At 64.0% G+C, this 57,671-nt stretch carries 47 protein-coding genes, 2 pseudogenes and 1 riboswitch (1 of these 50 running past the window's edge); of the genes and pseudogenes, 24 read left to right on the top strand and 25 right to left on the bottom strand.

Annotated elements, in window-relative coordinates; all coding sequences use genetic code 11:
• The 9 genes from CA951_RS38040 to CA951_RS38000 all read right to left on the bottom strand — a co-directional run.
• Positions 1-722, bottom strand: the 5' portion of a protein-coding gene (locus tag CA951_RS38040) for an acyl-CoA dehydrogenase family protein (protein ID WP_087561781.1). The gene continues 379 nt to the left of window position 1, outside the view; 722 of the gene's 1,101 nt are visible here — the first part of the coding sequence; its start codon is at positions 720-722; the stop codon falls past the left edge of the window.
• Between the two features lie 12 nt (positions 723-734).
• A complete protein-coding gene (locus CA951_RS38035; protein ID WP_087561780.1) occupies positions 735-1,910 on the bottom strand; it encodes an acyl-CoA dehydrogenase family protein in 1,176 nt (391 codons plus the stop codon).
• Between the two features lie 69 nt (positions 1,911-1,979).
• The gene (locus CA951_RS38030; protein WP_087561779.1) at positions 1,980-3,611 is read right to left on the bottom strand and encodes a long-chain-fatty-acid--CoA ligase; all 1,632 of its coding nucleotides are present in this window, start codon (positions 3,609-3,611) and stop codon (positions 1,980-1,982) included.
• Positions 3,608-4,534 (bottom strand): alpha/beta hydrolase, encoded by a 927-nt coding sequence (locus CA951_RS38025; RefSeq protein WP_087561778.1) that lies wholly within the window; start codon positions 4,532-4,534, stop codon positions 3,608-3,610. The genes CA951_RS38030 and CA951_RS38025 overlap by 4 nt, the downstream gene beginning before the upstream one ends.
• 117 nt (positions 4,535-4,651) lie before the next feature.
• Complete coding sequence (locus tag CA951_RS38020) at positions 4,652-6,295, bottom strand: NAD(P)/FAD-dependent oxidoreductase (protein ID WP_087561777.1); 1,644 nt, start codon at positions 6,293-6,295, stop codon at positions 4,652-4,654.
• A gap of 134 nt (positions 6,296-6,429) precedes the next feature.
• A complete protein-coding gene (locus tag CA951_RS38015) occupies positions 6,430-7,551 on the bottom strand; it encodes a CdaR family transcriptional regulator (RefSeq protein ID WP_179220466.1) in 1,122 nt (373 codons plus the stop codon).
• 209 nt (positions 7,552-7,760) lie between these two features.
• Positions 7,761-9,050, bottom strand: a complete 1,290-nt coding sequence (locus CA951_RS38010) for an acyl-CoA dehydrogenase family protein (protein ID WP_087561775.1) — start codon at positions 9,048-9,050, stop codon at positions 7,761-7,763.
• A 29-nt stretch (positions 9,051-9,079) separates the two neighbouring features.
• Positions 9,080-10,138, bottom strand: a complete 1,059-nt coding sequence (locus tag CA951_RS38005) for a phosphotransferase family protein (protein WP_087561774.1) — start codon at positions 10,136-10,138, stop codon at positions 9,080-9,082.
• Entirely contained in the window at positions 10,135-10,878 is a 744-nt protein-coding gene (locus CA951_RS38000) for an SDR family NAD(P)-dependent oxidoreductase (RefSeq protein WP_087561773.1), read from the bottom strand. The genes CA951_RS38005 and CA951_RS38000 overlap by 4 nt, the downstream gene beginning before the upstream one ends.
• 155 nt (positions 10,879-11,033) lie before the next feature.
• Here CA951_RS38000 and CA951_RS37995 point away from each other — a divergent pair, with 155 nt between their 5' ends.
• Together CA951_RS37995 and CA951_RS37990 are read left to right on the top strand one after the other, a co-directional pair.
• Positions 11,034-11,672 carry a TetR/AcrR family transcriptional regulator gene (locus CA951_RS37995; RefSeq protein ID WP_179220465.1) on the top strand — a complete coding sequence of 213 codons (639 nt, stop codon included), beginning with the start codon at positions 11,034-11,036 and terminating at the stop codon, positions 11,670-11,672.
• A gap of 246 nt (positions 11,673-11,918) precedes the next feature.
• Positions 11,919-12,593 (top strand): annotated as a pseudogene (locus CA951_RS37990) (transposase); the annotation flags it as partial.
• Positions 12,594-12,891: 298 nt separating this feature from the next.
• On the opposite strand, the gene tal reads toward CA951_RS37990, so the two are convergent.
• Both tal and tkt read right to left on the bottom strand, forming a co-directional pair.
• Positions 12,892-14,016: a transaldolase gene (gene tal, locus CA951_RS37980; protein ID WP_087561806.1), complete on the bottom strand. Its 1,125-nt coding sequence runs from the start codon at positions 14,014-14,016 to the stop codon at positions 12,892-12,894.
• An 8-nt stretch (positions 14,017-14,024) separates the two neighbouring features.
• Positions 14,025-16,127, bottom strand: a complete 2,103-nt coding sequence (tkt, locus tag CA951_RS37975) for a transketolase (RefSeq protein ID WP_087561770.1) — start codon at positions 16,125-16,127, stop codon at positions 14,025-14,027.
• A gap of 379 nt (positions 16,128-16,506) precedes the next feature.
• On the opposite strand from tkt, the gene CA951_RS37970 reads away from it, so the two are divergent.
• Together CA951_RS37970 and ribB (CA951_RS37965) are read left to right on the top strand one after the other, a co-directional pair.
• Positions 16,507-16,965, top strand: a complete 459-nt coding sequence (locus CA951_RS37970) for a 6,7-dimethyl-8-ribityllumazine synthase (RefSeq protein ID WP_087561769.1) — start codon at positions 16,507-16,509, stop codon at positions 16,963-16,965.
• Between the two features lie 229 nt (positions 16,966-17,194).
• Positions 17,195-17,339: riboswitch (FMN riboswitch) on the top strand.
• Between the two features lie 75 nt (positions 17,340-17,414).
• A pseudogene (ribB, locus tag CA951_RS37965) lies at positions 17,415-18,038 on the top strand (3,4-dihydroxy-2-butanone-4-phosphate synthase); the annotation flags it as partial.
• A gap of 165 nt (positions 18,039-18,203) precedes the next feature.
• Here ribB (CA951_RS37965) and CA951_RS37960 read toward each other — a convergent pair.
• From CA951_RS37960 to CA951_RS37920, 9 genes are all read right to left on the bottom strand, one after another.
• Positions 18,204-18,995, bottom strand: coding sequence for an SDR family oxidoreductase (locus CA951_RS37960; RefSeq protein WP_087561767.1), 792 nt, complete (start codon positions 18,993-18,995; stop codon positions 18,204-18,206).
• On the bottom strand, positions 18,992-20,482 hold the full coding sequence (locus tag CA951_RS37955) for a sugar ABC transporter ATP-binding protein (RefSeq protein ID WP_087561766.1): 1,491 nt from the start codon (positions 20,480-20,482) through the stop codon (positions 18,992-18,994). The genes CA951_RS37960 and CA951_RS37955 overlap by 4 nt, the downstream gene beginning before the upstream one ends.
• A gap of 26 nt (positions 20,483-20,508) precedes the next feature.
• Positions 20,509-21,462 (bottom strand): substrate-binding domain-containing protein, encoded by a 954-nt coding sequence (locus tag CA951_RS37950; RefSeq protein ID WP_087561765.1) that lies wholly within the window; start codon positions 21,460-21,462, stop codon positions 20,509-20,511.
• The gene (locus tag CA951_RS37945; protein ID WP_087561764.1) at positions 21,459-22,457 is read right to left on the bottom strand and encodes an ABC transporter permease; all 999 of its coding nucleotides are present in this window, start codon (positions 22,455-22,457) and stop codon (positions 21,459-21,461) included. Before CA951_RS37945 ends, CA951_RS37950 begins: the two co-directional genes overlap by 4 nt.
• 39 nt (positions 22,458-22,496) lie before the next feature.
• A complete protein-coding gene (locus CA951_RS37940) occupies positions 22,497-23,309 on the bottom strand; it encodes an SDR family NAD(P)-dependent oxidoreductase (RefSeq protein ID WP_087561763.1) in 813 nt (270 codons plus the stop codon).
• A gap of 33 nt (positions 23,310-23,342) precedes the next feature.
• A complete protein-coding gene (locus tag CA951_RS37935; RefSeq protein ID WP_087561762.1) occupies positions 23,343-24,845 on the bottom strand; it encodes an FGGY family carbohydrate kinase in 1,503 nt (500 codons plus the stop codon).
• Positions 24,842-25,816 carry a transketolase family protein gene (locus tag CA951_RS37930; protein ID WP_087561761.1) on the bottom strand — a complete coding sequence of 325 codons (975 nt, stop codon included), beginning with the start codon at positions 25,814-25,816 and terminating at the stop codon, positions 24,842-24,844. Before CA951_RS37930 ends, CA951_RS37935 begins: the two co-directional genes overlap by 4 nt.
• Positions 25,813-26,700, bottom strand: coding sequence for a transketolase (locus CA951_RS37925; RefSeq protein WP_218780560.1), 888 nt, complete (start codon positions 26,698-26,700; stop codon positions 25,813-25,815). The genes CA951_RS37930 and CA951_RS37925 overlap by 4 nt, the downstream gene beginning before the upstream one ends.
• A 764-nt stretch (positions 26,701-27,464) precedes the next feature.
• Positions 27,465-28,451, bottom strand: coding sequence for a sugar-binding transcriptional regulator (locus CA951_RS37920; RefSeq protein ID WP_087561760.1), 987 nt, complete (start codon positions 28,449-28,451; stop codon positions 27,465-27,467).
• A 157-nt stretch (positions 28,452-28,608) separates the two neighbouring features.
• Between CA951_RS37920 and CA951_RS43685 the strand changes: the two genes are divergently transcribed.
• Complete coding sequence (locus tag CA951_RS43685; RefSeq protein WP_179220464.1) at positions 28,609-28,983, top strand: ABC transporter permease; 375 nt, start codon at positions 28,609-28,611, stop codon at positions 28,981-28,983.
• Positions 28,984-29,067: 84 nt separating this feature from the next.
• Positions 29,068-29,214: a hypothetical protein gene (locus CA951_RS43680; protein ID WP_179220463.1), complete on the top strand. Its 147-nt coding sequence runs from the start codon at positions 29,068-29,070 to the stop codon at positions 29,212-29,214.
• 494 nt (positions 29,215-29,708) lie between these two features.
• Here the strand turns inward: CA951_RS43680 and CA951_RS37910 are convergent, their stop codons facing one another.
• Together CA951_RS37910 and CA951_RS37905 are read right to left on the bottom strand one after the other, a co-directional pair.
• On the bottom strand, positions 29,709-31,010 hold the full coding sequence (locus tag CA951_RS37910; protein WP_087561759.1) for an amidohydrolase family protein: 1,302 nt from the start codon (positions 31,008-31,010) through the stop codon (positions 29,709-29,711).
• Positions 31,011-31,037: 27 nt separating this feature from the next.
• Entirely contained in the window at positions 31,038-32,699 is a 1,662-nt protein-coding gene (locus CA951_RS37905; protein ID WP_087561758.1) for an alpha/beta fold hydrolase, read from the bottom strand.
• A gap of 169 nt (positions 32,700-32,868) precedes the next feature.
• On the opposite strand from CA951_RS37905, the gene CA951_RS37900 reads away from it, so the two are divergent.
• Positions 32,869-33,540, top strand: a complete 672-nt coding sequence (locus tag CA951_RS37900; protein ID WP_087561757.1) for a FadR/GntR family transcriptional regulator — start codon at positions 32,869-32,871, stop codon at positions 33,538-33,540.
• Between the two features lie 213 nt (positions 33,541-33,753).
• The gene (locus tag CA951_RS37895; protein ID WP_087561756.1) at positions 33,754-37,029 is read left to right on the top strand and encodes a protein kinase; all 3,276 of its coding nucleotides are present in this window, start codon (positions 33,754-33,756) and stop codon (positions 37,027-37,029) included.
• A gap of 249 nt (positions 37,030-37,278) precedes the next feature.
• Here CA951_RS37895 and CA951_RS37890 read toward each other — a convergent pair whose 3' ends face one another.
• Complete coding sequence (locus CA951_RS37890; RefSeq protein ID WP_179220462.1) at positions 37,279-38,160, bottom strand: LysR family transcriptional regulator; 882 nt, start codon at positions 38,158-38,160, stop codon at positions 37,279-37,281.
• 72 nt (positions 38,161-38,232) lie between these two features.
• Between CA951_RS37890 and CA951_RS37885 the strand changes: the two genes are divergently transcribed.
• The 16 genes from CA951_RS37885 to CA951_RS37810 all read left to right on the top strand — a co-directional run bounded on the left by CA951_RS37885 (position 38,233) and on the right by CA951_RS37810 (position 55,398).
• A complete protein-coding gene (locus CA951_RS37885) occupies positions 38,233-38,565 on the top strand; it encodes a UxaA family hydrolase (protein WP_087561754.1) in 333 nt (110 codons plus the stop codon).
• Positions 38,562-39,482, top strand: a complete 921-nt coding sequence (locus CA951_RS37880) for a UxaA family hydrolase (RefSeq protein WP_087561753.1) — start codon at positions 38,562-38,564, stop codon at positions 39,480-39,482. The genes CA951_RS37885 and CA951_RS37880 overlap by 4 nt, the downstream gene beginning before the upstream one ends.
• Positions 39,479-40,636 (top strand): UxaA family hydrolase, encoded by a 1,158-nt coding sequence (locus CA951_RS37875; protein ID WP_179220461.1) that lies wholly within the window; start codon positions 39,479-39,481, stop codon positions 40,634-40,636. The genes CA951_RS37880 and CA951_RS37875 overlap by 4 nt, the downstream gene beginning before the upstream one ends.
• A 93-nt stretch (positions 40,637-40,729) precedes the next feature.
• Entirely contained in the window at positions 40,730-42,580 is a 1,851-nt protein-coding gene (locus CA951_RS37870) for a sigma-54-dependent Fis family transcriptional regulator (RefSeq protein WP_087561751.1), read from the top strand.
• A gap of 441 nt (positions 42,581-43,021) precedes the next feature.
• Complete coding sequence (locus CA951_RS37865; protein ID WP_256974246.1) at positions 43,022-44,383, top strand: APC family permease; 1,362 nt, start codon at positions 43,022-43,024, stop codon at positions 44,381-44,383.
• Between the two features lie 165 nt (positions 44,384-44,548).
• A complete protein-coding gene (locus tag CA951_RS37860) occupies positions 44,549-45,379 on the top strand; it encodes a mycofactocin-coupled SDR family oxidoreductase (protein WP_087561749.1) in 831 nt (276 codons plus the stop codon).
• A 27-nt stretch (positions 45,380-45,406) separates the two neighbouring features.
• Positions 45,407-46,756, top strand: coding sequence for an MmgE/PrpD family protein (locus tag CA951_RS37855; RefSeq protein ID WP_087561748.1), 1,350 nt, complete (start codon positions 45,407-45,409; stop codon positions 46,754-46,756).
• Between the two features lie 100 nt (positions 46,757-46,856).
• On the top strand, positions 46,857-47,978 hold the full coding sequence (locus CA951_RS37850; protein ID WP_179220460.1) for an LLM class flavin-dependent oxidoreductase: 1,122 nt from the start codon (positions 46,857-46,859) through the stop codon (positions 47,976-47,978).
• Positions 47,979-48,065: 87 nt separating this feature from the next.
• The gene (locus CA951_RS37845) at positions 48,066-48,437 is read left to right on the top strand and encodes a nuclear transport factor 2 family protein (protein WP_087561746.1); all 372 of its coding nucleotides are present in this window, start codon (positions 48,066-48,068) and stop codon (positions 48,435-48,437) included.
• A 51-nt stretch (positions 48,438-48,488) separates the two neighbouring features.
• A complete protein-coding gene (locus CA951_RS37840; protein ID WP_087561745.1) occupies positions 48,489-49,943 on the top strand; it encodes an aldehyde dehydrogenase family protein in 1,455 nt (484 codons plus the stop codon).
• Between the two features lie 57 nt (positions 49,944-50,000).
• Complete coding sequence (locus CA951_RS37835) at positions 50,001-50,921, top strand: fumarylacetoacetate hydrolase family protein (protein WP_087561744.1); 921 nt, start codon at positions 50,001-50,003, stop codon at positions 50,919-50,921.
• A gap of 51 nt (positions 50,922-50,972) precedes the next feature.
• Positions 50,973-51,479 carry a flavin reductase family protein gene (locus CA951_RS37830; protein ID WP_087561743.1) on the top strand — a complete coding sequence of 169 codons (507 nt, stop codon included), beginning with the start codon at positions 50,973-50,975 and terminating at the stop codon, positions 51,477-51,479.
• Entirely contained in the window at positions 51,476-52,525 is a 1,050-nt protein-coding gene (gene ribB / locus CA951_RS37825) for a 3,4-dihydroxy-2-butanone-4-phosphate synthase (RefSeq protein ID WP_087561742.1), read from the top strand. Before CA951_RS37830 ends, ribB (CA951_RS37825) begins: the two co-directional genes overlap by 4 nt.
• 29 nt (positions 52,526-52,554) lie before the next feature.
• A complete protein-coding gene (locus CA951_RS37820; RefSeq protein WP_143543163.1) occupies positions 52,555-53,619 on the top strand; it encodes an Ldh family oxidoreductase in 1,065 nt (354 codons plus the stop codon).
• 53 nt (positions 53,620-53,672) lie between these two features.
• Positions 53,673-54,548 (top strand): mycofactocin-coupled SDR family oxidoreductase, encoded by an 876-nt coding sequence (locus tag CA951_RS37815; RefSeq protein WP_087561740.1) that lies wholly within the window; start codon positions 53,673-53,675, stop codon positions 54,546-54,548.
• A 496-nt stretch (positions 54,549-55,044) separates the two neighbouring features.
• A complete protein-coding gene (locus tag CA951_RS37810) occupies positions 55,045-55,398 on the top strand; it encodes a nuclear transport factor 2 family protein (protein ID WP_087561739.1) in 354 nt (117 codons plus the stop codon).
• Positions 55,399-56,628: 1,230 nt separating this feature from the next.
• Here the strand turns inward: CA951_RS37810 and CA951_RS37795 are convergent.
• Together CA951_RS37795 and CA951_RS37790 are read right to left on the bottom strand one after the other, a co-directional pair.
• Positions 56,629-56,979, bottom strand: a complete 351-nt coding sequence (locus CA951_RS37795; protein ID WP_087561803.1) for a WhiB family transcriptional regulator — start codon at positions 56,977-56,979, stop codon at positions 56,629-56,631.
• Positions 56,979-57,671: NAD(P)(+) transhydrogenase (Re/Si-specific) subunit beta (locus CA951_RS37790; RefSeq protein WP_143543162.1), on the bottom strand; the 693-nt coding region annotated here is incomplete at its 5' end. The genes CA951_RS37795 and CA951_RS37790, both read right to left, overlap by 1 nt.

Genomic DNA, 57,671 nt, shown 5'->3' with positions numbered 1-57,671 from the left:
GCCTCGGCGCAGAGCGCGGTCTGTGCCTTCACCTCGGCTGCCACGATCGCTGCCCGCACGTCGGAGGCGTCACCACCCAGCGGTTCGGCTGCGACGTCGGTGAACGAGATCTGTGCTGCCCGCTGACCGTCGTGGGTCCGGTACGGCTTCCGTATCAGCCCCGCCGCGTCACCGTCGACCAGGAACAGTCGGACGTCACCACCGGGCAATGTCGCGCTCACGACGAGAAGATCAGCGCTACCGCCATGCGGCACGGGGTTCTTGGTCCCGCTCAACGACCACATCTCCCCGTCCACGCTCGCAGTCGTGTTCACTGCAATGTGTGGCCAGCGACTTCCGGGCTCATTGTGGGCGAACGCAAGCAACGTACTACCCTCGGCAACGCCGGGCAGTATTCGCTTCCGTTGATCGACCGAGCCAACGTCGGAGATCAATCCGCCCGGTACCAGCACGGCGTCGAGAACCGGCTCCGGTGCCAGGCGGCGACCGACCTCGGCCATCACGGCCATGATCTCCACGGGACCTGCCTCGGTTCCTCCGTCTTCCTCCGAGAAACCAAGGCCGAGAACGCCGACCTCGGCCAGTTGCTTCCAGACAACTGAAGACCAGCCGAGCTGACCGCCGACGACATCGTTGCGCTTCTCGGTGTCATAGGCGCGCGTGAGCACTTCGCGAGTGGTGTCGCGAAGAAGTTTCTGCTCTTCGTCGAGTTCGAAATTCATGTACTCGCCCTCTCACAATCCAAGAATCGTCGACGCGATGATCTGACGCTGCACTTCGTTGGAACCGCCATAGATCGAAGCGGCTCTGGTCTTCAGGTATGTCGGCACGGAACGCTGGGCCCATCCGGGACTCGCAATTTCCTCACCGGCCTCGTACGGCAGCGAATCCGGGCCGGCGATGTCCATGAGGATCTCGGTGGCCGCTTGCTGGAGCTCCGAGCCGCGAAGTTTGAGGATCGACGATGCCGGATTCGGCTTGCCGTCGGCGGAGCTGGACACCAAGCGCAGCTGGGTCAGATCGAGCGCGAGCACTTCGTTCTCGAGTTCGGCGAAGCGCGCCGCGAACAATGGGTCCTCGAGTAACGTGCCGTCACCAGTCGGGGTGGCTGCGGCGTGCTTCTTTGCCTCTTCGAGCCGCAGCTTGGTATGGCCGACCCTGGCCACACTGGTGCGTTCATTGCCGAGAAGGAACTTCGCGTAGCTCCAACCCTGGTTCTCCTCGCCGACGAGATTCTCCGCCGGCACGCGCACGTTCTCGAAGAATACTTCGTTGACCTCGACGCTGCCGTCGATCAACTTGATCGGACGCACCGTGATACCTGGGGTTGTGAGGTCTATCAAAAGGAACGAGATACCCGCCTGCTTCTTCGGCGCAGCCGGGTTGGTGCGCACGAGTGCGAAGATCCAGTCCGCGTATTGGCCGAAGGTCGTCCACATCTTTTGTCCGTTGACGATGTAGTCGTCACCGTCACGCACAGCTGTGGTCCGCAGCGACGCCAGGTCCGAACCTGCCTCCGGCTCGGAGAAACCCTGACACCACCAGATGTCCAGGTTCGCGGTCTTAGGCAGAAATTTCTCCTTCTGTTCCGGGGAACCGAACGACGCGATGACCGGTCCGACCATGAAAGCGTTGAAGTTGAGCGGTTCGGGAACAGACGCGAGTTGCATCTCGTCGAGCCAGATGTGTTGCTGTATCGGTGTCCAGTTCCGGCCGCCGAACTCCTGGGGCCAGTGTGGAACAGCGAGTCCGTTCGCGTTGAGAATTCGCATCGTCGTCACCATGTCGTCACGGCTCAGGTCGATACCCATCCTGTTCTTCTCGCGGATCTCCGCGGGTATCTCCGTGTTGAAGAAAGCCCGTATTTCATGACGAAATGCAGCTTCCTCCTCTGTCAACGCAAGATTCATTCTTTTCCTCTCTGATCAATGGCAGACCGCCGAACTTGTGAGCTCGACTCGCGAGCTACGGGACGTGGGTTACAGGAGCGAACCGGTGGTCACACGGGGGTGCGGTTCAGGTCGGAATCCCGTTCTGCCGTAGCTCTCGCGTAAGACGTTCTTGCGGATCTTGTTGCTCGCGTTTCGGGGCATCTGATCGACCACGACCAAATCCTTGGGGTGCTTGTACCGTGCGAGGCGTGGCCGAAGGAAGTTCACGAGATCGTCGATCCCGAGCTGCATCCCGTCTTCGAGCACGGCCACAGCTACCGCGACCTCTCCCCAACGCTCATCGGATCGTCCGATGACCGCGATTTCTGCCACGGCTGGATGATCCATGATCGCGTTCTCGACCTCGGCGCAGTACACGTTCTCCCCGCCGGAGATGATCATGTCCTTCTTGCGGTCGACGATGTAGACGAATCCATCCTCGTCTTGTCGGCCGAGATCGCCGGAGTGGAGCCAACCTCCGGCGAACACTTCCTCGGAGGCGTTGGACCGTTGCCAGTAGCCGGCCATCACGGTCGGGCCTCTGAAGACGATCTCGCCGACCTCGCCGGTGGCGACCTCGTTCATCTGGTCGTCGACAATCTTCACCTCGACCGATGAGGTTGGGATACCTACTGATCCGAGCTTGCTCAGACTGTGTTCACCGTCGAGATAGCAGGCGAAACCTGTGCTTTCCGTCTGCCCGAAAACCGCCACTGTCTCTGCGTCGGGAAATGCCGTCATCATCGACCGCAACAACGCGTCCGAGGCCGGGGCTGCTCCCCAGCACAGGATGCGCAGAGCCAGTTCACGTGGTCTTTCCAGCTGGGCCTCGGTCAGCGTCTGCCACTGCGCCGGGACAAGGAAGACCCAAGTCGTTCGTTCGTTCTGGAACGTCTCGAGCGTGCGATCGGCATCGAACTCACCGAGAGGGTGAATCACCGATGTACCACCGAAGTACAGTTGCGGGAGCACAGAGGCGATACCGCCGATGTGGAAGAGCGGCACTGCGACCGAGACGACGTCACCGCGCCGGTACGAGAGCGAATCCATGAAGGCCATGGAAATGGCGTTCAGATTCGCGTGCGTGATCATCGCGCCTTTCGGCCTTCCGGTGGTGCCCGATGTGTACAGAATCATGGCCACCGACTCATCGGGCACGTCGATCTCCGGCAGATCGCCGACGGCGTCACCGATCACACGCTCGTAGTCGATCTGCCCCTGCCTGGCCCCACCGGTGCCGATGACGAACTCGATGCCCGAAGTTTCAGTTGCCACGGTGGCTGCGAGTTCGCTCATGAGCTGATCGGTGATGACGGCCTTCGCGCCGACATCTGTGGCGATGAACACTGCCTCGGCCGGACTCATCCTGATGTTGACCGGTACGGCGATGGCTCCGGTCGCGGTGATCGCGAGTAGCGCCTCGAGGTACTCGGGCCGGTTGAGCATGGTGATGAGAACGCGGTCACCGTGCCGAACGCCGCGTAGGTACAGGGTCTGCGCCAAAGCAGACGCCCGCTGGTGCAGCTCCTTCCAGGTGACGGTTCTTCCGAGGTATCGCAGCGCCGGGCGGTCCGGCGTCATGGATGCGTGGCGACGGACTTGGTTGTTCCAGTGGCGTCGGCGAGAGAGGGGCTGTTCGGCGGCGGCCACGTGTACTGGCTGGACGGGCGATGTGCTCATGACGTCTCCACAGAGTCGACGGTCGTCTGCGTGAGGTGTTTGCGCAGGAAAGCCACCTGATCATTGATGTTGTGCGTCCGCCAGGGCTCGACATAGACATCGAAATGGCCGACGGGGTACCGGCGAATCTCCGCGCCGCCGATCCGTCGGGCAAGGCGTTCGATGGTCGCTGGTGGTGCCACGGAGTCCTTTTCGCCGATCTGCAGCAGAACAGGGCAATGCAGCCGGCGGGCTGTCGCGATCGGCCGATTGAAGGCGATTGCGAGTAGTTCCCGTGCGGCGAACTCGTTTCGCCACGTCGCACCCGCGAACGCCCGCATCCCCGAGACGGCGTCGGCAGAGTTCATGGCCGCGAGGCTGCCCGGCGGCCCCACGATGGGCACCAGCAGCGGCGGGCGCCGTGTGAGAGCTCGCGTGAGATCACGGAGCCCTGCGATATTCGCCCGCAACATGAAGCCGAGACCGTTGGCGTGAATGGCGCTGCGCAGGGTCGCCGCACCGTCGACCGCGGCCACCTGCGCAACAACGGCTGCGATCCGCTTGTCGCTCGCGGCGACAGAGAGTGCGTGACCGCCTCCGTAGGATGTTCCCCAGATCACTATCCGCTCTGGGTCGACACCGTCGAGAGTACGCGCGAACGCGATGGCCGCGGCGAAGTCCTGGCGGTGACGGCGGAAGGACACCAATTGTCTTGGGGTCCCGGCGGAGTCTCCGAAACCCCGGTAGTCGAAGACCAGCACATCGATTCCTGCACCTGCGAACGCCTCGGCGAAAGGCAGCAACCCGCTGTCACGAGTACCTCCGAGTCCATGGGCCATCACCACACACGGCCGCCGTTTATCGACGTCGTGGGCGGATTCGGCTCCGGATAGGTGCCAGGCAGCGCAACGCTGCCCTTGACTGGTGAATTCGACGTTTCTCATCGGACTATCTCTTTCGTGGACGGGGCGCGTGGCACCTCGGGTGAAGTGCGTAACCCAGGGTGGACGTCATGCAGACCGCCCACCCCGGGTGACGTGGTTCTCGCTGGGTGTTCGGTGTCAGCTGTGTGCCGCGAGTGTCTCGGAGGCAGCCTCGGCCGGGGAGCTGAAAGTGAATCCGGGGAAACCCGAGGTCGTCTCTTCGTGGATCCGATCGAAGTAATTCCCCGCACCACCGAAGTAGGCCAGGATCCCCCGCGGCTTACCGGGGATGTTCGCGCCGAGGAACCATGAGTTCGCCACCGCGGCATTCGCCAGAACTGTACCTTCGAGTACTTCCTCGTTGTGCCGAACCCACGCATCGACGGCATCGGTATTCGGATCGATGGCTTCGTAGCCGTTCTGCTGCATGAAGGAAATGGTTGCGGTCACGAACTCGGCCTGCTGCTCGACCATGGTCGGACCGTTGGCGAAGGGCCCCAACGGTCCTGCCACGGTGAAGAAGTTCGGGAACCCATGCACCGCCAGTCCGAGGTAGGTCCGAGGCACGGTCTTCCACGTCTCGCTCAGTGATCGATTATCTCGGCCTCGGATGTCGACGCCTTCCGCTGGGCCGGTGATGGCATCGAATCCGGTGGCGAAGATGATCACATCGAATTCGTATTCGTCTGTGGCGGTGCGCAATCCACCAGGAAGGATCTCGGTGATCGGATTCTCGCTCACATCGACCAGGGACACGTTCGCACGGTTGAACGCTTCGTAATAGCTGTGCCCGCAGGGCGGACGCTTGGCGGCCAGCGGGTACCTCGGGCAAAGGAGTTCGGCCGTCTCCGGGTCTTTGACGATCGCTCTGATCTTGGAGCGGACGAATTCGGAGGCGATCTCGTTGGCGGGGCCATCGAGCCACACATCGTTGAAAGTGTCGAACAGGAAGCGGAAGCCTCCAATCTCCCACGCCCGTTCGAGTACACGCTGCTGATTGGCAGCGCTGTAGTCTGCGGCCCCATTTTCGCAAATGGGCAGGTCCATGGCATAGAAGTGCTGGCGTGCCCGCGTCCAGATGTTGTCATAGTCCGCCTTGATGGCGTCGCGCTCTGCTTCATCGATCGGCCGGTTACGCGCTGGCAAAACGTAATTCGAAGTCCGCTGGAACACGGTGACCTGGGCTGCGGAGTGCGCTACGACCGGTACGATCTGCACGCCGGAAGCCCCCGTACCGATCACGGCGACCCGCTTGCCGCTGAGATCGACCTCGTCGGTCGGCCAGAATCCGCTCTGATACCAGTCACCGGTAAAGGAGTCGAGGCCGGGGAAGTCCGGCAGATACGGCTTCGAGAGCGGACCGGCTGCCGACACCAGGTATCGACACGAGAACTCGTTTCCGTTGTCGGTCCGGACTGTCCAGACGTTCTCCACATCATCCCAGGTGGCGCCGGTCACCCTCGTCCGGAACCGAATATCTTTCCGAAGATCGAGATGATCAGTGACGAATTCGAAGTACCGTGCCATCTCGGCCTGTGTGGGGTAACGCTGGGACCAATTCCATTTGTCGAGGATTTCCTTGGAAAAGGAATAGCAGTAGTACCACGCCTCACTGTCGGTACGCGCCCCCGGATATCGATTCCAGAACCACACGCCGCCGACATCTTCGCCGGCGTCGACAAGAACCGTGGACATTCCCATCTTTCGTAGATCGTGCAGGGCTCGCAGCCCACCAAAACCCGCACCGATTACCACGGCATCAAACTCAATCGAATCGCTCATCACATCTCCTTTCAAGATGTGATGACGCTATCGTGATATGGATCACGTCAGAAGGGGCAGCTGCCCACGATTTGCGCCATCTAATGTGATCCTGCACAACGCGCTTCACGTTCGCGCGCAACGGTGCTCGTAGTTCATACGGACCAATGTGCCATTTCGAGCGCTAGTCCCACCCGCAGATGCCAACCAGACGACGATCGGGGGAGTAGGCGCTCAGCACGTTCTATTCGATTCAAAATGGTATTTCTATGAGTAAACAGGCGTGCGGCCGTGCGTGCAGTATTGGCGTCTTCCTGCAAGTAGATGCGCAGGGTTTCTTTCAGGGTCGAATCCGCATTCGCCAGCTGTCCCAGGGCGTCGGCGATGAATTCGTGAGCGGCTTCTTTGTCCTGGGAGGCCAACACGGCGATTACCACGTCGTCGTAAGCGGTAAAGGGCCCCATTTCGACGTATCGCTCCGTCACGCGCCGTGCGGCGACGGCTTCACGGTGGGTGCGCCGGAATCCGGACATGTGCGCTCTACTGGATCCGGCGGCAGCCATCAGGCCAGGAGAGGCCTGGGAGATCATTTCGGCCAACTGGCGTGAATCGAGTGGCTGATCGCTGCTCAGCCATACCCACGCGGTCGTGGTGCTGGCGGAGAGAGTGAGAGGGGGAGGTAGTTCGGACCTGAGGGCCAGGAGACGAGCCGTCTGTTCGAAGACTCCCTGTTCGTGGTCGCCGGTTGGCGACCACAGCACCAATCCGGTATGCCATGTGGAGAGGTCGTAGCCGAGTCGTTCGCGGGCGATGTCCTCTTTGATGGGAGCGCCTTCGAGGATCAGCGTCACGGTTTCCATCCTGCGAGACAGCACTCCGCCGAGCAGTTCGTCACGCTCCTGCTCGATCCGCTCGGTGATGGACGCAAGTGCCGCGCCGACCCACTCGTTGATCGATCCGAGTCCGTAGTCGGCGATAAGCGCGACTTCCTCGGGCGGCGCGGCCGCTGCAGCGGCCAGTAACCAATGCCGGCACCCGACGTTCTCGGCGTAGCGGTAGCCGGTCTGGAGGTGCTGGAAGTCGACGCCGTGCCGTATCAGGTCTCGGGCGATGTCGAGTGCTTCCGGGGGAACATCGACCGGGACCCGATGACCTGGTCGTCGGCGCTGAGCCTCCGACCATCGAGACGTCATGGCTCGCACGCTGGCTCGGACGCTCTCCTCGAGAGCTGGGTCGCTCGCGAGTGCGGGCGCGGCGGTGACCGCGGCGGTGACCATGTCCTCGAGAAGTCGGTCCGCATTTGCGACGAACTGCTCGACTGTCGCCAAGACCAGTCGGGCCTGATGCTCCGAAAATGGTTCCCAGCTGCGTGCCAACTTCGACATGACTGACTCTATCGTGCTCGATGGTCTCTCGAGAGGTCTTCCCTACCTGGCCGAAGACCGCGGGGCACCGGTCACCGATACCCCGCCGTCTTCAGCCGACGTCAGGCAAGGGTGGCGTCGAGGAGGTGTGCAAACTGGCGCTGGGCAATGCTTCTGCGGGAGGGCACGTGCTCGCTGGGCAGCCCTGTGTCGGTGGGCGTGTAGTCGCGAAGGATCAGCTTGGCGACGGTGTCCCGGTGTACCTCGTCGGGCCCGTCGTAAAAGCGTGCGGCGCGGGCAGCCCGGTACATTGCCTCGAGCGGCATGTCGGCGGAGTAGCCGAGAGAACCGTGCGTCTGGATGGCCCGGTCGATGACGTCGTGCAGGACTTTCGCGCCGAAGTACTTGATGTATGCGATCTCTTTGCGGGCGGCCGCGGTTCCCCGCTGATCGATGGTCCATGCTGCGTTCAAGGTCATGAGTCGAGCGGCCTGGATCTCGGCAGAAGAATCGGCGATCCAGTTGCGGATCGTCTGCTTGTCGGCGAGTACGCCGCCGTGCAGCTGACGGGATACCGCCCGTTCGCACATCATGTCCAGTGCGCGCTTTGCCTGGCCGACCCAGCGCATGCAGTGGTGGATGCGACCCGGTCCCAATCGCTTCTGGGCAACCCGGAAGCCGTCTCCGACGCCTCCGAGTAGTGCGGTTTCCGGCACTCTGACGTCGTGGAACCGTACCTCTGCGTGTGACGGATATTGGTTCGGGCGGATGGTCGGGTGTTCCATCGTCTCGAGGTCGCGAACGATCTGCACCCCGGGTGTGGTGACCGGGACGATGAACTGGGATGCCCGGTTATGGGCATCGGCGGTTCGATCGGTGACCGCGACGACGATGATGAAATCGGCGGTCGAGGCGTTGGACACGAACCACTTGGTTCCGTTGATGACCCAGTCGTCTCCGACGCGGTCGGCGGTTGTCGACAATTGTGTGGGGTCGGACCCGGCGTGGTCGGGTTCGGTCAGGGCGAAGGCGGAGTACGCCTCGCCCGCCAGCAGGGGTTCGAGCCATCGCTTCTTCTGTTCGGGAGTGCCCGCGGCGGCGAGGATTTCGCTGTTTCCCGAATCGGGCGCCTGGTTGCCGAAGACGAGCGGAGCCACCCAGCTCGAGCCGACGATCTCGTGCATCAGGCCGAGCTTGACCTGTCCGTATCCCTGACCTCCGAGTTCCGGGTCCAGGTGCGCCGCCCAGAGGTGCTGATCTTTCACCTGCTGTTGCAGGGGGCCGATTGCCTGACGTAGCTGTGACCAGTCCAGATTCAACGTCTCCAGTGGTAGCACGTCGTTCTTGACGAACTGTCGGATCCACTCCAACTTCGATTCGAATTCCGGTTCGGTGCTGAAATCCCAGGCCATGATGTCTCCTATTACTGTGTGATCGAAGTTCAGTTGGTCAGCGTGAGCGCGCGGGTGAACAGCGCCGTCGCCGTGTGGTGCAGACGGTGGCCCACGTCCGCGGGCGCGAGACCTGCGCACGAGCGGGCGTACGTCCCTTCCAGGAGAATGCCGAGCTTGAAGCACGCCAGCACGGCGTACCAATCTGCGGCGGAGACGTCGTAGCCGGTGCGCTCGCCGTAGATCCGGACGAGCTCGTGCGCGGGGGGAAGTGAGCCCGCGCGCGCCAGTTCGGAGCCGATGACATCGCTCGCTTCGTCGGGTTCGGGCCACGTCGCCAGCAGCCAGCCGAGGTCCAGCAGCGGATCCCCGATGGTGGCCATTTCCCAGTCGACGATCGCCGCGACGTATGGACCGCCGTACCCGAACATGACGTTGGCGAGGTGATAGTCACCGTGCATGATGCCGACCGGGCCGCTCGCGGGTTGGTTGCGGTTCAACCACGCGGCAACCTTCTCGACCGGCAAGCTGTGGCCCGGATAGCCGTCCGAAGAGGCGTACGAGTCGAGTTCACGTAGCCAGCGCGGAACCTGCCGGTCGAGAAAACCCTCGGGTCGCCCGAAATCGCCCAGGTGGGCCGCCTTGTAGTCGACCATGCTCAGTTCCGCGAGCGCCTCGACCAGAGATAGTCCCATCTGATACCGGATGCTTGGCGATGATGCGTGTGGCTCCGGCAGTTCCACGGCTGCGTTGAAACCGTCGATCGGTTCCATGAGGTAGAACACCGACCCGCCCAGAATCGTCTCGTCGAGACAGGCGTGGATCAGTTTCGCGTGCGGCACGGGGGTATCGGCCAGCGCGGTGAGGAGACGAATTTCCCTGCGGAGGTTGTCATTGGTGGTCGATCGCAGATGCGCGGGTCCGCGGCGCAAGACGAATTCACGACTGTCGCAGCTGAAGCGAAGCATGATGTTCTGGGTGCCGCCGCCGATAGTGCGCGCATCGGTCAACGGTCCGGATCCGAGATTCGCGTCGTGGACACAACTCCGCAAGGCTACGAGGTCGACGCCGAGGTCGCCGACATGATCGGCTGCAGCACTTTTCGTCATCGGACTCCGCCGTCGAGCCGCAGTGTGGCGCCGGTGCAGAACGCTGCCGACTCCCCGGTGAGATACAATGCTGCACCGACTATCTCGTCAGGATTACCACACCGCCGTAGTGCTGCTTGCGCGTCGAACTGGACGCGCATCTCCTCGGTCCAGGCGGCGGATATGTCCGTCAGGAACGGGCCGCACTGGATGGCGTTGACGCGGACTCCGGACGGCCCGAAGGTGTGAGCGAGCCCCTCCGTGAGGTTGTTGAGTGCGGCCTTGGCCGCCGCGTAGGGGACGGCGCTGGGGTCCGGTCGTATTGCTTCGATCGACGAGATGTTGAGGATCGATCCGCTTCCTGCTGCCGCCATCCGTGTTCCGACGACGGACGCCAGCCGGAACGGTCCCTTCAGGTTCACACCGATGACCTTGTCGAAGTAGGCCTCGGTGACCTGATCGACCGACGGATACAACGGCGAGAGGCCGGCATTGTTGACGAGCACGTCGACACGTCCGAACTCCCGGTACGCCTCGGCGATCAACTCGTCGCACTGGTCCCAGTCGCTGACGTTGCAGCCCACGGCCAGCGCCCTTCGGTTGTGAATGACCTCGGCGTCCTTAGCAACCACTATGCAGTCGGCCACTTTTCGACTGGCCACGACAACATGTGCGCCCTCCGCGGCGAAGGCCAGCGCCATCTCCCGGCCCATCCCCCGGCTCGCCCCGGTGATGACCACTACCTTGCCATCGAAATTCACTTCTACCTCGCTACGTCGCGTACTGGTGGATTCAGCCCGGCGGATGTGTCGAAGCGAACGACCACGCCGTCTAAATATTTCATTGAGTGCTCACTCTATTATATCCCGGAGGGGTGTGTCCAGACCGGGATCGAGGCGGCTTAGACTATGTCCTCGTGGAGGCACCTGATGATCTGACCAGCAGCGGTCCGCGGCGTCCGGGGCGACCGCGCGGCAGTGTCGCCAGCACAACCGGGGCGACGAGAGACCGGATCACCGAGATCGCAATCGAGCTCTTCTCAACCCTCGGCTACCACGCCACGAGTGTTTCCGAAATCGGAGAGCGTACCGGCTTGAGACCGGGTGCCCTGTACTACCACATCAAGTCCAAGGAAGACCTCCTCTGGGAGATCCTCGAGAGCTACACCCAGGAAGCGCTCGCAGGAGCACGGCAGGTGGTCGCAATGGACTTGACCCCGATAGACAAGCTGAATCTACTCATAGACAGGCACGTGAGGACCATAGCCCGCCACAGGCGGGAAGTACTCATCCAACTCCGCGACGCCGATGCTCTCACCGCCGAGCACAATCAGAAGCTGCAAGCGATGAGACAAGAAGTTCAGCGCTGCTGGGAGGACGTACTCGACGAAGGGCAACGCGCAGGCGACATTGCGCGTTCGAACCGAACTGTGGCGAACGGTCTCCTGGGGATGCTGAACTCGGTACCCCAGTGGTACCACCCCGGGCACGGCCAAGACATCGACACCATCGCGCGAGAACTTCGCGCGATGGTTATCGACGGGCTCGCCCGCTGAGATCTGATTCCTGCCTCACGCGTCCCCGAAGTAGCTCGTGATTCACCGACTCCTGTGCGCGTGACCGACCAAGTCGGATTTCCCTTCGCCGAGTTCCATGACGTCGGTGCTGAGCGAGGACAAAGTCTCACGGGCGGAGTTCGTTCAGGGAGCCCGCTTCCGGCGAAGAAGGACGCCACCATGATCTTGTCGCGCTAGACGCCGTCTATGTTCGGGCTACCGCTGAGTGCTGCAGTGTCACCGCCCGGCGACTACTGGAAGCCGTACTACTACCTTGCTCGAGGACGCGTTGCCGGTGATGCTGGTCAACGCCCACGACGCGCGGAACATGGCGGGCCGCAAGTCCGATGTGTCCGACGCCGCCTGGCTGGCCGACCTGGGCGCGCACGGGCTGCTGCGCGGGTCGCTGGTGTCGCCGCCACCGATCCGCCGTCTGCGTGATCTCACCCGCGCCCGCACCGCGATCACCCGCGACCGCGGCAGGGCGGTGCAACGGATCGAGGAGGTCCTCGAGGACGCCGGCATCAAGCTGTTCTCGGTCGCCACCGACATCATGGGTGTCTCGGGCCGGTCGATGCTGGAGGCCCTCGTTAGCGGCCGTGACGACCCGGCGGCGACATGCGTGTGTTCCCGACCGCGGGTCATCTGGCGTCTTGGGCGGGGGCGGCACCCGGCTCGAATAAGTCTGCGGGACGGGTGAAGTCGACGAAGACCCGGCCTGGCAACCGGCACCTGAAGGGTGCGCTCGGCACCGCCGCGCTGTCGGTGGCCGGCTCGAAGGGCACCTACTTCTCGGCCAAGTACAAGAGGATCGCGTCCCACCGAGGTCCGATGAAGGCGGTCGTCACCCCACCTGTCCCCACCATCCGCGGTGGTCACCTAACTTTCGTAAGAGAGCTTCGCCAGTCGACTGGCTCCGAGCGGAACGAGTAGAGGTTTTCGTGGTTGTCGATAGGGATTACGTCGGTTTCTCCGTCTTGATATACGACCAGCCAGCAGTCCCGGTCGTGTGAGGGCACGGTCATCACGATCTGCGCCCACTGTCCGGTGCGGTAACCGTGCGGGTTGTTTCGGCGGACGAACTGTCCGAGACGGTTTGGGGCGATGCGGGCAGTCATCAGGTCCTCCGTAATGGTGGGTGATAGGGCACAGTGGATGGCCGTACCGGGTGTGGAAGCACCCGCCGGCGACGCCGATTCGGCAGTCGCCGACGGGGCGATCAGATCCCCCGGGCTGCGGCCCGAAGTTGCTCCGCGGTGGCCTCGAGGAGTTCGTTCCAGGACACCTCGAACTTGTCGACGCCCTCGTCCTCGAGGACCTTGAACACGTCGGGNAGGTCGATGCCGACGGCGGTGAGCTGGTCGAAGATCTCCTGCGAGGCGACCGCGGTGCCGGAGACGGTGTCCCCTTNGACCNNGCCGTGGTCGGCGAACGCGTCGAGGGTCTTCTCCGGCATCGTGTTCACGGTGTTCGGGGCCACCAGNTCGGCGACGTACAGGGTGTCCGGGTANGCGGGGTTCTTGACGCCNGTNGACGCCCACAGTGCGCGCTGCGGGCGGGCACCGCCCTCNAGCAGTCCCTGGAACCGCGGCTGCACCTCGAAGACCTGCTGGTAGGCGGCGTACGCGAGGCGGGCGTTGGCGAGGGCCGCCTTGCCGCGCAGCGCGAGTGCGTCGGGGGTGCNGATCTTGTCGAGCCGCTTGTCGATTTCGGTGTCGACGCGGGAGACGAAGAACGAGGCGACCGAGTGGATGCGGGANAGGTCGTGTCCGGCGGCCTTGGCGGCCTCGAGGCCGTCGAGGTAGGCGCCCNTGACGAGTTCNTAGCGTTCCACCGAGAAGATCAGCGTGACGTTGACGCTGATGCCCTCANCGAGCACNTTGGCGATGGCCGGGATGCCGGCCTCGGTGGCCGGGATCTTGATGAACAGGTTCGGGCGGTCGACGATCTTCCACAGTTCGACGGCCTGCGCGACGGTCTTGTCGGCGTCGTGGGCGAGGCGGGGGTCGACCTCGATGGACACGCGGCCGTCGACGCCGTGGCTGGCCTCGAACTGCGGGGCGAGGACGTCGCAGGCGGCGCGGACGTCGTCGGTGGTCACCGTGCGGATGGTGGCCNNGNCGTCTGCGCCGCGTTCGGCGAGTTCGCGGACCTGGGCGTCGTAGACGTGGCCCTTGCTGAGTGCGGCCTGGAAGATCGACGGGTTGGTGGTGACACCGACGACGGACTTGGTGGCGACGAGTTCGGCGAGGTTGCCGGACTCGATGCGGTCACGGGAGAGGTCGTCGAGCCACACCGAGACGCCGGCTTCGGACAACGTTGTCAGGTGGGTGTTCTGCTGCATCATGCGGTTTATCCGTTCACTCGGGTCAGGCTGCGGCGTGCGGCGGCGACCACCGCGTCGGTGGTGATGCCGAACTCGCGATACAGGGTCTTGTAGTCGGCGGAGGCACCGAAGTGTTCGAGCGAGATCGCTTCGCCGGCGTCGCCGAGCAGTCGGTACCAGGAGATTCCCAGCCCGGCTTCCACGGATACGCGGGCCTTCACGGCCGAGGGAATTACCGTGTCGCGGTATGTCTGGTCCTGAGATTCGAACCAGTCCAGGCACGGCATGGACACCACCCGGGTGGGGATGCCGTCGGCCTCGAGGATCTCGCGGGCGGCGACCGCGAGCTGTAGTTCGGAGCCGGTGCCGATGAGCACGACCTCCGGTGCGCCGTTGGATGCCTCGGCGAGAATGTAGCCGCCACGGGAGACCCCTTCGGCGGCCATCTCGCGGGTGCCGTCGAGGACCGGAATGTCTTGGCGGGTCAGGGCGAGGGCGATCGGCCCGGTGGTGTGCTCGAGCGCGGCGCGCCAAGCTTGGGAGGTTTCGTTGGCATCGCCCGGTCGGATAACGGCGACGTTGGGGATGTTACGAAGCGAGGCGAGGTGCTCGATCGGCTGGTGCGTCGGCCCGTCCTCACCGAGCCCGATCGAGTCGTGTGTCCACACGTAGATCGCCGGGGTGTTCATCAGTGCAGCCAACCGCACGGCGGGGCGCATATAGTCACTGAACACCAGGAATGTTCCGCCGTAGGGGCGGGTCGGGCCGTGTAGCGCGATGCCGTTGAGGATCGAACCCATGGCATGCTCTCGGATACCGAAATGTAGGGTGCGGCCGTACGGCTGGGCGTTCCAGTCCTTGGTGGAGATTGCGATTGGGCCGAACGAGTCGGATCCGTCGATCGTGGTGTTGTTGCTTCCAGCGAGATCGGCGGAGCCGCCCCATAATTCCGGCAGGACCGGCCCCAGTGCGTTGAGCGCGGCCCCGGACGCCGTGCGGGTCGCGATTGCCTTCCCGTCGGGGGCGTAGGACGGCAGTACCTCGGCCCATCCTTCAGGGAACTCGGAAGCGTGAAGCCGGCGAAGGAGGGACGTGCGTTCGGGCCCGCGGGCCGACCACGCATCGAAATCGCTCTGCCACTGCTTACGGATCGTGGCGGCGCGCTCGAGCGCCGCCCGGGTGTGCGTCAGCACGGCGGGGTCGACGTCGAAGCTCTTGCTCGGGTCGAAGCCCAGGATCTGCTTGACGGCGGCGACCTCGTCGGCGCCGAGTGCCGAGCCGTGCACCTCTCCGGTGTTCATCTTGGTCGGTGCGGGGTAACCGATGATGGTTCGCAGCAGGATGATCGATGGGCGATCGGCGACCGCCTTCGCAGCCTCGATGGAGGTGAGGATCGCGGAGACGTCTTCGCCGCTGTCGACGACCTGCACGTGCCAGCCGTAGGCCTCGTACCGCGCGGCGACGTCCTCGCCGAGGGCGATGGCGGTGTCGTGCTCGATGGAGATCTTGTTGTCGTCGTAGAAGACGATCAGGTTGCCCAGCTGCTGAACACCCGCGATGGACGAGGCCTCCGACGTAACCCCTTCTTCGATGTCGCCGTCCGAGGCGATCACATAGATGTGATGATCGAACGGACTCTTCCCGAGTGCGGGGTCCGGGTCGAACAGTCCCCGCTCGCGCCGCGCGGCCATGGCCATGCCGACCGCGGAGGCGAGGCCCTGCCCCAGCGGTCCGGTAGTCATCTCCACCCCCCGGGTGTGGCCGACTTCGGGGTGCCCCGGGGTCTTCGAACCCCAGGTGCGCAGCGCCTTCAGATCGTCGAGTTCCAAGCCGTACCCGGCGAGATAGAGCTGGATGTAGAGAGTGACGCTGGAGTGTCCGCAAGAGAGCACGAAGCGGTCGCGGCCGATCCAGTTCGGATCTGCCGGGTCGTGGCGCATGACGCGCTGGAAGAGGGCGTACGCGAGGGGGGCCAGGCTCATGGCCGTCCCGGGGTGGCCGTTGCCGACCTTTTGGACCGCGTCCGCGGCGAGAACACGAATGGTGTCAACGGCCTTGGTGTCCAGTTCGGTCCAGTCGGCGGGATGAACCCGTTGGGTGAGGACGTGGATGTCGTCTGTGATCGACACGGGCAGATATCTCCTATTGGTTCGGAGGCCGGTTGACCTCCTCGATTCGAGACCGGGCAGGGAAGAAATATGGTCGGCATAGCGCAGATGTGGAGATGAGAGCGTCTGCTGGGGGTCGCTTCCGTCCGTGGTCGAGAAATATGGCCCGCGGGCGTAGCGGCCGTGAAAGCGGAGAATATCTATTCAGTTAGCGATTAATATTCCTCATAGTGTCAGCAGTCACACTTCGTGTCAACGGCAACGGTGAGACCCAGGCTCCCTGGCCTGCGGATCCGCGCCGGCATCCGGGCTTCGGTATCAGATCTCCGCGCCCCGTTGGACCGGCTTTTGCTCGAGGGGTCTGCTAAGTCACCGTTCGAAGGTGCAGTAGCGTCGCGGCATGAGCGAGAGTCAGAAGAAGATTGCATTCATCCAGGCCACGTGGCACCGCAACATCGTCGATCGTGCGCGCAAAGGGTTTATCGACGAAATCGGCCGGCTGGGCGTCGGCGAGGATCTTCTGGATTTCTTCGAGGTACCGGGGGCCTTCGAGATTCCCTTGCATGCTCAGCGGCTCGCGCGCAGCGGTCGATACGATGCCGTGGTCGCGGCGGCGCTCGTGGTCGACGGTGGGATCTACCGCCACGAATTCGTGGCCACGGCGGTGATCGACGGACTCATGCGTGTGCAACTCGACACCGATGTGCCGGTGTTCTCGGTTGTGTTGACCCCGCACCATTTTCACGAGCATGACGAGCACGTTTCCTACTTCACCGCGCACTTCGTCAGCAAAGGCTCCGAGGCAGCGCGTGCAGTTTCCGCGACATTGACCTCGCTCCGGGACCTCCCGAGCAACTGAGCGGTAGCGGATGCGGTCGGGCCGGTGTGGGCTGCTGCGGTGTATGGGCTCGCGTGACCGCCTACCCCGGCCGGTGGTGCCGTCCGCACCTCCGGCCGCGCGAGAGCTGGCCTGGTCCGAGACGCCCCTACCGAAGGTGACAGTCACAACAAGGTGGACGGGGGCGATGGCGAGGATCGGGGCCGGATGGTCCGCAACGGCGGCAGGTGCGTACAGTGCCTAGCCGAACGTAGCGCTCTGGGGTCGGTGAAATTCCGAACCGGCGGTGACAGTCCGCGACCCGAACTGTGCAGACGGTGAGGTTGAGCCGGTGAAACTCCGGCACCGACGGTGATGAGACATACGCCTCTCAGTCCGGATGGGAGGAGTGCTTCGGCGGCCATCTCGTGTGTCCGCCTGTCCTCCCATTCCGAAAACCCTGTGGCGCATGGACCGACAGGAACAACGCCATGCAGACAGAACACTTCCAGGGACCAGGAAACGGACTCTCGAGCATCGAGGACGCCCTCGCCGCGCTCCGGCAGGGCCTACCGGTAATCGTCGCCGACGACGAGAACCGCGAGAACGAGGGCGACATCGTCCTTGCCGCCCAACTAGCCACCCAGCGCTGGATCGCCTGGACCGTTCGCCACTCGTCCGGGTTCCTCTGCGCTCCGATGACCAACGAGATCGCCGACCGACTCGACCTGCCACCCATGGTGGAGCAGAACGAGGATCCGCGGGGTACCGCCTACACGGTGACGGTGGATGCCGCTGACCGCGCAGGGACCGGGATCAGCGCCTCGGACCGAGCGCACACCCTGCAGGTGTTGGCCGACCCCGCCTCCACCCCGCAGCGGCTGAACCGGCCGGGGCATATCGTGCCGTTGCGGGCAGTCGAAGGCGGTGTAGGCGAACGTGACGGCCACACCGAGGCGGCAGTGGATCTGCTGCAGCTCGCCGGTCTTCGCCCGGTTGCGGCGATCGCAGAGGTGGTCGCCGATGACGGCGAGATGATGCGGCTGCCGGGGCTGGTCGAGCTCGGCCGGCGTGAAGCGATTCCGGTGGTCACCATCGAGCAGTTGATCGCCTACCTCGACCAGCGGGGCACCTCGACCAGCTGAGCCGACCACCGCGACCTCAGTCCGGCCGCGCGGCGGGGTGGCACCCGCGGGCCCGTTCCTACCGCCGGAAGACGGTGAGAACGGGAGCGGGGTTCGACCCCTCGCCGTCGCTTGCCCTGTCTGTCGGGTACTGGGTCAGCGGGCGCAGAAGCCGCCATCGACGAGCAGGTCGATGCCGGTGACGAAACTCGCGGCGTCCGAGAGCAGGAAGACTGCCGGTCCACCCATCTCTGCGGGTGCGGCGATGCGCCCCATGGGAGTTTCGTCGGCGAAGACCTGCATCTGGTCGACCATCTCGGGGCGGGTGTTCATCGGGGTGGCGGTGTATCCCGGACTGAGGCAGTTCACACGGACGCCACGCTGGGCCCATTCCATTGCCAGGGACGCCGATAGATGTTTGACCGCGGCCTTGGCGCTGTTGTAGTGGCACTGGAGCAGCCCGCGGTTGGCGATGCTGCCCGACATCGATCCCACGTTGACGATGGCCCCGCGACCGTTGTCGAGCATGGCCTGCGCCTCGGCCTGACAGCTGACGAAAACACCAGTGACGTCGACGTCGTAGACGCGCTGCCATTGTTCGACCGACATCGATTCGGCGGGTGCGGCGTTGGCGATCCCGGCGGCGTTGACCGCCAGAGTCAGTGGGCCGAGTTCATTCTGGGTGCGGGCCACTGCCTCGCCCATCTGTGTGGGGGAGGTGACGTCGGCACCGATGAACACCGACTTGCGCCCGTGCGCTTGCACCGCGGCGAGCGTATCCGCCGCGTCTGCCGTGGGTAGGTCGACCACGGCGATGTGGCCCCCGTGCTCGGCGATGGCGATGGCGATCGCCCGCCCGATGCCGCTGGCGGCACCGGTGACCAGAGCAACCTGTCCGTTGAGGTCGAAGCTGTGGGACCCTGCACCGGCGTCCGATTGTGCGTTCATGCGGTTGCCAACTCCATTACTCCGTGTGCTGTCATTGCCTGTCCTTGCAGGATCCCCTGGGATCGTCCGCGAGCGAGCACCATGACCCGGTGCGCGAGGCCGAGGACTTCGTCGAGGTCCGAGCTGACCACGATGACCGCCGTTCCCGCGGCCGTGAGGTCAGCGATGAGGCTGTAGATCGCCGATCGGGCACCGACGTCGATGCCGCGGGTGGGCTCGTCGAGGATTACTACTCGAGGTTTGCGCTCGAGCCACTTGCCGAGCACGACTTTCTGTTGGTTGCCGCCGGACAGCGATGCCACCGGGCTTTCGGGTCGTCCCTTGATCCCGAGACGCTTGGCCACATCGGAGCTCAGAGCCCGGACCGCACCTGGGGAGACCCAACCTTTGCGTTGCAGGGAATCGAGATTCGGTAGCGCGATATTGTCTTCAATGGTTTCGGAGACGATGAGGCCCTGCTGTTTCCGGTCTTCGGGGACCAGCACGATCCCGGTGGAGATTGCCTCGCCCAGCCCGGAGCCGCGCATCGGGACACCGTCGATCGTCACGGTGCCCGATGCATAGGAGTCCGCGCCCGCAATGGCCCGGACCACTTCGGTACGGCCGGCACCGACGATGCCGGCGATTCCGAAGATCTCTCCGGCGTGCACATCGAAGGTGATATCGGCGAACTTCCCTGCGCCGGAGGTCAGTCCCTGCACCGACAGCAATACCCGGTTCGCGGGGGGATTGATATCGGGGAAGAGTCGGTCGACCGGACGGCCCACCATTTCGCGGACGAGCTCGTTCGGTGCGACCTGTCCGCTGGAATGCTCGTTGATCTTGTGGCCGTCGCGCAGCACGACGATGCGGTCGGCGATCTGGGCGATCTCGGCGAGCCGGTGACTGACGTAGATGAACGAGACGCCCTGCGAGCGTAGAGCGCGGATCGTCTCGAACAGCGCATCGGTTTCGTCTTGGCCGAGGGCCGCGGTCGGCTCGTCGAGGATCAGCAAACGCGCCTCGAGTGCGAGTGCTTTCGCGATCTCGACCTGTTGTTGTCCGGCGACGCTGAGATCGCCCACACGCTGATTCATCCGCCCGGCGAACCCGAGCTGGTGGAGATACTTCGCCGCCTCGTCCGCCATCTTCGACTGGGAGATCAGACCGCGGCGGGTCGGCCAGCGGCCGACCATAACGTTCTCGGCGACGGTCAATTCGGGCAGTAGCCGCATCTCCTGATGGATCATGCCGATGCCGTAAGCGATCGCGTCGCCAGGGCTGGTCGGGGCGTAGGGCTGCCCGCGCCACCTCATCGTTCCGGTGGTGGGGGAGGTGAGCCCTGCGATGATGCTCGACAGGGTCGACTTGCCCGCCCCGTTCTCACCGAGAAGCGCGACCACCTCACCGGGGTTGATCGTCAGGTCGACCCCGTCGAGGGCGATTGTGCCGGGGTAGTGCTTGGCAACGCCCTCGACGACGAGCCGTGCCTCGTTTGCTGTGCTCATTGGTCTCTCCGAAGTTTCGGGTTCGCTCACGGGTGCTGCTGGAGGAATTCGGCCGCGTTGTCCCGTGTGGTCAGCAGCCCCTGCTGAAGTTGCTCGGCGGGCACGGGTTGGCCGGCGATGAGTGCCTTCGCCGACTGCACTGCCAGGGCGCCCATGCCGTAGGTCGGTTGGGTGACGGTAGCGGCGAGTCGGCCGTCTCGGACCGCTTCGAGGCCGGCGATATCACCGTCGAACCCGACCACTGTCATGTCGGTGCGGCCTGCGGCCCGTGCAGCTGCCGCGGCGCCGAGAGCGAGGGCGTCGGCGCGACCGAACATCACATTGATCTGGGGGTGGGCCTGGAGCATGTCGGTGGTGATATCGAAGCCTTCGCTCTGCGACCACTGCTGGGACGCCTGCTTGGCCACCTGCTCCATGCCCGGGGCGGAGTCGAGTGCTTCGGTGAAGCCCTCGTCGCGGGCCTGCTCCGGTGTGGTGCCGATCTGCCCCTGCACCACACCGACCTTGCCTTGTCCGCGGGTGATGTCGATTACGTAGTCACCCAAATCCTTTGCTGCGGCGATACTGTCGGTAGCTATGAAGGAATCGGCGGGCGCTCCTTGCGGGTTGCGGTCGACCGCGACGATGGGGATGCCGGCGGCGTGGGCGTCGCGGACCGGAACAGTGGCGGCGGTAGCACCGGCGGGGATGTAGATGATGGCGTCCACTTCCTGGGTGATGAAGTTCTGGATCTGGCTCACCTGAGTGTCCGCGTCACCCTTGGCGTCGGCGACGATCAGCCGGAATCCCTGATCCTCCGCCGAGGTTTCGACTGCCTGCCGGATCATGTTGAAGAAGTCGGCTTGCTGATTGGCGACGGCGAGCCCGATTGTGGGCCGTCCGTCATCGTTTCCGCCGGCCAGTGGGGTACACCCGGCGCAGAAGATCAGTCCGAGGAGCGCGGCGATTGCAGCGAGAACCCTCGCCCGCATGGTGGTCATGACCTCCTCCTGCGCAGCACGTCGGCTCCCACGGCCACGGCGATGACGACGCCGATCACGATCTGCTGAATGAAGGGTGAGACGCCCAGCAGGTTGAGGCCGTTGCGGAGCACACCGATGATCAGAACACCGATCACGGTGCCGGTCACTCGGCCGGCCCCGCCCATCAGGCTGGCGCCGCCGATCACGACGGCGGCGATGACGTCGAGTTCATAGCCGGTGGCCGCGCTCGGCGCGGAGGCGTCGAGGCGAGAGGCGAGGACGATCGCCCCGATGCCGGCCATCACACCTGCGACGACGTAGACCGCGGTGGTGGTGGCGCGGACCTTGATGCCGGCCAGCCGGGCCACCTCGTGGCCGCCGCCGATCGCGTATAGCGCCCGGCCGTTGCGCCGGTATCGGGAGAACGCCCATCCGGCCACGAACAGGATTACCAGGGTTGCGACGGTGACGCTGATGAAGCCGAAGTAGCGTGCGGTGGAGAGTTTGTAGAACCACTCGGGGTAGCCGACGATCTGCTGGCCGTCGGTGATCAGGTTCGCCAGTCCTCGCGCGATCGACATCATTGCGAGGGTGGCGATGAACGGTGGTAATCGGAAGATCGTGACTCCGAGGCCGTTAATCAGGCCGGCCAGGGCGCCGACTGCGATCGCGGCGGCCATCGCGATTGGTAGAGGGAAGCCGCCTTGGTGGGAGAGCCAGCCGAGGACCATCACGGACAGGGCGAGGACCGATCCCACGGACAGGTCGATTCCACCGATGATGATGACGAAGGTGGCGCCGAGCGCCAGGATTCCCAACACGGTGATCTGGTCGATGATGTTGGTGAAGTTCCGGGCGGTCAGGAAGTTGGGCGCGGTCAACGCCAGTGCCACGATCAGCACGATCAGGCCGGCGAACGCGCCACCGGATCCGGAGAATGCTTTTTCGGCGAACCGGCGGACGGGGTTCGGTGCAGCGTCGGCAACTGCCGGTGCTGCGGTTGAGACAGCCATGATGGCCTCCGAGGATTTGGGGAAAGGAGAGGGGAGGGGTCAGTTCATGAACATGCCGCCGTCGATGTTGACGGCCTGTCCGGTGATGTAGGTGGCGGCGTTCGAGGCGAGGAACAACAGCAGGTTCGTGACATCGGACTCGCTGGCCGCCCGGCCGAGTGGGATGTTGGCGATCCACTCCTTCATCAATTGGCCGGGAGCATAGTCGCCGAGGCGGCTGCCCCACTCGCGGTCGTTGTAGTCCCACATATCGGTCTGGACGATTCCGGGACAATAGGCGTTGACCCGGATGTTGTCCTTCGCGAGTTCCTTGGCCAGGGACTGAGTCAGGCCGAGGACGCCGAATTTACTTGCCGCGTAGGCGGGTGTGTAGATGAATCCTTGACGGGCCTGCCCGCTGGCGGCGTTGAGTACCGTTCCGCCTCCCGCCGCGCGCAGCAGTGGTGTGGCTTCCCGGGTGGCGAGAAACATCGCGGTCGTGTTCACCCGAAGGACCCGCTCGAAGTCGGCGGTACTGGTCTTTTCGAGGTCGTTGATGGTGATGATGCCGGCGTTGTTGATCAGGGTGTCGAGTCGACCCCAGAGGTGGCCAATCTCGGTGAACGCAGCGACCATCTGCTGCTCGTCGGTGACATCGGCCTGCGCGGCCTGTGCGTCGAACCCCGCGCTGCACAGTTCTTCGGCCGCTTCCTTGACAAGATCGTCACGATCGATCAGGAAGATCGAGGCGCCGGACTCGGCGAATCCGCGGGTGATGGCGTTGCCGATTCCTCGGGCAGCACCGGTGATCGCGACGCGGCGCCCCGCGAAGTGCCCTCGGTAGAGGGGGGAGGCAACAGCGTTGTGGGACATGGCACTCCTTCGGACCAAGTGTCCCGTGTCGAGTCAGGAGTCGACGACGGTGGGGTGGTGAGACGACAGTCCGGACGGCGCCTGGTTCGGACGGAGGAAGGAGCGGCTGAGCGCGTCGATCCACCGGACTCGCCGTTGCGTTGCGTCCTCCTGGGGGAGGGCGGATTCGAACGTGACTTCTTCGGTATTGGTGATCAATTCCGGCATGCCGGCCGCACGTGCCGCCATTCGCGCGGCGCCGAACGCGGACAGGTCCGTGTTCGCGGCGCGGACGACCCGCCGGCGGCTGATGTCGGACTGGAGCTGCATCAGGAAGTCGTTCTTCGACGGCCCGCCGTCGACCATGATCTGGTCGATGGGCTTGATCGCGACCTGGTCGGCCGCGGTGAGCACGTCCTCGATCTGTAGCACGATGGATTCCAGGGCAGCGCGGGCCAGGTGGGCCCGTGAGGTACCCAGGCACAATCCGGACACGATCGCTTCGGCTTGCTCGTCCCACCAAGGGGCGCCGAGGCCGGCAAATGCGGGCACCAAGTCGACGCCGTCGCTGGTGCGCACCGACTGGGCGAGGCGACTGATGTCTTCGGGGAAACACTCGAGCAGCTTCGCCAACCAGACGATGGTGCCGCCGGCGGAGAGGATGTTGCCCTCGAAGGCGTGCCCGATCTTCTCGTCCTGCCAGGCGATCGTCCGCACCAATCCAGACTCGGGTTCGACCGGGCGGCCGCTGATGCCCATGATCGACGATCCGGTGCCGTAGGTGACCTTCACCGCGCCCGGATGAGTGGCCTCGTGGGCGTACAGCGCAGCGTGTGAATCGCCTAGCACGCCGGCGATGTGGGTGTGCCCGACCGGACCCGCGAGGAACCGCTTCGACGGCACATTCGAGGGGGTGACCTTCGGCAATGCCTGAATCGGAATATTGAACAGTGCCAACAGTTCCCGGTCCCATTCGGCGGTGGCCACATTGAGCAGCTGGGTACGGCTGGCGTTGCCGGTCTCGATGCGGTGCTCACCTGTCAGTGAGAAAAGCAGCCACGCGTCGACGGTGCCCAAGCATATTTCCCCCGCCCGGCTGCGGCGCCGGTCCGGGTCGATCTGGTCGAGGAGCCAGGCGAACTTGAGCGCCGAGAACATCGGGTCGAGAGGCAACCCGGAGAGCTGGCGCACCAGAGCGGTGACCCCGTCCTGGTGTAGCCGCCGTGCATCAGGCAGAGTGCGGCGATCTTGCCAGCCGAGCATCGGGCCCAGGGGCTCACCGGTGCGCCGATCCCAGATCACCGCGGACTCGCGCTGATTGCTGATCGCCAGAACGGGTGGCTCGCCGAGGTCGATGCCGGAGATATCGAAGCAGGTGCGCACGCTCTCGAGCACCGCATTCGCATCCTGCTCGACCCAGCCGGGGCGTGGGTGGCTCTGACCGATGGCCACGGAATGGCGGGAGATCACATGACCGTCCCGATCGACCAGCAGCGCCTTCGTGGCGCTAGTACCCTGGTCGATCGCAAGGACCGCCGGATCATTCCAGGTTTTCATGCTCCCAGTGCTTCCCGTGCAGCTCGAACGATACCTTCCTCGTTCAATCCGAAGTGGTTCAACAGGTACTGGGTGTTGCCGGTGGGGGCGAACTCGTCGATCCCCAGCAACCGCAGCGGAACCCGGGTGTCGGCGGTAGCGAGCTGGCTCAGCGTGGTCGCAACCGCGGAGCCGAGTCCACCGGCCAGGTTGGCCTCTTCTGCGACTACGATTGCCCGGGTTTCGCGGGCGGCGGCGGCGACCGCGTCCGAATCGAACGGGGCGATGTATTCGGCGTCAAGGATTCGCGCTGAGATGCCTTGCGCGTGCAGCTCGGTGGCGGCGTTGACGGCGCGGGAAACCATGGTCCCAGTGGCGATGATGGTGACATCGGTGCCGTTCGTGATCTGGACGAATTTGCCGCGCTCGAGCCGTGTGTTCTCCGTGGTCACGTCGGGGACCTTGAACCGGCCGACCCGGATGTAGGTCGGGCGAGGGTCGGCGACAGCGTTACGGACCGCGAGCTGGGTCATGTGGCGGTCGGCGGGAACGACGATGTCGAGGCCGGGCAGTGCCCGCAGCCAAGACAGGTCCTCGATCGAGTGGTGGGTCGGCCCCAGCTCTCCGTACGCCATGCCCGGGCTCATGCCGCACAAGATCACCTTGTGCTGGGAGTACGCGATATCGGCCTTGATCTGCTCGAGTGCGCGGCCGGTGAGGAACGGGCCCGCGGCGCAAACGAACGGGATGAAACCGGCGCTGGCCAGGCCGGCGCCGACGCCGACCATGTTCTGTTCGGCGATGCCGACGTTTATCAGGCGGTCGGGGAACTCGTCCCGGAACCCGGTGAGGTTGCTCGAACCGACGGAGTCGTTGCAAACCGCCACGATTCGGTCGTTTGTGCGCGCCAGTGCTCGAAGTTCGTCGGCGAACGCGGTGCGGTTGTCGTACTCCGGTGCGGGACTGGTTTGTGCCAGTGTTTCGGTGCTCATGCCAGTTCCTCCAGCGCGTCTGCTACCTGTTGTGGGTTGGGCACCTTGTGGTGCCATTCGGCGCGGTCCTCGATGAACGAGACACCCTTGCCCTTAGTGGTGTTGGCGATGACACCGACCGGCTTGCCTGTTCGGGAGGGTTCGAAGGCCCGCAACAGTTGGGTGTAGTCGTGACCGTCGACAATGCGGACTTCGAGGCCGAAGGCGGCGAGCTTGTCGTCGAACGGATCGAGAGCGTTGGTTTCCTCGGTGCGGGCACCTTGCTGGAGTCGATTGCGATCGACGATCACCGTCAGATTGTCCAGTCCCTGGTGTGCGGCCGACATCAGCGCCTCCCAGTTGCTGCCCTCCTGCATTTCTCCGTCGCCGAGCACGACGTAGACGCGGTATGACTTACCTGCCAGCTTCGCGGCCGCGGCCGCACCGACCGCGAAGGGAAGACCGTGCCCTAGGGGCCCGGTGTTCGTTTCGACACCGGGCACTTTGTTGCGGTTGGGGTGGCCGTTCAGCGCCGAATCGGGCGCCATGAACGTTGACAGCTCACTCCGCTCGAAGTATCCGGTCTCGGCGAGCGTCGAGTACAGGGCCACTGCACAGTGGCCCTTGCTGAGGACCATGCGGTCCCGCTCAGCCCATTCCGGGTTCTGCGGATCGAGATGCAGAACGCCCCCGTAGAGGGTGGTGAGAATGTCGGTCACCGACAGGTCGCCACCGATATGTCCTTGGCCCGCAGCGGAGATCGTCTCCACAACATCGCGACGGGTGGCACGGGCCCGCTCGGCGAGCAGTGATGACTTCTCCGTGCCGTCGGCGGCCTCGAACTCCTTGCGGAATTGCCGCCACGATTGCGATTGACCGGGGTCGCTCCCCAACATCTTTGACATTGCATATCCATTCAGTAGTCAGTGGATATTCATATTGTGGCAGCCATCACAAGCAAATGTCAACGTGGTTGGCGGTAGGGGGGCGTCCGTCATCCAAAGGAAGGAGGCTCGACGCATAGACCGCGGGTGGTCGTGCGCCTTGCGGGGTATGGACATTCGAGGTAAGCGTCCTGTTGGTGCTCCTGGACGAACCGGGGGCAAAGTAGGCGTCGGCTGAACAAGGTCGAGCAGCCTCGCCGAAGTGGACCGTCTCGGTGCGGCAATGACCTCGACGAGCCCAGTGGAGGACAGTGTGGGGCGATCGCAGGCCCGTTCGCCCAGGTAGGCAACCGGCGGAGGGAGGGTGATCGACGTTGTGGAGTCGTCGTCCGTGTAGAGCTGGGGCACTCAGTGTGCTTGCGACTCGCAGGGTGGAACTCGGTGCCGGGGATGCAGCGTCAGTTGCTCAGGACCAAACTTGTTTATGGTCGGGGAGATCCTGCTAGGCGGCGGCATTTCCGGATCGACTCCCGCAGTGGAACAGCGTGGGAGGGTGATGAATTGGAGCACTCGACGGATGGTCACTCACGAGCGGTCATCTTGCTGGGGCGCGGCGGCAGTTCGGGTTGGCGATTTCGGGGCAATGTAGGTGCAGAGGATGCGGATTACGGGCCTGCCGAGATTTACGGACTTCAAGGCCCTGTGTGGCGTCGGTCGTCCGTGACTGCCCGGCGGCAAATTGAGGGGGGCGCACGCCTGATTTCCGGAGGCTCGCCACGTGGCGGTCAGGACCCGACGAGCTCGGTCGCCGCGACCGTGTCGGTCACGAGTACGTTGATCCATCCGCCAAGGAGCGCCCCCCGCAGCGCGGCTAGCTTGCGAAGGCCGCCGGCGACTCCGATCCGTCGAGGGATCACCCGCAGTTGGTCCGGTTCGATCCCCATCACCCGATCATTGAGGGCGGTTTCGACGAGCGTCCCGGCTTCGTCGAAGAAGCGAAGGCACACGTCCCCGACGGCCCCTGCCGTCCGCAGCATCTCCTGATCGAATTCGGCAATCGCGTTGCCACTCTCGCGCAGCAGCGGCGAGGGTTCCAGTGTCCCGATGCCGACCAGCGCCGTCGTGAGCTGTGCCCACTGGTCGCTCACCTGTTGCACTGTCGAGTCGGCCATCAAACTCTTCCGGGCTTCGGAGCTGCCGAGAAGCCCAGGTGCGGGTAGGAAGATCGGCGCGGCGCCCGTTACTGATGCGAATGTGGTGATCAGCCGGTTCGCCTCGAGCTGAACTCTCGGATCGCCGACACCGCCGACCAGCTGCACAACCTCGGAAACGACGGGTGAGTTCGAGGGGCGCATCGCCTGGACTGCAGCGAGGAGGTTCGAACTCCATGAAGAGATGCCCACAAACTCATCTCCCATCAGCGTCGATTCCAGATATATCGCGGTTGCCGCTCCGAGGTTCTGTACGAGATCCCGTTCATCGCTCGTGCTGTCCACGACCACTGCCTCGAGGAGGCCAAAGCGAGCTTCTAGGCGGTCTTCGAGGTCGGTATGTACCCCTGCTGGTGAATTGACCACTGTCTTGACGATTCCGGTCTCCAGTGACCGCTTGAGCAGACGCGACACTCGAGGCTGCGAAATGTGCAGTTCCTCGGCGATTTGTGACTGCTTGAGGTTCCGCTCGTGATACATCCGTGCAACCTTGACCATGAGTCGAGTCTGTTCGTCCGTCGGTGTGAGACGCCGCGCGCCGCGCACTCCGCCTGTGGCCATGTCCCCTCCTCCGCACTCGCATCACGAAACCGACCTGACTATACATGCAACCAGCCGCTTTTCTGAATATATATTCACCTGTGGAGGAGGGTGCGATGGCTTCTCGCTCGACTTCTCGGAGTGCAGCACCTCGGCGGTTCGAGCAGGTCGTGAACCGGTGCTCAGGGTTGGTGCGGCCGCCGCCGCTGCATCGCCCTGGCAATTGTCGTTCGTCATCATGACCGGCGGCATCGACCTCGCGGTGGTGCTGCTCGCCTTCGGCCGCCACACCTACCTGGGACTGACCACCTGGACCTGGCGGATGTTCCTCGCCTTCGGCGTCGGCGCCTTCGCACTCAAATACTCGGCATGGGCCCGCCGGGTGCTCGCGATCGGCGGCAACGAAGAATCCGCCCACCTGCTCGGCGTCCGGACCACCGGAACCATGATCTCCGTCTACGTGCTCTCCGGCCTCGCCGCGGGCTCGGCGGGGTCGTGCTCGCCAGCCAAACCGGGTCGATCAGCACCGACACCGGCAAGGGCTGGGAACTGATCACCATCGCGGCGTGGTCGTCGGAGGCCCCTGCTGACCGGCGGAATCGGCTCGGCCCTGGGCACCCTGGTCGGCCTGTTGCTGATGCAGCTGATCTTCAACATCATCGTGTTCGAGAACGGCCGCGGCACCATCTCGATCAGCTCCTACGGGGAGTCCGTCATCCGCGGGGGATTCCTGCTGATCGTGGTGCTCGTGCAGGCTAAGGTGGCCAAGAGGAGACGACGATGACCGAACCGGCACGCATCGACCGGAGCGAGGACGGGGGGCGGGGCACCCTGCTCGCGCGGGCCGACGACCTCCTGCACCGACCGACCCACACCGTCCTCGGGAGCGCCGGAGCCCCCGGCGCCGGCACGTCGACAATCAGCGAATGGCTGGTCACCACCCTCGCCGCCCGCTATCCCGGTGAGGTCGCCGTCCTGCCCCTCGACGCCTACCACCTGGAGCAGACGGTGATCATGCGCCGCGGCGCCGCCCACCGCAAGGGGCGCCGGACACCTACGACGCGCTGTCCGACGGTTTCGCCGTCGGGGCCGAAGAAGGTGGCCGACCCGGTGTGGTGGCATCGGGCGGGTAGTTGCCAGTCCCGTAATTCGGTGACGGCGGTGAGGCTGACTTGCTGCCGCGAGAGGTTCTCCTCCAGGGGTGGTCCGCAGTCGGCCGGCGGGGTGGGTGCGCCACGCTCCCCACCCCGCCGGCCGACGAAGGGTCAGCGAGACCGGTTATGCGGGGATGGGGGTGCCCCGATGGGTTTCGCTGAGTTTGGACGGGCGCGCCGACTGCCCGGATCCCGGGTCCTTGTGGAAGGCACCGTTTTTCATGATGCCGACGATGTTGGACTGGTCCTGCAGGATGGTGATGTCCTCGAGCGGGTCACCGTCGATGAGGATAATGTCCGCGTAGAACCCGGCCTTGACCTGCCCGAGGTCGTCGGGCATCCGCATGATCTGCCCACCGAGGGCGGTCGCCGCGAGCAGCGTGTCCTTCGGGGAGAAGTCGAGCAGTTCGACGAAATGCTGCAGGTCGCGGGCGTAGGTGCCGTGCGGGGTCCACGCGAAGCCGTAGTCGCCGCCGGGCAGCACCCGGATGCCGCGTGCCTTCATCTTCTTCAATGCGTCAATGGCGCAGTCGAGTTCGTGCTGGTATCCGGCGGCCTCCGCGGCCTCGGGTGGATACCCGAACGCTTCGGCGTCGTGCAGGGTGGCGACCAGCCAGTTCAGGCCGGGGGCGACGAAGATGCGGTCCTTCTGCTCTTCGAGCATGTCCAGACCTTCCTCGTCGGTGAAGGAGGCGTGGTAGATGATGTCGACGCCGTTGCGCAGCGACATCTTCACGCTCTCCCCGGACCGCGCGTGCGAGCAGACTCGCAGTCCGCGGCGGTGTGCCTCGGTGACCGCGGCGAGGGTTTCCTCGTCCGAGAAGTAGTTGTCCTCGGCGTGCTGGTTTCCGGTGATCTCCTCACCGGACATGCTCAGCTTCACCAGGTCCGCACCCAGGTCGACGTTTCGCCGGACCGCCTTGCGCATCTCCTCGGGACCGTCGGCGAAGGCCGTGATGCCCTTGACCAGCGCGCCACCGGTGACCGCGATCTCCTGACAGTTCGCCAGATAACGGGGTCCGGGGATCTGGCCGGCGTTGATGGCGTTGCGGATGACCACATCGAGTCGCGGCTTGGCGGCGGCGGCACCGACGCACATGGTGTAGCCCGAATCGATGTAGGTCTGCGCCGACCGGGCACACAGCAGGGTGTGCTCTTCGACGCCCATCGTCCCGAGACCGGGCAGGTCGGCGGAGTTGACCCAGGAGAAGTGTGTGTGAGCATCACACAGACCCGACATCAGGAACTTGCCCTGGCCGTCGATGACCCTCGCGCCCTCGCGAGGCAGATCTCCCGTGCCCTTACGGACCTCGGCAATGCGTTCGCCTTCGACCAGTACTTCACCCTCATACGGGTCGGAACCGGTGTAGTGGATCCGAACGTTGGTGAACAGGATGGACTGATCGGGGGTGTTGGCTGACGTCATTGTCGCCACTCCTTTCTTCGGAGGAGCTCAGGGCTTGTTCAGGAATTCCTGGAGCCGGTTGGTGACAGCATTGGGATCTTCGAGGGAGTGCCAGTGGCCCACCCCGTCGAGCACGTGCTTCTGGGCGTTGGGGTAGATCGACAGCAGTTCGTCATTGACCGCGACCGGGCTGACCTTGTCCTCATCGCCGGTGAGCAGCAGGACCGGGACGTCGATCGACGCGAAGTCCGGTTCGACGGCGGCGGCGAGGGCCTCGCAGGCACTTGCGTAGCCCTGCGGGTTCTGACCGAGCAGCAGTTCGCGGACCAGTGCCACCGCCGACGGTCGGGCGCTGTGGGTTTCGCGCGACAGCGCTGCTCCGACGATGGTGTCGGCGACGGCGGACATGCCGGCCTCTCGGACGGTGCGGGCGCGAGCCCTGGTGGCGGTCTTGGCAGCCTCCGGCTGAGCGCGGACCGCGCCGAGGAGCGCGACCTTGCTGACACGCTGCGGGTACTTCGCGGCGAAGGTGTTGGCGACGAGGGTACCCATCGAATGCGCGACCAGAGCGGTCTGCTCGATGCCCTCGGCGTCGAGCAGGCGGCGCAACTCTTCGACCCAGTTGTCGATGCTCGCTGGCCCGGCGAACGGGGAGCGGCCGTGACCGGACAGGTCGTAGCGCACCACGGTGTGGGTTTCGGCGAGCGTCGCGATCTGCGGCTCGTACACGGTGGTGGCGCCGCCGAGGCCGTGGATCAGCACGACCGCCGGTCCGCTGCCGGTCTTCTCGACGAACAGCTCGCTGGTCCCGACCGGGGTGAGGTGGTCCACCGGGGCCGGGATGCCGATGCTGTTGCGCAGCTCGCCGAGGCCGGGGGCGGAGACGATCACCTCGTCACCCTCGACCAGGTACTTCGGCGGGTCGAATCCGATGCCGACGCCGACCGGGGTTCCGGTGGCGATCACGTCACCCGGCTCGAGGGTGATGCCCGCCGAGAGCGTCTCGATGATGGTCGGCACATCGAAGATCAGCTGGGCGGTGTTGGTGTCCTGCCGCAGTTCGCCGTTGACGCGGGTCTGCAGCTGCACGTCGTTGATGTCGATCTCGTCCGCGGTGACGGCCCAGGGACCGAGCGGGCAGAACGTGTCGAGGGACTTGCCGATGAACCACTGCTTGTGGTCACGCTGCAGGTCGCGGGCGGTGACGTCGTTGATGAGCGTGTAGCCCCACACGTAGTCCATCGCGGCGTCGCGGCTGACCTTGGAGGCGCGCCGGCCGATGATGATGCCGATCTCGCCCTCGTAGTCCAGGGCCGAGGTTATGTCGGTGTGCGGGTCGACCGGGTCGCCGGAGGCGACGACCGTGGCGGCGGGCTTGGTGAAGACCACCGGGTACTGCGGCACGTGCTGGCCGTCGGCGGAGCCGGTCGCGTCGAACCCGCTCTTGGCGAACTCGGCGGCGTGCTCGGAGTAGTTCCGGCCGACGCAGAAGACGTTGCGGTGCGGGGTGATGGGAGCGAGGAGCTTGCCACCCTCGGCGGGAGAGGTGGTCGTCAACCGGCCCAGTGCGGCCTGGCCGCCGGCGATGATCTCCTGCAGCTCGCGCACCGGGGCGCCGGTATCCCCGAACTGCACGGGCAGCGCAGCTCCGTTCGCGTCCACAGCGCAGACGACCGCGCCGTTCCTACCTTGAATCCGCGCGAAGCGCATGAGACCTCCTGTAAAACCAATGTGAACCAAACCGGATTACGGTTCGTATTGGTTACGATAGGTCGGGAGCCGTGTGATCGTCAACACTGGACTTTTCGGAGAGTGTGCGAGGAAGCTGGGGACCCAGCCCCTATAATTGGTTCCAATTGGTTCGTCGAGAGGAGTTGTTGTGACCCTGGCTGTGGGACCCACGGCTGCCGCTCTGCGGCACATCGAAGCCGTCGTCGCCGAGCGGCAGTTGGGCCCGGGTGACAAGCTTCCGACCGAGCGTGAACTCGCCGCCGAGGCCGGTGTCAGCCGAGCCGTGGTCCGGTCCGTCCTCGAGGACCTCGAAAACCGGGGAACGGTGGTCCGTCACGTCGGCCGGGGCACGTTCCTCGCCCCGAGTGAATCCGCAACCGCGGACACCGCGAACCACCCCAGCCCCAGCGAAATCATGAGCTCGCGGCTCATCCTCGAACCGGAATTACTTCCACTCGCGGTCGCAGCGGCGACCCGCGACGACATCGAGGAAATGCGGCGCTGCCTGCGCGGCGGCGACGGCGCCCGATCCTCGGAGGAGTTCGAACGCTGGGACACCGCGCTGCACCACAGCTTCGCGCTCGCCACCCACAACATCGTCCTGATCGGGGTCAGCCAGCTCCTCATCGACAGCCGCCAGCAACCGATCTGGGGTGGACTCAAGAAGCGCACCTTCAACCCCGACCTGCACCGCGAATACTGCACCGAACACAACGACATCGTCGACGCCATCGCCGACCGCGACCCCGACAGCGCCCGCAACGCCATGCGCCTGCACCTGCGGCATGTCCGCACCACCCTGCTCGGCGACAACACCTGACATTGACGCAAATTTGTCAAGCGAGCAGGAGTAGGCGGACGTCCACGATTGTCGTCGTCGACGTCCCTCTCGGATCGCACCGTCAAGTGGTTGAGCGGGTCGCTTTGCTTGGTTCGGCAATTCGAGAGCTTTGACCAGGGGCTCGGCGTTACCCTCAAAGTAGTCAGCGGGGTGCTCGGTGTTCTCCTCCAAATGTCAGAGTCGGTGTAGGCGATGAATGGCGTCGATCCCTTCGCCACCCGCCCGGATGTGGCCGGGTCGGTCGTCGGGGAGTTGGCGGCGGCCGGGTTCGCCGACGCCGCGGAGATCGGGCGCGGGGGATTCGGGGTCGTGTATCGCTGTCGGCAGGCTGCGCTCGATCGCACTGTGGCGGTGAAGGTGCTGACCGGGGACCTCGACGAGGACAACCGTGCGCGCTTCTTTCGGGAACAGCGGGCCGCAGGCCGATTGACCGGACACCCCAATGTCGTCAACATCCTGCAAGTCGGAGTCACCGAGAACGACCGGCCCTATCTCGTCATGCCCTTCTACGCTCATGACTCTCTCGACGCTCGCATCCGCAGACGGGGTCCGCTCACCGTGGAGGATGTGCTGCGCGTCGGCGTCAAGATCGCCGGTGCCCTCGAAACCGCGCACGACCTCGGAATTCTCCACCGGGACGTCAAGCCGGCCAACATCTTGCTCACCGATTATGGCGAACCCGCACTGACGGACTTCGGTATCGCGCATATCTCGGGCGGATTCGAAACCACCACAGGGGTAGTGACTGGATCGCCGGCATTCACGGCACCGGAGGTCATCGCCGGTGGTGCACCGAGTCCAGCCGCCGATGTGTACGGTCTGGGCGCGACCTTGTTCGCCGCCGCCACCGGGCACGCCGCATTCGAACGTCGCAGTGGTGAGCAACTGGTCGCCCAGTTCGTCCGAATCACGACCGAGCCGATGCCGAATCCGCGAGAGCACGGTATCGCCGATGATCTCAGCACTCTGATCGAGGCGGCGATGGCGAACGATCCTGCCATTCGTCCCTCCATAGAGGAACTGGGCCGGCAACTGCGGCACCTGCAGCACAAGCACGGTTTTCCGGTCGACGACATGGCCGCGCGCGTCGGACACGATCAAACCGACCAGGGCAACTCCAGTCACACAGCCCGAGCGGATCCACCCCGCGATGATGGGCCACGAGTTGCGCATCCGGGCCGTACCGGCGCGCTGCCCCTCGAGTTGACCAGCTTCATCGACCGTCGTGAGGAGTCGGCGAGTATCAAGAACTTGCTCTCGACGGCTCGGATGGTGACCTTGACCGGGATGGGAGGGGTTGGCAAGACCCGACTGGCGCTGCAAGTCGCTGGTCGAACAAAATCCCGATTCGCCGATGGCGTGTTCTTGATCGAGTTGGGAGAAGTACGCCACGACTCGCTTCTCGTGAACATGGTGACGGACGCGCTGGGTCTACGCGACAGCGCCGAGACGCCACTTCTCGAGGTCCTCGAGGATTTCCTTGCCACGCGTGAGGTGCTGGTCATTCTGGACAATTGCGAACAGGTGCTCGCGGGGGCCGCGAAACTCTGCGAAGCACTGCTACGAACGAGTCCTGGCCTACGGATGCTCCTGACCAGCCGCGAGCCAATCGGCATCGGCGGCGAGGTAGCGATACCCATCGCCCCGCTCCCGGTACCCGACGCGGACCATCTGCCGAGACGGTTGCCCGGCAACGACGCGGTGGCGTTGTTTGCCGAGCGGGGCGCCGCTGTCGTCCCCGGCTTCGAGGTCACTGACGACAACAAGGTGCCCATCGCGCGGATATGCCAGCGCCTCGACGGCTTGCCGCTGGCGATCGAGCTGGCCGCGGCTCGGCTGCGGGCGATCTCTCCAGAGGAGATCCTGGAGCGACTGACCGACCGCTACAGGTTCCTGACTCGCGGACGCAGAGACGCTCCGTCGCGGCAACAGACCCTACGGATGTGCATCGATTGGAGCTATGACCTGTGTACACCCCTGGAACAACTGATGTGGGCTCGGCTGTCAATGTTCGCCGCAAGTTTCGAACTGAATGCGGCAGAGCAAATCTTCGGGCAGGACCAGAACGTCGACGATCTCCTTGACACCGTCACATTTCTCGTCGACAAGTCGATTCTGGTGCGAGAACATTCGGCTCCGGTCGCTCGGTTCCGCATGCTCGAGACCGTGCGCGACTACGGTCGGGAGAAGCTCCGTGTGAGCGCTGACTATCCCGAGCTGCGTGTACAGTACCGAAACTGGTACGCGCAGTTGGCCTCGGACGCTGAGGCCGACTGGATCGGTCCTCGACAACTCGAATGGCTTATCCGGTTGGTCGCAGAACTGCCGAACTTGCGGCAGGCCCTGGAGTCCTGCGTCCTCGAAGATCCCGAGTGCGGGTTGGGCGTGGCCGCAGCGTTGTTCCCTCTCTGGTTCTCTCGCGGTTTGCTGACCGAAGGACGACGCTGGATCGATCGGCTCCTGGCTCGGTCGCCTGGTATCGAGGGCGTCGACCGCGCCAAAGCAATACTCTGGGCCAGCCTGATGGCAGGATTGCAAGGCGACCTGCAGGCATCGGGTGCCTTGGTCCGCGCAGGACGAACCCTCGCCGATCAATCCGTTCATCCGTTGGTGCAAGCACACATCGACCTTGCCGAAGGCTACCGGGCACTCTATGGCGGCGCCGTTGATCATGCGAAAGTCCACTTCGAGGCCGCCCGACCTACCTACGCCGCGGTGCCGAGTGCGCTTGCCTTCCACATCCTCCTGTTAGAGGGTCTCGGAATCGCTTACGAGTTGCTCAACGACCCCGAGCGCGCGATCGAATGCTACGAAACCGCACTCGCAGTCACCGCAGAGCACGGTGAAGCTGTGCATCGTTCGTATTCGCTGTGGGCCTTGGCGATAGTGGAGTGGCGACATGGCAATTCCGAACGGGCGAACGAGCTACTCCGGGAGGCGCTCCGTGCTGCTTGGAAGGTCAATGAGCGGCTCGTTATCAGCATGTGCCTACAAGCACTCGCGTGGATTGCCGCCGAGGGAGGTGCCTTCGAGCGAGCCGTGGTATTGACCTCAGCTGCAGAGAAACTCAGTCAGGCCTTGGGGAGTTCCCCAGTGTTCGTCTCCGGTTTGGTTCAGTACCGTGATAGATGCGACCGCGACACGCGGAACGCGCTGAGCGAGGCTGCAATTGGCGTAGCGCAGGGAAAAGGAAACAAGCTGGGAGTGGCGTCCGCCGTCGCCTACGCGCTCGGTGAGCAAAGTCCGGCGTCGTACACGGGTTCTGGACAAGCCGAGCCGACCAAGCGGGAGCGTGAGGTCGCCGAGCTCGTAGCGGAGGGATTGACCAATAAAGAGATAGCGGCCCGCTTGACGATCTCAGTGCGCACCGCGCAAGGGCACATCGAGCATCTCCTTGCAAAGTTGGGCTTCACCTCGCGTGCCCAGATCGCTGCATGGATTGTGGAATCACAGCGAACCATGCCCTGACACACTGCGGTGGACGCTCAGTCTCCGTCCGGGCTCGAAAGACGTGATCATCGACGGTAGGCAATCCGCCGCGGAACCCTGACGCAGTCAACGATCTGACCATCAAGATCCGTGCATTCATCAACGGAGGGAACACCCGGCAGCGTCGATTTGACGGTGCGCCATCTGTTGCGTCGGTAGCCGGAGCGCTGCCCTCGGCGTTACCACCGCGCGGGGGCAGGTCCCGAACACCTCGTTGAGTCGACACCCTCACTGCGAATCCGAAGACCACGCGGCTATGAGGTAGTCGATGAACATTTCAACGGAGGGTGGAATGCTGCGGTTGGCGGATCGGGCGATCGAAATCTGTCTGGTGAGCGGTGGATCAGTCGGAACAGTTGTGAGAGCGAATCCGTCCTTTGGAATGGCTGAGTCGGGGATGAACCCGTAGCCGCCGAGGCGGGTGACAAGCTCGGCAACGAGTTGGGTGGTGTCGACTTCGGCGACCGGGGTCGGGTAGGCCTCGCCGGCCGAGAAGAAGCGTTGCGCTTCCAGTAGCGCACCTAAGCGTCGATGCAGCCCGACGTAGGGCACATCCCTAAGGTCAGCGGGGCGGAGCGGTGCCTGTTCTACCAGTGGATGATTATGCGGCAGAACGAGGTGCAATGTTTCGCGCAATAGGGGAGTGTTGACGATGCCGTCGTCGGCGTAGCCTTCGCAGATCGCCAGATCGAACTGGTCCTCGCGCAGACCTGCGATCATAGCGCCCCGCAGCGACGTGAATAACGACCATCGAGTGCCGGGATGCGTGTGAGTGTAGTCGGCCATCAGTGTGCAGAGGCGCGGGCCTAACGACGGCAGGCAGGTGAGGCGGATGACCGGGCTTTCGCCGGTGCGGATGCATTCCATTTCGAACATCGCGTCGGCGATGTCGCTCATGACGCGCCGCGCGATCGGCAAAAGAGCGCTACCCGCAGCCGTCAGCTTGACTCGCTGGCCCGTCCGGTCAAGGAGTTGTACGCCGAGGCCGTTCTCGAGCAACCGCAGGTCCTGCGATACGGCACCCTGGGTTTTGTAGAGCCGTCGGGCAGCCGCGGTCAGCGTGCCCGCATCGACGATGCTTATGAACGTCTCCAGTTGCCGGAACTGCACCACTTAGCTCCTACCAGTGAGAATAGCCATTCTTTGCGTTGACCGGATACTACCGGGTGTGCAGCTCAGCTAATGACGCTGTTAGCGATTGGTGCTTTCAGGGACGAGGCGGTGACACTGAGACTGAACGGCATGAAATTGCTCCTACTCGATGGCCGCGACAATATTGCGGTTGCCGTCACCGACCTGCACAGCGGGGAGGTGACCACCTCGAACGATATCCGCCTGACCATCCGTAGCGACGTACCGCGTGGACACAAGGTGGCACTTCACCCGATAGCGCGGGGGGCCGACATCATTCGGTACGGCGAACCGGTCGGCGAAGCCACTTCCGACATTGCATCCGGTGAGCACGTGCACGTGCAGAACGTCATCAGCAAGCGGCTGCCCGGAGGCCCCCGATGACGCAGATCAAGGCATACCCTCGCGCTCAGGGGCAACCCGGTGCGCGAAACCACGTGTTCGTGCTCCCGTCCGTGGTGTGCTCGGCCCTCGTCGCAGCCGAGATCGCCGAGGCCGCCGGCGCGACGGCAGTGGCACACCAGCACGGATGCGGGCATATCGGGCAGGACATCGTGCAGACCCGGTCGCTGTTCGCCGGGCTGGCGAGCTCGCCCAATGTGGCTCAGTCACTGGTCGTCAGTCTCGGATGTGAGACAGTTCAGGGGCGAGGAGTCGTTGACGAGATCGTCCGACAGGGTCGGGATCCGCACTTCGTCGGTATCCAAGACAGCGGCGGAAACGCGGCGGCGCGGGAGGAAGGCATCCGCGTCGCGCAAAAGCTGAAGACTGTGGCCGAGGCCGTCGAACGCGAATCCGTCGATGAAAGTGGCCTAACGCTCGGCATCGTCGCCGATCGCAACGACGACCGACTCGCAGACCTAGTGGCACACGCCGTGGCGCGGGGTGCCCGCGTTGTTCTCGCCGCATCCCATGACGCGGACTTGTCCGGGGTCGCGGAACCGCATGCCGCACTGACAATTGGTAGTGAGCCGGGACCATCCGCGGTCAGTGTGCTCGCGAACGACCCTGGGACCCAGAGCGCACGCGTGCTTGCGGTGGCGTCATGCCGCCCGCAAGTAATTGTCGAGTTTCCGGCGGGAAACCAACCGCCAACGTCGATCGCGCTCGTTCCGATCGTCGGTGTCGCTGCAGCGGGAGGCCTGCACGCGGCTATTCCCGACGAGTTCGACATCGCGGCCGGCGAGGCCGCTGCCGACATCTGGTCTACCGTGCTCGACGTTTTTTCCGGTGTTCCCGCGAAATCCGAACTGCGGAACTCCACCACCTTTGCCATCCCACGATTGCTGAGGACGATGTGAAGACCGAACTGATGGGTTTCCTGAGGCCGGACGGTCGCTGGGGGTACCGCGACCACACGCTTGTCGTACCCGTGCACTCAGCGCTGTGCAAAATTGCCGCGGACGTTGCAGAGTCCGCGAACGACGACATCGTCGCGATCCGGCACGAGTGGGACAGTCCACGCGACCATGCTGACCAGGCACGCGTGCTAGCCGCTTTGCTGGGGTTCGCCACACATCCCAACGTCGGGGCAACATTGATCTTGGGTGTCGGCGACGAGGTCGAGCTATTCGAGCAGGCGCTGACGGCCGCAGAGAAGCCGCACCGCGTCGTCCGGTTGGACCGGGCCGGCACCTTCGACGGTCTCGAGAGTTCCGCGAAGGCTGCCCTCGCCGAACTGCTCGGAGAGAAGGTACCTGCAGTTCGGCAACCGGCGCCGCTTTCGTCGCTGTGCCTGGGACTCGAATGTGGCAGCTCCGATGCTTTCTCGGGTATCACCGCAAACCCGGCGCTGGGGGTGGCGAGTGATCGCCTCGTCGAAGCCGGTGGGACGTCCATTCTTGCGGAGATCACCGAGCTACTCGGGGCCGAGCATCTCCTCGCCAAACGCGCCGTCAGCGACGAGGCGGCACGGCAAATCATCGAAGTCGTCGCGAGGTTCGAGAAGGATGTAGCGAAAATCGGCGTGGATCTGCTGGGCAGCCAGCCGGCTCCGGGCAACATCGCTGGCGGCCTCACGACCATCGAAGAGAAGTCGATGGGCGCTGCCCGCAAGGGCGGCACCGGCCCGATCAGCGGTGTGGTCGAGTACGCCCAGCGTCCACCTGGTCGGGGCTTGTACATCATGGACACGCCGGGCCAGGACATCGAACAGATGGTGGCGATGGTGGCCGGTGGCGCACAAATCGTGGCGTTCACGACGGGTCTCGGTACCCCGACCGGGTCCCCGATCGCGCCGTGCTTGAAGATCAGCTCGAATACGGAAGTCTCGCAGCGTCTTCCGGAATTGATTGATCTAGATGCGGGAACGATCCTCGCAGGTACGCCGATAGAGGAAGTCGGCCAGCGCATCCTCGACGAGCTCATCGAGATCGCCTCGGGCCGGCTCACCAAGGCTGAATCGCGTGGCAATCACGAGTTCGCGCTCAGCTTCATCAGGCCGACCGGAAGGTAATGTAGGGATTGGCAAGGTCTCGCGGGATGTGCGCCGGATGAGGATCGATCCGGGTCTGTGAAAAGACCCGATAGAAGTTGGAGGATAGACAAGATGGCGGACCTTATCCTCCCCGGCGGCCCTATCCGCACCACGCGCACCGAGCCGGTTCGGACGCGCCCCACCTCCGCGTCGCTGGCGGGGCAGCGCGCGCTACGCGAGCAGTTTCTGTCCGACCCGGACAATGTCGAATTGACGGGGGTCCGTGAGGTGATCGCGCGGTCGTGGCGGCGCAGTGCGGCCTGTCTGGTCGATCCCGCGTCGCTGCAGACAGAGGTGCGGGAATCCCGGCTCGACGCTCCGTTCCTTCAAATTGCGACACCCATCATGCAGCGACTCGACGACATGGCGCATGACACCGGGGCGTGCGTTCTGCTGTCCGATGCATCGGGGGTTCACGCACTCCGCATGGGTGATTCGGCAGCGCTCCGTTGGGCTGACTCGCACGCGGCGGTAGTCGGTATGGGTGCGGCGGAGGAGTTCGCGGGCACGAATTCCGACGGAACTGCACTAGAAGAGGTTAATACAGTACAGGTTTGGGGCCCGGAGCACTATGCAGAGGGGTTGCAGGGGACGTACTGTACGTCCGCGCCGATCTTGGACGGTCTGCGCAATCGAGTCGTCGCGGTGCTCACGCTGATGGTGCCCGAGCGAATCGCTCTCGCTTCCGCACCCGGAGCGCTCGCCCTACCGGTGGAGTGGGCGGCCGGCGAAATCGGCCGACAGGTGTCCGATCGTTTGACCTTCCGCGAGCAAGCACTTCTCCGGGCCTATACCCGTGAGTCCCGATTGCGTGGCGGCGCCGCCGTCGTTGCGGTTGACGGCCGTACGACTATCGCGAGCAACCGGGCCAAGGAGATGCTGTCGAACAGTGACTTCGCGGTCCTGTCGGGAATCGCACGGCAGGTCGGCGCCTTCGGCGAGGTGCGGGAAGAGATTGTCGCACTGTCCGAGAACCGCACGTTGGCGGTCAACGTGAAACCGGTGACGATCGACGGTCAGGTTGTCGGCGCGGTGATGCGGTTGTCTGAGATCACGGCCCAGGCAGCGATCGGCGGCTCCGCACTGTCGCCGGCTGCAGTCTCGCTAGCCCCGCTCGACGACCTCATCGGAGCCAGCGCCGTGATGCGTCGGCTGAAGTCGGCGGCCATAGCCGCGATGACACAGAGCGTTGCAGTGTGCCTGACTGGTGAGCGAGGCACCGGGCGCACTCACCTGGCCCGGCTGATGGCTGCGACCGCGGATGTGGCGGTGATCGACTGTGGTCCTGCCGATTCGGGGAATCCTCGGGGGCACGCAGAAACAATAGGCGCCGCGCTCGCCGCCGGTCAGACCGTCGTAGCCAAGAACTTCGATCAGATGGCGCCCGACGTTCTCGAACACGCCCGGGACGCGCTTCGGATGGCCGCGGATCGAGGAAAGCTCATTGCGACCACCTACGAGATGGGTGCCGGATTTTTCACCGACGCCATCGGTACCGTGCCGATCGAGCTGCGACTCCCGCCCTTGCGGTCGCGGCTCGATGACATACCGCTGCTCGTCACGCACTTCCTCAGATCGTCGGACGCCGTCGCGAGGCCAGTGTGCAGTGGCAGGTTCTTGGCTGCACTGGCGAATGCCGAATGGCCAGGGAACGTGGCGCAGCTGCGTGAGGTCGTGACGACAGCCGCCCTTCGCAACACAACGGGAACGGTGTGCGTTTCCGACGTGAACGAAGCGCAACAGGCCTCGCTCGCACGGGGGCGGCTCAGTCGTCTCGAGGCCGCGGAGCTCGAGCAGATCCGCCATGCACTAGCCGAGGTTGGAGGGAACCGGGCGAAGGCCGCCGATCTACTCGAAATCGGGAGGTCGACCCTGTATCGGAAGATGGAAAATTACAGTCGGAGAGGTTACGAACTCAGCTGAGACGGGGCGCTGGGGGGCCGCTGCGCGTAGTGCGCATGCGGCCCTTTTTGCTGCGCAAAGGCTTAGCTCAGAGGCGTCCCATATTGACACAGTTCGGCATCTATCGCGGCTGCTTAGACTTCCTCCAGTCCGAAATGCGAGACGTAGATCACTCCAGTGCGACGAAGCTGCAATGTGATGTGGCGGCTCTTCTCAATCAGAACCCGGCGATACGGCGGATCACTATCCGCCGAAACGGACTGTCGGCCGATTCACTCTCGATGGGATCAGGTGGATATGAAAATGCAGGAACCCCAGGCAGCCTCGACGTTGCCTTCGAGCGGAGCTGAGGGCACTTCCGCGCCCACGCAGCCGACTCGACTAACCGGAAATCTCGGAACGACGCCGTTGGTCCTCGGTGTCATGGCGTTTTCTGCTCCGATTGTCACGATTGCCGGCTATATGGCATTCGCCATCGACTTCGCCGGAGAACTAGCGCCGCTGGTCTACCTCATCACTACCGCACTGGTTCTCATCTTCGCGGTCGGGTTCACCACGATGACCCGGCGAGTGCCGCGCCCGGGAGCGTTCTACGCCTACATCACCGTGGGCATAGGCAGGGCCTTCGGACTGGGCAGCGCCTTCGTAGCAACACTGTCGTACACGATGATCCTCGTCGGCCTCTACTGCTTCACTGGTGTAACCATCTCCGAGATGATCACGCTCTTCCACGGTCCGGAAACCAAGTGGTGGATATGGACGCTCGTCGCGTGGGCCATCGTCAGTGCGCTGGGACACTTCCACGTCGAGGTGTCGGCCAAGGTCCTCAGTATCGTCATGGCGTTCGAGATCTTGCTGGTGATCGTCTTCAATGTCGCATCGCTGGGTCAGGGCGGGGTCGACGGTCTCTCGGTGCAGCCGTTCAACCCGTCAGGTTTGGGTGGCGTCGGAACCGGAATCTTCGTCGCACTTCTGTTCACTTTCGGCAACTTTGTCGGATTCGAATCGACCGCGCTGTACCGCGACGAGGTTCGGGAACCGGTCAAGACCATTCCGCGGGCGACGTATCTCGCGGTGATCTTCATCGGCATCTTCTACAGCGTCTCCTGCTATGCACTGATCTCCGCCTACGGGCCGAGCTCCCAACAGGTCGCGGAAGACAACCCGGCCGGCATGTTCAATGACGCTCTCGACACGTTCGTAGCCTCGAACGTCTCGATGATCGCGGCCGTACTGGTCGCCACGTCGTCGATCGCGGCACTGATCTCGACGCACAACGTGGCCTCGCGCTACATCTTCAACCTGGCCGCTGACCATGCGGTGCCGCGGTACCTGGCCGGCGCCCACCCCAAGCATCATTCGCCCTACCGGGCCTCGCTCACGATCGCGGTGATCGCGGTGATCGCCCTGGTCACCATCGCTGGACTGCCCGTCAACACACCCGTGGTGTACGGCGCGATGAGTGGACTCGGCTCGATGGGGGTGATGACTTTGATGGTGCTGGTCAGCATCGCCGTCATCGCTTGGTTCGCCCGCCCGCTCAACCGCGGCACCGACAGCGCATGGAAGACCATCGTCGCTCCCATCATCTCCATCATCGCCATCGGAACGATCGTCGTCTTCGCGATGTCCCGGTTCGATCTGGTGGTGGGTGGTGAGCCCGGACAGCTGACGTGGCTGCTGGCGATTCCGGCGACGGCTCTGGTGATCGGTATCGGCATCGCGCTGTACTTCCGCAGCGCGAAACCGGAGTACTACGACAATCTCGGACGCGCCGAGCGTGGCGACGAGGATGCAGCGAGCGGCACGAAGCTGCAGGTCTGAGCGTTGCGAGTGCCCGTTCGGCGACGGAGGATCAAGCTGTGATCCGATGCGCCGAGCGGGCATCTTGCGATGTGCCAGATTGGCACAGTTCACAGCATCGCCATAAAGGGAATCTAGAACACCGGTCGCCTGTGACGGGCGGCACCGGACGAGAGGAACGAAGCAATGGGTCGTGTCGATGGAAAAGTCGCATTCATCTCAGGCGCCGCACGCGGTCAGGGCCGGAGTCATGCAGTGGCACTGGCGGAGGAGGGAGCAGACATCATCGCCTTCGACGTGTGCGCTCCAGTGGAGACGGCGCCGTACCCGATGGCGTCCGAAGAAGACTTGCAGGAGACGGTGCGTCTCGTTGAGAAGGCGGGCGGTCGGATTCTCGCCCGAAAGGCGGACGTGCGTGAGCTCGACCGCCTCACCGAGATCGTCGATGAGGGGGTGGATCAGTTCGGGCGGCTGGACATCATCCTCGCCAATGCGGGCATCGTGAGCCAAGGACTCATGTCGCAGATGACCGCCACCCAATGGCAGGAGATGATCGACATCAACCTGACCGGTGTCTTCAATACCGTCCGGGCCGGCATGAACCAGATGATCGACGCCGGAAACGGAGGATCGATTCTGCTGACCAGCTCGGCCGCCGGCCTGCGGAGCATGGACAACATCGGGCACTATGTTGCGGCCAAGCACGGGGTGACAGGACTGGCCAAGGCGCTGGCGAACGAGCTCGGTAAACACAATATCCGGGTCAACTCGCTGCACCCGAGCAACGTCCGGACGGACATGCTCGTCAACGAGGGAAACTTCCGGATGTTCCGGCCCGACCTGGAGAACCCGCAGCTCGAGGACGCCATTGAGGCTTACGGCACGATTCACCTGCTCGACGTCCCCTGGATCGAGCCGGAAGACGTGAGTGCGGCCGTGCTTTACCTCGTCTCGCACGAAGGACGCTTCATCACCGGCGCCCAGTTCACCATCGACGCCGGCTTCCAAGCCAAATGAGATGACGTCGTTGCCAGTAGGTGCTCTATGACGACTACGAGCCGGATGGGACAAACCCGGGAACTCGCCGAATTCGTCAGCACATCGACCCTCACAGAGATACCGGAGCTGGCCGCGGACCGGGCGCGAACGGCGGTCGCGGACGTGATCGGGGTGGCTCTGGCCGGCCGCCGTCACCACATCGGTTCGATCATGCTCGAATACGTGGAAGATCAAGGGGCGCGCGAGGTCTCCGGCATACTCGGCGGCGGTCGCACAACACCCGAACTCGCCGGCCTGGCAAACGGCACCTTCGCTCATGCCATGGACTTCGATGACTCGAACCATCCGTTATATGGGCATCCCAGCTGTCATCTGGTGCCGGCGATGCTGGCGGTCGGCGAAGAGTGCGGTGCTTCGTTCGGTGACGCGCTCACGGCCTACATCGCGGGATTCGAGGTCGACGCTGCCCTCGCCGGCGCCATGAATATGGCGCACTACGAGACCGGATTCCACTCCACCGGCACGATCGGCACCGTCGGCGCCGCGGCAGCTGCCGCCCGCACGATGGGTCTCGACGGCGAGACGACACAACGAGCGCTGGGAATCGCCGCCTCCCGTGCGGCCGGCATCCGCGCCAACACCGGGACGATGACCAAACCACTGCACGCCGGGGCGGCAGCCATGGGCGGAATCCAAGCCGCGCGACTTGCCGCGCGCGGCTGGGACGCCGACCCAGACGCTCTGGAAGCCGACCTCGGGTTCTGCTCGGTCTTCATGGGACGCGCCGCGGGCACCCCAGTGGAGTTCGCCGCGCCTCTCGGCAGAAGCTGGTCTCTACTCGACCCGGTCGGGCTAGCGATCAAACCGTATCCCTCATGTGGCGCTTCGCATCCGGCCGTGCAAGCTGCGCTGGCGATCCATTCCGAACTCGGTGACGACGAGATCCGGCAGATCCGCGTGGGGGTCAGCGCCCTCGCACCGAAGCTGCTGGTGCACAACACACCGACGACCGGGAACGAGGCGCGGTTCAGCGCCCAGTACACGGTGGCGGCGGCGTTGGTCCGGGGGCACCTCGAGCTGTCGGACTTCACCCCGGACGCAGTCACCGACCCCGCCGTAAGCGCACTGATGCAGCGAATGACGGTCGTCGTAGACGAACGGCATCGCGACGGCACCGAGTTCCCGGCCTCGGTTGAGGTGTACACCGCGTCCGGGCGTCGTATCGAGCGGACGGTCGAAATAGCTCGTGGCAAGAATGCGGACCCGATGAGCGACGCCGAACTGGAGGCGAAATTCATCGCCTGTGCCGGCGCCGCGAGAACCGCACTGTGGGCGGACATCCGAGAGGCCGCGCTCGATGTTCCGGTCGCGGAGATCGTCGCATCCACGGTGTGATTGCGTGCCACTTTGGCACAGTTCGCGCCCGGCGGTGACAGTGACACTTCTAGTAGGTCAACAGTTCTTCGAGAACTACTCAGAACAAAGGAGGAAAGTCGTGGATATCGGTCTTTTCATGGTTCCATTTCGGCTTCCGGAAACGAATCTCCAAGACGGCTTCGACTGGGACATGCAGGTCATCCGGTGGGCCGAGGAATACGGACTGTCGGAGGTCTGGGTCGGTGAGCACACCACCCAACGCTGGGAACCGGTCGCCAGCCCCGAGCTGTACCTGGCCGCAGCCATCACCCAGACCAGCCGTATCAAGCTCGCTACCGGCGCCAACGTTCCGGCGAACCACAACCCGATCGCGCTGGCTCACCGGTTGATGCAGTTCGACCACATGTCCCGCGGCCGCCTGATGGTGGGTCTGGGCGCCGGCGCGACGCGCGAAGACCTGCAGATCCACGGCACCAGCGAACCCAAGCCGATGATGGCAGAAGCCGTCGAGATCATGCGCAAGGTGTGGTCGGGGGAAGGCCCCCAGCGTCACGAAGGCAAGTACTGGACTCTCGACATCCCCGCCTACAGCGAGGAACTGAGCGGGCCCTTCATGAAGCCCTACCAGCAACCCCACCCGCCGCTGGCCATGGCTGGTCTGAGCCCCAACTCGGGCACTCTCAAGGAAGCGGGCGCAGCAGGCTGCCTGCCGATGAGCTTCGCGATCAACCGCGACTACCTTGCCGGGCACTGGCACAAGTACGTCGAGGGCGCCGAATCCGCCGGCCACAAGCCGAACCGCAATGACTGGCGCGTTGCGCACACTGTGTTCGTCGCCGACACCGATGAAGAGGCCATGGAGCTCGCTATCAAGGGCGGGCTCGGCCGCAGCTATCGCGAATGGACCTGGCCGTCATACGCGCGCTCGGGCATGCTTCCCCTCATGGCGCCCGAGCTCGACGAGCACGATCCGGCAACGATGTCGCTCGAGTACTTCGCCGAAAACCATTGGCTCATCGGCTCTCCGGACACCGTAGTCAAGAAATTGCAGCGCGACGTCGAGGTCTCCGGCGGCTTCGGCACCCTCATCGCCTTTACCTTCGACTACCTCGACCAGCCGGAGGCCTACCGGCGCAACCTCGAACTCCTGGGCACCGAGGTGCTGCCGTTTATCAAGGACCTCGAGCACCAGACTGAGTCGCTGGCCGACCTGCAGCAGCAGGTCGCGGTCGCGCGCTAATCCGCAACACCTACCCCGTCCTATGCGCCCAGCCGGAACCCTCGGCGCGGGCCAGTACACGGATGAAGAAGGGGAGTACACATCCTCATGACGTCCCCAACCGCTGCCGCAGCAAAGAACGCAGAGACGATCCGGGCATTCGCTGAAGGGCAGAACAACATCGACCGCCAGGCGATCGAGGCGCTGCTGACCGAGGACGCGACGTTCTACCCCGGGGCTCGCGACGCATCGTTCGAAGGACGGGAGGCATTCCTCGATGCCCTGCTGGGCTGGCTGAACAACCACGAGAACGGTCGCTTCACGATCCTCACCGAGATCTACACCGATGACGAGGCCGTCAACGAGTGGCGATTCGTAGCCAAGACCCAGGACGGTGCCGACGTCGATACCCACGGCATCGACTACTTCAAGCTCCGGGACGGGAAGATCCTCGTCAAGAGCTCGTTCCGCAAGGTCTGACACAATTCCGCGTCCGCGATCCGCCCCTGCCACCGACCCCCGGAGCTTGCCATGACGAAATCCGTCCCCGACCTCGTCGTCCCCGACCTGATCACCCGACCCGACCTCTACATCGACGGGCGCTGGGTCCCGGCGGCCGGGAACGGCACCATCGACGTCCTCGATCCGGCCACCGAGTCACTGATCGGGTCGGTGCCGAACGGAACAACGAACGATGTCGATCGGGCGGCTCGGGCGGCTCGGGCGGCGTTCGATACATGGTCGCGATTGTCGCCGCGCGAACGCGGCGAATGGCTCATGCGGATCGCGGACGCGATCGACTCGCGGGCAGATGAGTTCGCCGAACTCATCTCCCGCGAGGTCGGCATGCCCCTAGCGCAATCACGAACAATTCAAGTCGCACTCGCGATCAGCGACCTCGCCGTGATGCCCGAGGCTATCGACGAAGTTGCCTGGGAGGAACGAATCGGCAATTCGCTCGTACTACGGGAACCGATCGGCGTGGTCGGAGCCATCACGCCATGGAACTACCCCCTGCACCAGGTGACCGCCAAGATCGCCGGGGCGCTCGCCGCCGGCTGTACAGTCGTGGTCAAACCCTCCGAGATCGCCCCGCTGAGCATCTTCCTCCTCGCCGACGTGATCGACGAGATCGGACTGCCGAATGGAGTCTTCAATCTCATCTCCGGTGACGGCGTCACTACGGGAGAGGCCTTGGTATCGCACCCGGACATCGACATGGTGTCCTTCACCGGGTCGACGCGAGCAGGTAGGCGGATCTCCGAGATCGCCGCGGCCGCCGCGAAACCGGTGTCGATGGAACTCGGCGGCAAATCCGCCTCGGTGATCCTCGAGGACGCCGATCTCGAAGAGGCCGTCACCGTCAGTCTGTCGAAGTGTTACCAGAACGCCGGACAGACCTGCAACGCACTGACCCGCATACTCGTGCCGCGCTCCAAACTCGACGCCGCCGAAGCTACGGCTGCCGCCGCCGCCGCCGCCTACCGGGTGGGACAGCCGTTCGACTCCGCCTCGACGATGGGCCCTGTCGCCAGCGCCGACCAGAAACGCGGGGTGCTCGACTACATCGAACGCGGAATCGCGGACGGTGCACGTGTCGTTGTGGGCGGCACCGAAACAACCGACCGCCAGCCGCACGGCTACTTCGTCGCTCCGACCGTCTTCTCCGACGTCACCGCCGACATGGCGATCGCGCAAGAGGAGATCTTCGGCCCCGTCGCGGTCCTCATTCCGTTCGACGACGACGACGAAGCCGTCGAGCTCGCGAACGACAGTGAGTACGGCCTCGGCGGCGCAGTCTGGTCCGGCGACACAGACCGCGCGCTGGACGTCGCCCGTCGAATTCGCACCGGCCAAATCTCCATCAACGGCGGCGCATACAACTCGCGGGCACCGTTCGGCGGCTTCAAATCCTCCGGCCACGGCCGTGAAGGCGGCCGCTTCGGCATCGAAGAATTCCTCACCTACAAATCGCTGCAGTTGTGACGCCGACGGCGACATCAGCCGGCGGCCTCACGTAACTGGAACAGGATCTGCCCGAACATGGCATACGCAACTTACGAGATCGACGGCCGGCGCCGCGTCGGCGTCGTCGAGCGTTCGGAAAACGCCGCCGATCGACTAGTACCTCTCGACGGTCTCGTCGAACTGGGCGTGCGCACCACTCCGGACGTCCTCGCCGGTGCCCGACGGCTCGAAGATGAGGCCGTCGGGGTAGACGAGGTGCGTCTGTGTCCGGTCGTGCCCGACCCAGGAAAAATCATCTGCATCGGACTCAACTATCACGAACACGTCGGCGAGACCGGACGTGATTTACCCACCTACCCAGTGATGTTCACGAAGTTCTCATCCGCACTAGTCGGCCCGTCCGATGACATCGTGGCACCGCCGGAGACCACGGAGATCGACTACGAGGCCGAGATGGCCCTCGTGATCGGCCGCCCCGGCCGGCGGATCCCGCGCGAGCAAGCCCACGAACACATCCTCGGCTACACAATCACCAACGACATCTCGATGCGCGACTACCAGCGGAAAACCCACCAGTGGTTGCAGGGTAAGACATGGGACCGCTCCACCCCGATCGGCCCCTACCTTCTCACCCCGCAGGAGGTACCGGACATCGCCGATGCGTGCATCCGGACCGTTCTCGACGGAAAGATCCTCCAGGAAGCACGCATTTCACAGCTGATCTTCGATATCCCACATCTCATCGAAACTATCTCGGAGTTCACGACACTCCTGCCCGGCGACGTCATCCTCACCGGCACACCCGGTGGTGTAGGTATGAAGCGACAGCCACCGATCTTTCTCACGGACGGTGACCGCATCACGGTCGAAATCGACGGCCTAGGGTCGCTCACCAACACCGTCCGTAACGAACACGTGCGACGTGAGGGACCGCCACCCGCAGAAAAGGTGGCAGATTTTGACACACTTCGCTCACAGTCAGCACCAATAACGTAAAGCACAATCCGCAGATGCGCGGTCGGAGAAATCAACTTCTAGGAGGCCACAGTGCCTACAATCGAACCTATCGCGGCCAACGACCAGATCCGTCGCGCTTTCGGGCACTTCCCGTCCGGGGTGACGGCCGTGTGCGCGGAACTCGACGGCGAAAAGGTCGGTCTGGCCGCAAGTTCATTCACCGGAGTCTCCTTGGAACCGCCGCTGGTGTCAGTGTGCATGCAGCACAGCTCCACGACCTGGCCGAAGCTGCGGCTCGCACGGCGCCTGGGACTGAGCGTGCTCGCCGAAGGGCACGACGCAATCTGTGGTCGACTCGCCAGCAAGCACGGTGACCGGTTCGATGGAACCGACGTCACGGTCGAGGGCGATGGAAGCCTGTTCATCGACGGGGCATCACTGTGGTTGGACTGCACGATTCACGCAGAAGTGCCTTGCGGGGACCACGACATCGTAGTCCTCGAGGTTCACGGAACGTGGGCCGGGACCGATTCCCCACTTGTGTTTCACGGAAGCCGATTCCGGCGGCTCGCCGAAGTCGAGGCGGTACCGCGATGACTTCGCGAAGTACACGCCCGGCTTCCACACGGGTGCGCGCGGCCTTGACGGCGATCGCCGCCGGCCGCCCCGTGGTGGTCGTCGACGACATGAACCGCGAAAACGAGGGCAACCTGATCCTCGCGGCATCTCTCGCCACCACCGAAACGATCGCATTCTTGATCCGGCACACATCAGGGTTCCTGTGTGTTGCGCTGCCCGAAGCCACCTGTGATCGACTCGGCCTACCAGCGATGCACCACTCCAGCGACGACCCGCGTGGCGCAGCATACTGCGTGGCTACCGATCTGCGCGACAACGGAACTGGCATCTCTGCCACTGCCCGCGCCCGTACCATCGCAGCACTCGGCGATCCCGACACCACCGCCGCAGACCTGGTGCGTCCAGGTCACGTGATTCCGCTGCGGGGCCGCGCCGGCGGTGTGCTCACCCGGCGCGGACATACCGAAGCCGGCGTCGACCTGACCCGCCTTGCCGGTGTCACGCCTGCGGCGGCACTCGCCGAGATCGTCTCGGCCGACTTCCCTGCCGAGATGGCCCGCAGACCAGAGCTCGAGCGATTTGCGGCCGAACACGGCCTGGTTGTCGTCACGGTCGCCGACATCGTCGAGTACCGACGCAGCACCGAGGCTCGAGTCGTACGCGGTGCGATCATGTCGATGCCGACCCAGTACGGACAGTTCGACGCGGTGGGCTACCGGGACGTCGACGGCAATGAGCATATAGCGCTGGTGGCCGGTTCTCTCGCCGGCATCGGACCAGATACTCCTACGTACGTGCACCACGAATGCCTTGCTGCCGACATCTTCGGCGTCGCCGCGTGCGATTGCGGCGTCCGACTGGCATCTGAGCTCGCACGATTCGGCCGCCGGGGATCAGGCGTCGTCGTCTTTCTCCGCAACAATGACCGCGCCTGCGGACCGACGACGAATAATGCTGTAAAAGAATCTCTTTCGAAGATCGAGGGTTGGATTCTGGAAGACTTGGGTGTCGACCCGAATCAGGCACCGCAGTGCACGGCCCCACCCCTGAGTCGCACAGCGTGACAACACCGAAGCAACAGAAGGACGAGCGAATGACAACATCGGTCGAGTTGGACTCTGTGGACGCGGTAGACCTCGCTGCAGCGTTCATGGCTGCACTGGGTACGCCCGGCGACATGGCGCACGAGATCGCTGAGCACCTCGTGGACGCGGATCTGGTGGGTCACGGCTCACATGGAATCAGCAGATTGCCCTCGTACGCAAAGTACGTCGACGACAAGCAGGTCGTGGCCGATGCGCGCCCCCGGGTTCTCAGCGGGGGCACGTCCCCGATCGTGAGCGCCGAGTGGGGCTTCTCACATGTCGCCGCCCGAATGACAACCGATCTGGCGTGCGAACAGGCAAAAACCAGCGGCCTCGGGCTCGCGGGACTTGTCCGTAGCACACATGTAGGCAGGCTCGGCGCATACATCGAGCGGGCAGCAGCGGAAGACTGTATTGCGATGGCCTTCGTGGGCGGTATGGGCGGCAGCCGTCTCGTCGCCCCATTCGGAGGTCGGTCCGGACTGCTCAGCACCAACCCGATCGCGGCGGGATTCCCAACCGCATCAGGGAAGCCGATGGTCATCGACTTCTCGACGGCAGCGGCTCCGATCGGCAAGATCATGGTCGCGGCGATGGAAGGTCGCAGGATGCCCACAGAAAGCCTCGTCGATGCGGAAGGCCGGCCATCGGACGATCCCACGCTGCTCGATCGCGGCGGCTCGATGCGAACTTTCGGTGACCACAAAGGATTCGGGCTCGCAGTTCTGGTCGAATTGCTAGGGCGCGTGCTTCTCGGGTCGGAACGCTTCGCCGACGGCGGTGGCCCCACCTTCGAGCGTCAGGGGTTGTTGATCCTGACGGTTGCGGCAGACTCGTTCGGGGGGCTGTCTGATGTTCTCGCGGAAGCCGAACGACTCCGCAACGAGATTCATGCCGTGACTCCGGCCGAGGGTTTCGAAAGCGTTCTCGCGCCAGGTGACCCGGAACGGCGCGCGAGAGAACGAAGTGGGGGTCGCGTCACGATCAGCGAAGGGGCGTGGAACGCGATTCGGGACGCAGCGACGCGAGTGGGCATCGCGGAAAGGATTCCTGGGCCGGTGTCGGTCAACTAGTCCGCGCAGTCGTCTCATCGCCAGGAATCACTCGAAAGTAGAAAGGCGAGTTAATGAACCGCCTGGAGGGCAAGACAGCTTTCATCACCGGTGGCGCGAGGGGCCAAGGGCGAGCAATCGCTGAGAAGTTCGCTCGCGAGGGAGCGAACATCGTCACATGTGACATCGATGGACCAATTGAGCACATCAAGTACCCACTCGCCACCGCGGCCGATCTGAAAGACACAGCAGCCTCGATTGAACGTATCGGTCGTGGCGTGGTTGCCGAGATCGCGGATGTCCGAGACCAGGAGCAGATCGACAGGGTCGTTGCTGCAGGCCTCGACAAGTTCGGCCAAATCGATGTTGTCGTTGCAAACGCCGGGGTGCTCGACAACAAACCATTCTGGGAGATCACCGACAGCGAGTGGGACGTCGTCACGGACACATGTCTCGGCGGCGTCTGGCGAACAGTGAAAGCAGTGGCACCGCACATGATCGAGCGCCTGCGCGGATCGGTCATCCTGACATCGTCAACCAACGGCCAGGAGGGCGACGCAGGGAACATGTCGTATGTCGCGGCCAAACACGGTGTGATCGGAGTCATGAAATCCGCAGCACTTGCGCTGGGCCAATATAATATCCGCGTCAATTCCCTCTTGCCTGGGCCTGTCGATACGCTTATCAACGACAACCCCGGAACTCGGGACCGAATTACCGGGAAGGCCGGCGCGACGCGAGAAGACTACCTCGCGGCGTGCCGTAACTGGCACGTACTTCGCGGCCGAAGCGCCTTGGCGTCAGAAGCTGTCGCAGACGCTGCAATCTGGCTCGCGTCGGACGAATCACGGCACGTGACAGGGTTGGAGATGCTGATCGACGCCGGCCATCGGCTGCTGCCAGGACTGAACTTCAACAACAACGTTGTTGATGACGAAGCCTCACTGTGAGCTGAAATTCGTATGTCGCCCGAAGCAAAAGTGCAAGTGCTCTCGAGAGATTCGATTCTACCGCTGTTCTGTATAGCAACAGCGGTGGCGGTGCTGTTGTATCTCGGCTATCGAGAACAAGTTCTCTATGCACTCGTCTTGGTAATCGTCTCGGCGGTGAGGTGGGAAAGAGTTCGCGGGTGGGGCGTCCTCGGGCGATGGCGGTCAAGTGCAAGGCGTTTTTCGGGTAGTTCCAGGGTCGACGGACCATCTGATGAGTCTGTTTGATGCCTATTTCTGTTGGCACCACGAGGAGCAGTGGTGCGGTGGGTTCGCAATGGCATCCCGGGCTTCTCGTCGATGATCGTCTTTGTCCTGATTTGGCACAGTCCCCACGTGTGCCGCTTGCATATTGTCTAGAACGTGACGGCGGATCGGAACGATCGTGAGTTCGCCATCCACAGCGTCCGCCGTCGTCGACGGTGGAAGAAGTATTACGACAAGGAGAACGCAAGACATGACCTCGAACGCCGAGATCACCCAGAAGTTTACCGCGGCACAGAACGCTCGTGACGCGGATGCCATCGCGGCGTTGCTCGCAGAAGACGCGCGCTTCGAATCGGCTCGGCTGCCCATCGCCGCCGACGGCCGTGCCGACGTGACCCAGTCGCTCGTTGATTGGCTCGATGCCCACACGGACTACGAATTGAAGACGATCCGCGAGTTTTATGCGGGCGACGAGGGCTACAACGAATGGCGCTTCACCGCTAAGAAGGACGGCGAGCCGATCGAGACCCACGGTGTCGATTACTACCGCTTCAAAGACGGCCTGATTGTGGAGAAGAACTCGTTCCGCAAGTTCCTCTTCTGAGTTCGACTGGTACGAAAGCAACATCCTGCGGTGTCGCCGACACCGCAGGATGTTTTGCTGTTGCTCGAACCGATCGGTCCGGACTGTTGTCCTCGCCGCTAGGGGAACACCACTCGACTGCCAAGCTCCGGTTCGTCAGGATAGTCCGGCCACGGGGAATCTGCCCGGAACCGGGAGTTGGCTGCCCCGAGCGCAATGCGGTCGCCGTTTCATTGCCTGGGTCTGGGATTCCCTCGCGACGTTGCTTCACTCGGACGCCGGATATGTGTGCCGTGGTCCGGCAGCCGGCGTCCCAGGGGTCGGGCCTGGCCGACGTAGGCGTGGATCAAGCCTCAAATCCCGGTTCCCGGCTCTCCGGCACAAGGCGTATCAGCATCTTGTCGTTGTCTGTGACGCTACAACTGAAGCTGAGTCGTTGCCGCGATGAGCTGGCGATCGTGGGCGCAGCCGAGCTGCATCAGTTCCGACTGTTCTGTTGTGGCTGGTTGCGCCGGTACGTTGAATCCTGTGAGCCGTTGAGCCAAGTGCCAAATTCGATGTTTGTGAAGTTGCTGTGATCGCGGAGGCATTGTCTCGAGAAGCCAATCGGACCCCAGCCGCGGACCTGATGAAAGAGAGTAGGGCTCTGCGTCGATCACGGATCGCGGAGCAGGTCACGACTAGTTGACCTTGTATTCGCCACTCTTGTGGGGCTCTGCCGCGAGCATCGCATCGATGATGGGAACACCTAAAGCCCTTGTCGCGGCGAAGATTGCGTCCATCTCGTGGCGGGTCCCAGTGATCGAGTCCGGTCGATGCCGGATCTTTGCCACCAGCCGGCAGTAGGCATCGCGCGCCTGTGTGCGCGTAATGCGTCCAGTCCGCCTAGCCATGGTCAGGAGTGTATCCGCGGAAGGGGCCGAAAATGCATCTGCGGTGGCAGTGAACGCAAAGGCCGTGAGACTCGCAATGGTCTATTTCTATTTCAGCAACATTAATCGCTGTGGGAGGACTCCGCGCGGGCTGGGGCGTTGCGGAAAGCGTTGGTTCCGAACATCACTCTTGACGTTGATTGGCGGCTAGCCCGCATTGAGGTGTCGGGCGTGGCTCTGAAGCCAGACATGGATTGCAGAGGTGCGGTCCTCGATCGCATCGAGGGCCGCACCTCCGCAATCCCCCCGAATCTGAGGTGAGGCGCGTTCGGGTTCGACGGACTCGGGCACCCCGCAGCCGTCCATTCGTCACCGAACGTCAATGTCCGGGAGCTCTCGATCCTGCCAGTATTTTCAGCCGAGGCCGTTGACGGTTTCGCAGACCGTTCTCGTGATCTGCTCTCGGGTACCGACGGTCCCGCTCCGAGGTACCTCCCCACACGCCGAATGGCTCACCAACCGTGATTGCGTGACATCGGCACTCCCGCTTGACCGGACACGATGAGCAGAATTGTTTTGCCACTTTTTCACGTCGTAGGCGGAGGTTGCGGTTCTCGTCCTCGGTTGGAAAGAACAGGTCGGGATCCGCATGACGGCAGCGTGCGCTCAGTTGCCAATCCCACTGGCTCGTCAATGGTGCGGGTAGCTGGTGAGAGAGACGAGATCGCATCACAGGGCCTTGAGTTCCTCGGTGACCTCGGAGACCGACTTCTTCGCGTCCCCGAACAGCATCGAGGTGGTGTCCGCGAAGAACAGCGGGTTGTCGATGCCGGCGAACCCGGAGTTCATCGACCGCTTGAGCACGATCACCGACTTCGACTGATCCACATTCAAAATGGGCATCCCGTGGATCGGCGACGACGGATCATTCCGCGCGGCCGGGTTGGTGACATCGTTCGCGCCGATCACCAGGGTGACATCGGTGCGTGAGAACTCGTCGTTGATGTCGTCCATTTCCTTCATCGCGTCGTACTCGACGTCCGCCTCCGCCAGGAGCACGTTCATGTGCCCGGGCATCCGGCCCGCGACCGGGTGGATCGCGTACTTGACCTCGACACCCTTCGACTCGAGCAGTTTGGCCATCTCCTTGACCGCGTGCTGGGCCTGCGCCACCGCCAACCCGTAGCCGGGGACGACGATGACCTGGTTGGCGTACGCCATCTGGATCGCCGCGTCCGCCGCCGAGGTGGCCTTCGCCGTCTTCGCGGTGCCGTCCCCGACCGCCGCCGCCGCGCCGCCGCCACCGAACCCGCCGGCCACGATCGCCGGGATGGACCGGTTCATCGCCTTCGCCATCAGGTTGGTCAGGATCGAACCCGACGCGCCGACGATCATGCCGGCCACGATCATCGCCTGATTGTT

This window comes from Rhodococcus sp. NCIMB 12038 (genome assembly GCF_002165735.1).
In the GTDB taxonomy this organism is placed as follows: domain Bacteria; phylum Actinomycetota; class Actinomycetes; order Mycobacteriales; family Mycobacteriaceae; genus Rhodococcus_F.
This window is presented reverse-complemented; position numbering and strand designations above follow the sequence as displayed.

What these genes read in the sequence shown, in the direction of transcription:
- CA951_RS37870 (WP_087561751.1), top strand. Translation starts at nt 40,730, where the DNA reads ATGGCGGACCTTATCCTCCCCGGCGGCCCTATCCGCACCACGCGCACC.
- CA951_RS38030 (WP_087561779.1), bottom strand. Translation starts at nt 3,611, where the DNA reads ATGAGCACATCGCCCGTCCAGCCAGTACACGTGGCCGCCGCCGAACAG.
- CA951_RS37885 (WP_087561754.1), top strand. Translation starts at nt 38,233, where the DNA reads ATGACGCTGTTAGCGATTGGTGCTTTCAGGGACGAGGCGGTGACACTG.
- CA951_RS37945 (WP_087561764.1), bottom strand. Translation starts at nt 22,457, where the DNA reads ATGGCTGTCTCAACCGCAGCACCGGCAGTTGCCGACGCTGCACCGAAC.
- CA951_RS38010 (WP_087561775.1), bottom strand. Translation starts at nt 9,050, where the DNA reads ATGGCCTGGGATTTCAGCACCGAACCGGAATTCGAATCGAAGTTGGAG.
- CA951_RS37920 (WP_087561760.1), bottom strand. Translation starts at nt 28,451, where the DNA reads ATGGCCACAGGCGGAGTGCGCGGCGCGCGGCGTCTCACACCGACGGAC.
- CA951_RS37835 (WP_087561744.1), top strand. Translation starts at nt 50,001, where the DNA reads ATGGCATACGCAACTTACGAGATCGACGGCCGGCGCCGCGTCGGCGTC.
- CA951_RS38035 (WP_087561780.1), bottom strand. Translation starts at nt 1,910, where the DNA reads ATGAATCTTGCGTTGACAGAGGAGGAAGCTGCATTTCGTCATGAAATA.
- CA951_RS37960 (WP_087561767.1), bottom strand. Translation starts at nt 18,995, where the DNA reads ATGAACGCACAATCGGACGCCGGTGCAGGGTCCCACAGCTTCGACCTC.
- CA951_RS37795 (WP_087561803.1), bottom strand. Translation starts at nt 56,979, where the DNA reads ATGCGATCTCGTCTCTCTCACCAGCTACCCGCACCATTGACGAGCCAG.
- CA951_RS38005 (WP_087561774.1), bottom strand. Translation starts at nt 10,138, where the DNA reads ATGACGAAAAGTGCTGCAGCCGATCATGTCGGCGACCTCGGCGTCGAC.
- CA951_RS37810 (WP_087561739.1), top strand. Translation starts at nt 55,045, where the DNA reads ATGACCTCGAACGCCGAGATCACCCAGAAGTTTACCGCGGCACAGAAC.
- CA951_RS38015 (WP_179220466.1), bottom strand. Translation starts at nt 7,551, where the DNA reads ATGGTCACCGCCGCGGTCACCGCCGCGCCCGCACTCGCGAGCGACCCA.
- CA951_RS43680 (WP_179220463.1), top strand. Translation starts at nt 29,068, where the DNA reads ATGCAGCTGATCTTCAACATCATCGTGTTCGAGAACGGCCGCGGCACC.
- ribB (WP_087561742.1), top strand. Translation starts at nt 51,476, where the DNA reads ATGACTTCGCGAAGTACACGCCCGGCTTCCACACGGGTGCGCGCGGCC.
- CA951_RS37930 (WP_087561761.1), bottom strand. Translation starts at nt 25,816, where the DNA reads ATGAGCACCGAAACACTGGCACAAACCAGTCCCGCACCGGAGTACGAC.
- CA951_RS37845 (WP_087561746.1), top strand. Translation starts at nt 48,066, where the DNA reads ATGACGTCCCCAACCGCTGCCGCAGCAAAGAACGCAGAGACGATCCGG.
- CA951_RS37815 (WP_087561740.1), top strand. Translation starts at nt 53,673, where the DNA reads ATGAACCGCCTGGAGGGCAAGACAGCTTTCATCACCGGTGGCGCGAGG.
- CA951_RS37925 (WP_218780560.1), bottom strand. Translation starts at nt 26,700, where the DNA reads ATGTCAAAGATGTTGGGGAGCGACCCCGGTCAATCGCAATCGTGGCGG.
- CA951_RS37895 (WP_087561756.1), top strand. Translation starts at nt 33,754, where the DNA reads ATGAATGGCGTCGATCCCTTCGCCACCCGCCCGGATGTGGCCGGGTCG.
- CA951_RS37950 (WP_087561765.1), bottom strand. Translation starts at nt 21,462, where the DNA reads ATGACCACCATGCGGGCGAGGGTTCTCGCTGCAATCGCCGCGCTCCTC.
- CA951_RS38020 (WP_087561777.1), bottom strand. Translation starts at nt 6,295, where the DNA reads ATGAGCGATTCGATTGAGTTTGATGCCGTGGTAATCGGTGCGGGTTTT.
- CA951_RS37855 (WP_087561748.1), top strand. Translation starts at nt 45,407, where the DNA reads ATGACGACTACGAGCCGGATGGGACAAACCCGGGAACTCGCCGAATTC.
- CA951_RS37970 (WP_087561769.1), top strand. Translation starts at nt 16,507, where the DNA reads ATGAGCGAGAGTCAGAAGAAGATTGCATTCATCCAGGCCACGTGGCAC.
- CA951_RS37820 (WP_143543163.1), top strand. Translation starts at nt 52,555, where the DNA reads ATGACAACATCGGTCGAGTTGGACTCTGTGGACGCGGTAGACCTCGCT.
- CA951_RS37880 (WP_087561753.1), top strand. Translation starts at nt 38,562, where the DNA reads ATGACGCAGATCAAGGCATACCCTCGCGCTCAGGGGCAACCCGGTGCG.
- CA951_RS38025 (WP_087561778.1), bottom strand. Translation starts at nt 4,534, where the DNA reads ATGAGAAACGTCGAATTCACCAGTCAAGGGCAGCGTTGCGCTGCCTGG.
- CA951_RS37955 (WP_087561766.1), bottom strand. Translation starts at nt 20,482, where the DNA reads ATGAGCACAGCAAACGAGGCACGGCTCGTCGTCGAGGGCGTTGCCAAG.
- CA951_RS37910 (WP_087561759.1), bottom strand. Translation starts at nt 31,010, where the DNA reads ATGACGTCAGCCAACACCCCCGATCAGTCCATCCTGTTCACCAACGTT.
- CA951_RS37905 (WP_087561758.1), bottom strand. Translation starts at nt 32,699, where the DNA reads ATGCGCTTCGCGCGGATTCAAGGTAGGAACGGCGCGGTCGTCTGCGCT.
- CA951_RS37860 (WP_087561749.1), top strand. Translation starts at nt 44,549, where the DNA reads ATGGGTCGTGTCGATGGAAAAGTCGCATTCATCTCAGGCGCCGCACGC.
- CA951_RS37840 (WP_087561745.1), top strand. Translation starts at nt 48,489, where the DNA reads ATGACGAAATCCGTCCCCGACCTCGTCGTCCCCGACCTGATCACCCGA.
- CA951_RS37865 (WP_256974246.1), top strand. Translation starts at nt 43,022, where the DNA reads ATGGCATTCGCCATCGACTTCGCCGGAGAACTAGCGCCGCTGGTCTAC.
- CA951_RS37940 (WP_087561763.1), bottom strand. Translation starts at nt 23,309, where the DNA reads ATGTCCCACAACGCTGTTGCCTCCCCCCTCTACCGAGGGCACTTCGCG.
- CA951_RS37935 (WP_087561762.1), bottom strand. Translation starts at nt 24,845, where the DNA reads ATGAAAACCTGGAATGATCCGGCGGTCCTTGCGATCGACCAGGGTACT.